We start from the raw sequence: 54,826 nt of genomic DNA, 5'->3' as shown, positions 1-54,826 counted from the left end.
CGCAAGGAGTGGAAGGAGCGCAAGGAGGCGCGGGCGAAGGCCCGGGCGAAGGGGCGGCTCGATACGGTGCCGTGGCCCCTCGGCGCCCAGATAGCCCTCGGCAACACCCTCCTCGAACTCACGCGCTACTCCCCTCCGAACGCCGCCCTGAAGTGGTCCGAGGACGGCGCCGGCCTCGACTACAACCGGCCCCCGCGGCTGCGGCCGCCCGAGCGGCAGACGACCTTCCGGCTGCCGTCCCCGCCAAGGGAGTTCGAGGCGCGCCCGCTGCCCTGGCTGATGGCGCTGTTCCCGCTGGTCGGTGCCGTCGTCGCCGCGATGATCTTCGACCGCTGGTACTACCTGATCATGGCGGGGCTCAGCCCGATCATGCTCTTCGGCAACTACTTCATGGACAAGAAGCACGGGCGCAAGTCCCATGCGAAGCAGGTCAAGGAGTACAAGGAGACCAAGGCGCGGATCGAGAAGGACGCGCGGGACGCGCTGGTCGCCGAGCGGATGGACCGGCGTCAGGCCATCCCCGACCCCGCGGCCGTCCTCGCGCTCGGCACCGGGCCCCGCACCCGCCTGTGGGAGCGGCGGCGGACCGACGCCGACCATCTGCTCCTGCGCTTCGGCACCGGCCGACTGCCCTCCGAGGTCGTCCTCGACGACCCGGAGAAGGACGACCACCGGCGCCAGGTGACGTGGCACATCGAGGACGCGCCCGTCGCGCTGCCGCTGAAGGGCCTCGGCGTCATCGGCATCGCCGGACCCGACGACTCCGCGACCGCGCTCGGCCGCTGGGCGGTGGCCCAGGCCGCGACGCTGCACAGCCCGATGGACGTGCAGTTCTACGTCCTGACCGAGAACTCCGCCAGGGAGAGCTGGGACTGGGTGCGCTGGCTGCCGCACGCGCGGCCGTCGGGCGGGCAGGACGTCAACGTACTCATCGGCACGGACGCCGAGACCGTGGGCGCCCGCATCGGTGAGCTGACGCAGATCCTCGACGCGCGGCTGAAGGCCCTGGAGGAGAACAGGGGCCAGGGTGCGAACTTCGCCGACCCCGACATCGTGGTGGTGTGGGACGGGGCGCGGCGGCTGCGTTCCCTGCCCGGTGTGGTGCGGCTGCTGCGCGAGGGCCCTTCCGTGGGCATGTACGCGCTCTGCCTCGACACCGAGGAACGGTTTCTGCCGGGTGAGTGCCTGGCCTTCGTCGTCGCCGAGCCGAAGCCGCGAGAACTCGCCGGTGTCCCGGCCGCGGCGGGACGTGCCCTCGCCGCCCCGCCGCAGGCGCAGCAGGGCGGCGTGCCCCGGCCGCCCGTCGGTGGCGGCTTCCCGTCCTTCCAGGCGTGGCACAGCACCGCACCCGCCCCCGGCCGGGCCGACGCACCGCGCGAGCTGCGGCTGCGCGTCGAGATGGCGGGCGCCGAGCGCCTGAAGGACGTACGCCCGGACTTCGTGTCGCCGTCCTGGTGCCTGCGTCTGGCGCGGGCCGTCTCGCCGCTGCGCGACATCAGCGGGGAGACGGAGGACTCCGCCCTGCCCGCGTCCAGCCGGCTCCTCGACGTACTCCAGCTGGAGCCGCCGACGCCCGGCGCGATCACGGCACGCTGGCAGGCGGGCGGCCAGTCGACGATGGCGGTCATCGGTGAGTCGTACGACGGTCCGTTCGGCATCGACATGCGCAAGGACGGCCCGCACGGCCTGATCGCCGGTACGACCGGTTCCGGTAAGTCGGAGCTGCTCCAGACGATCGTGGCGGCCCTCGCCGTGGCCAATACGCCCGAGAACATGACGTTCGTCCTCGTCGACTACAAGGGTGGGTCCGCGTTCAAGGACTGTGTGAAGCTGCCGCACACCGTCGGCATGGTCACCGACCTCGACGCGCACCTCGTCGAGCGCGCCCTCGAATCGCTGGGCGCCGAGCTGAAGCGGCGCGAGCACATCCTCGCCGACGCCGACGCGAAGGACATCGAGGACTACCAGGACCTGGTGCGGCGCGATCCGTCGCACCCGCCCGTGCCCCGGCTCCTCATCGTCATCGACGAGTTCGCCTCCATGGTCCGTGACCTGCCCGACTTCGTGACGGGCCTCGTCAACATCGCCCAGCGGGGCCGTTCGCTCGGCATCCACCTGCTCCTCGCCACGCAGCGGCCCTCCGGCGTCGTCTCCCCCGAGATCCGCGCCAACACCAACCTCCGCATCGCGCTGCGCGTGACCGACGGCGGCGAGTCCAGTGACGTCATCGACTCCCCCGAGGCCGGGCACATCAGCAAGAGCACCCCGGGCCGCGCCTACGTGCGGCTCGGGCACGCCTCGCTCGTGCCCTTCCAGTCGGGACGCGTCGGTGGCCGCCGGCCCGGTGCCGCCGACCCGACGGCGCTCGCGCCCTGGGCCGACGCCCTGGACTGGTCGGCGCTCGGCCGCGCCTCGCTGGTGAAGCCGAAGGCCGAGGCCCGCGAGGATGAGGAGATCACCGACCTGAAGGTCCTGGTCGACACCATCATCGAGGCCAACCGGACCCTCGGCATCCCCGCCCAGCACAGCCCGTGGCTGCCCGCGCTCGGCGAGACCCTGCTGCTCGACGAGATCCCGCTTCCCGCGGCCCGCACGGCGCCCGGCTCCCTCGCGCCCGCCGCGTACGGCATCGAGGATCTGCCCGCCGACCAGGCGCGCCGCCCGGTCGTCGTGGACTTCGCGACCTTCGGCCACCTGATGATCGGCGGCGCCCCGCGCTCCGGCCGCTCCCAGGTGCTCCGTACCATCGCGGGCTCCCTGGCGCGCACGCACTCCAGCGCCGACGTCCACCTGTACGGCATCGACTGCGGCAACGGCGCGCTCAACGCGCTGACCCGACTGCCGCACTGCGGCGCCGTCGTCGGCCGCAACCAGACCGAGCGGGTCGTCCGGCTCATCAACCGGCTCAAGGGCGAACTGACCCGGCGCCAGGACCTGTTGGCCGACAAGGGCTACGCGGACATCGGCGAGCAGCGGGCCGACGCCGCCGAGGACGAGCGGCTGCCGCACCTCGTCGTGCTGCTCGACCGGTGGGAGGGCTGGCTGCCCACGCTCGGCGAGATCGACCACGGTTCGCTCACCGACGAGATCACGACGATCATGCGGGAGGGCGCGAGCGTCGGCATCCACATGGTGATGACGGGCGACCGGCAGATCCTGGTGGGCCGCATCTCCTCCCTCACCGAGGACAAGTACGGCCTGCGCCTGGCGGACCGCTCCGACTTCTCGATGCTCGGCATCCCCGCCCGCAGGGTCCCCGAGGAGATCCCGCCGGGCCGCGCCTTCAGGAACGAGACGGGTACGGAGACGCAGTTCGCGCTGCTCTCCGGCGACGTCACCGGTCAGGGGCAGGCCGCCGCCATCGCCGCGATCGGTGAGCAGGCCGCGGCCCGCGACGCCGATGTGCCGCGCCACCGCAGGCCGTTCCGCGTCGACACGCTGCCGAGCCGCATCTCCTTCGAGGAGGCGTGGGAGCTGCGCGACCCGGAGGCCTCGCGCTCCAAGCTGTGGGCGCTGGTCGGCATCGGCGGCGACGAGGTCATGGGGTACGGGCCGGACCTCGCGGAGGGCGTGCCCGCCTTCGTCATCGCCGGCCCGGCCAAGTCGGGCCGCTCCACGGTGCTGATGAACATGGCGCGGTCGTTCCGCGCCCAGGGCGTACGCCTCATCGTCGCCGCCCCGCGCCAGTCGCCGCTGCGTGAACTGGAGGGCACGGAGGGCGTGCTGAAGGTCTTCACCGGTGACGACATCGACGAGGACGAGTTCGAGGAACTGATCGAGGAGGCGGACGCGTCCCGGGAGGACCCGGTGGTCGTCCTCATCGACGACGCCGAGATGCTGGAGGACGCCGACGCGGCGAGCCAGTTCAAGCGGATCATCCAGCGCGGCGCCGACCAGGGCCTCGCGATGGTCCTCGCCGGTGACGAGGAGGACGTGTGCAGCGGCTTCTCGGGCTGGCAGGTCGAGGCGAAGAAGGGCCGCCGCGGGATCCTGCTCTCCCCGCAGGACAGCTCCAGCGGTGACCTCATCGGCCTGCGGATCTCGCGCAGTGTGGTCGGCGGTCCGGTGGCACCGGGCAAGGGCATGCTGCACCTGGGCAATGGCGAACTGGCCACGCTGACGACACCGTTGTAGGGGGCGGGGCTCATGGGGGCCCTGCGCTCCGTGGGCTTCGCCTGCATGGTGGTCGGCGGCCCGGCGGAGGGTACGGCTTCGCGGCGATCGGCAGGTTTCCTCCTGCCGATCGCCGGGGGACTCGCGATCGTTCCGCTCTTCCGCACGGGCTGGCGCCGCCGCAAGCCGCGTTCGGCGCTCTGGACCGTTGCCGCGCTGCCGGGCGCGGGCGCGGCGCTGCTGCTCGTGTCGCTCGCGATGGAGACGGTCCGGCCGAGGCGCGGGCACCGCTCGTCGGCCTGGCGGCGACCTTCCTGTGCCTGCATCTTCTTCAAGGCTGTGGCCGGGTGGCTGTACGACGTGCGTGCCCAGTGGCGCGAGCGCCTCCTCACTCCACCCGAGCCAGCCGCGCCCTCGGATCCCCCGCGTCCGGATCGTCCGACGTGTACGTGAGGTTCTTGCCTTCGGGGCGGAGGCGGACCGTGTGGGGCGTCTGCGCGCACTGGCCGCCGTTCGACGGGTCGCCCTTGCCCGTCGCCACCAGTTCCTGCTCCGTGGCCGACTTCAGGGTGAGTACGTCCTCGCAGGTGTTGCCGATCAGGTCGTGCTGTACGACCGTGCCGACCCGCCCGCCCGGCTTCGCCTGGCGCAGGGTGACCTCGAAGGTGCCGAGGGGGATCGTGCCGCCGCTCGCCGCGGCCTTGCCGCGCCACGTGCCGAGGTAGGACCGCGGGACCTTGCCGGTGGCCGGCCCGGTGGGGCTGGGCGCGCCCGTCGCCGCCGGGGGCCGGGTCGTTCCGTCCGCGTTGTCCGAGGCGTGGTCGTCGCGGGGCAGCGTCCCGAAGACGAACGCCGAGCCCACCGTGACGGCGGCCATCGCCCCGGCCACGGCGAGGGCCACCGTGCAACTTACCTTGCGTCCGCGCCCGTTCGGCCCGTCGGGCGCCGACGTCGCGGCCACCGAGACGGAGAGCGAGGGCCTGGGGGCCGCGGAAGGCGCGGTGGGCGCGTGGGCGTCGCCGTACGAAGGGTCGGGCGGCCCGAATTCCGCGCCGTCCGGGGGCGGTGCGGGCGCCCCTTCCGGCGGCGCGTCGAAACCTCCCCGCACCGCCACGGAGTCGAACGCCACCGGCCCGGACACCGCGTCCGGCGAGGCCGCCCCCGTGTCCAGGTCCAGCAGCCGTACCGCGCCACGGCTCACCCGCTCCACCACGGGCCCCGGCAGCCACCCGGCCGCCACGAGCCGGGCGGCGCCCTCGGGGTCGAGGCGGCGGGCCAGGTCCCCGGGGGCGGGCCGCGCGGCCGGGTCCTTGGCGAGGCAGGCGGCGGCGAGGTCCCGTACGCCGCCGTCGAGGGCGCCCAGCTCCGGCTCCTCGTGGACCACCTTGTAGAGCAGCGCGGCCGACGAGTCGCCGGGGAAGGGTGACTGCCCCGTCGCCCCGTAGACCAGGACGGCCCCCAGGGAGAAGACGTCCGCCGCGCCCGTGACGCCCTTGCCGAGGATCTGCTCGGGTGCCATGTAGCCGGGCGAGCCGACGGAGACGCCGGTGGCGGTGAGCGAGGCCGTGCCGTCCGTGGCGCGGGCGATGCCGAAGTCGATGAGGCGTGGCCCGTCGAGGGTGAGCAGGACGTTCGAGGGCTTCACGTCCCGGTGGACGAGCCCGAGGCCGTGCACGTGCGCCAGCGCCTCGGCGAGGCCCGCGCCGAGGACGCGTACGGAGTGGGCGGGCAGCGGGCCGCCCTCGCGGACCGCCTCGGCGAGCGAGGGGCCGGCCGCGTACCCCGTGGCGACCCACGGCACGGCGGCGTCCGGGTCGGCGTCCAGGACGGGCGCCGTCCAGTCGCCGCCCACCAGGCGGGCCGCCTCGACCTCGTTCCGGAAGCGGGCGCGGAACTCCTCGTCGAGCGCGAAGTGCGGGTGCACGATCTTGACCGCGACGGTGCGGCCGCCCTCGCTGCGGCCCAGATAGACGCGGCCCATGCCGCCCGAACCGAGTCGGCCGAGCAGCCGGTAGGGACCGATTACGGTGGGTTCGCCGGCTTCGAGCGGACGCATGTCGTTGGCCTCCCCCCGGCGCGCCACCGGACATCCCCCGGGCATCCACCGGACACCCCGCGCGCCTTACCACTGCGGATCAGCGTAGTGCGCGACCGGCGCGGGCAGCGGCCCCGCACGCATTCCCGCCGATAACCGCGGAGCGGGCGGCAACAGCCGCCCCACCAATTACCACCCGCTGTTCATCACAGCGATACCGGTGCGCAATCCGGACGCCGAGAACTATCCGGACGCCAAGCGCTATCAAGAACTATTACGACGCCTGCGCCGCCCATGACGGCGGCGATATCCCGCGGTGAACGAAACCGGCCGATGGCCGAAGGGCGGTCGCCCCCGATTTCGTCACCGCCCCCCACCGGACCACCGGGTCAGGCCTCCAACAGCCGTACGTCGACGTCCGCCGGGAAGCCCGTCGTCGGGCCGACCCGGCGGGCGAACTCGGTGACGCCCTCCAGCTGCGCGGCACCGAAGCGGAAGTCCAGTGTCGTGAAGTACCGCTCCAGGACCTCGGCGTCGAAGGACTCCCAGCGGGCGGCCTGCTCGGCGACCTTCGTGACCTCCTTGAGGGAGAGGTCGCGGGAGGAGAGGAAGGCCTGGTGCACCTGGCGCACCACCTCCGGCTCACGCGCCGCGTAGTCGCGCCGGGCGGCCCAGACGGCGAAGACGAACGGCAGGCCCGTCCACTCCTTCCACATCTGGCCCAGGTCGTACACGTCGAGCCCGAGCCGGGGCGCGTCGATCAGGTTCGCGCGCAGCGCGGCGTCGCCGATGAGGACGGCGGCGTCCGCCTCCCGCATCATCAGGCCCAGGTCGGGCGGGCAGGAGTAGTAGTCGGGCCGTACGCCGTAGCGCTCGGCGAGCAGCAGCTGCGCGAGCCGTACGGACGTGCGCGAGGTCGAGCCGAGCGCGACGCGCGCCCCGTCAAGCTGGTCCAGCGGCACCTGCGAGACGATCACGCAGGACATGACGGGGCCGTCGCAGCCGACCGCGAGGTCGGGGAAGGCGACGAGGTCGTCCGCGTTCCTGAGGAACTCGACGAGGGTGACGGGGGCGATGTCGAGCTCGCCCCGCACGAGCTGCTCGCTGAGCTTCTCGGGGGTGTCCTTCGTCAGCTCGAAGTCGAGGAGAGTCCCGGTCCGTGCGAGCCCCCAGTACAAGGGCATGCAGTTCAGGAACTGGATGTGGCCGACGCGCGGCCGAGGAGTGCGACGGGAGTCGGGCAGCTGTTCGGCGCCTGCCCCCGCAAAGGCGTCCAGGGGAGAATTGTCCACATCGGGGAGGCTAGCCCCCGTGCGGTACGGTGCAGGCGCCGGGTCCCTCCCGCGTCCTGTCAACCCCCTCGGGAGCCCCTTCAAACCTCCGGGTGACGTGATCTTTGCCCCCTATTGCATTCCCCTGCCTGCGTGCTAAGCTCGCCGCAAGTTGCAGTTTGGTTTCCCTTGCAGTACAGAGCCTGCGGAGCATGTGACCCCGTAGGCTCTCGTCTTTTTCAGACTTATGCAGTTGTTTTAACAATCGCTGGTTCTGGAGCAGGGCAACCCTTTGGCCCAAGGAGGGCTTATGGCTACCGGAACCGTGAAGTGGTTCAACGCTGAAAAGGGCTTTGGCTTCATCGCCCAGGAAGGCGGCGGCCCGGACGTCTTCGTCCACTACTCCGCGATCAACGCGAACGGCTTCCGCTCCCTCGAGGAGAACCAGGCCGTCAGCTTCGACGTGACGCAGGGCCCGAAGGGTCCGCAGGCGGAGAACGTCACCCCGATGTGATCGGGCGCCCCACGTGAGTGGGGCGTGTGATTCGCTCCGGTGACTTGATCCGGACATGGATGCAGTACCCAAGGAGCCCTGCTCCTCCGCGCGAGCGGAGGAAGCGGGGCTCCTGCCTTTTCCCGCCCCGCACGCCCCGCCGGGCCTCACTACGGAGGCGCCCCCGGTCAGACGTGCTGCATGATCAGCACGAACGTCGTGCCGGGCTCCAGGGCCCGGTAGAGATGCGGCACGTCCCCCCGGTACGACATGTAGTCCCCGGCGGCCAGCTCCACCGTCTCCTCGCGCGGGCCCGCGAGGAGGCGGCCCGTGCTGATGACGATGTGTTCGACCGAGCCGGGGATGTGCGGTTCGGACTCGCGCGCCGCCCCCGGCTCCATCGCCCCGTGGTAGATGTCGCGCCGCGCGCCGGTCGGGCCCGCCGAGAGCAGTGTGCCCACGTACGGCGCGCCCTCGGCCCGCATGGACGGGCCCTCGCCCGCGCGGATCACGGTCACCGCCGGGGCCGGCGACTCCACGAGCACGCTGAACGGCACGCCGAGCGCCACGGCCAGCGCCCAGAGCGTCTCGATGCCGGGGTTGCCGGTGGCCGCCTCCAGCTGGGAGAGCGTGGACTTCGCGATACCGGCGCGTTTGGCCAGTTCGGAGAGGGAGATCCCGGCCTTGGCGCGCTCGCGGCGCAGGGCCGCGGCGACCCACTCGCGCGGCAGGCGGGACCCTTCGGTCGTCACGTCGTCGGCTCCTGTCTCTCTCCTGATTCCGGCATGCCCGAGCCCCGGTCGTTTCCGGGACCCGCCGTTCGGTGCAGCGGACCGACCGTTCGCCTTGACGAACGGGGAGCCCGCACTCCATCCTACGACGCATGCGTTCGCCACACCGAACAGATCAACCGCCAAAGCGAACGGACGATGACTCCGAGGCCGCCGCCTCCGGTCTCGTCCGCCTCTCCGACCTCCCGCCCGGCGTCCTGCGCGACATCGCCCTGGTCTGGCTCGCCGACGCCGTCGTCGGCGTCTCCTTCGGCGCGATCGCCGTCGGGGGCGGCCTCCCGCTGTGGGTGCCGGTTCTGATGTCGCTGCTCGTGTACGCGGGCTCCGCCCAGTTCAGCGCGGTCGGTCTGCTCACCGCGGGCGGCGGCCCCGTCGCCGCGGCGGCGACCGGACTGCTGCTCAACTCCCGTACGGCGGCGTTCAGCCTGGCCCTCGCCGAGGACCTCGGCCGCTCCTGGACGGCGCGGCTGATCGGCGCGCACCTCATCACCGACGAGACGGCCGCCTTCGTCCTCGCCCAGAGCGGCCGCCGGCAGCGCAAGGCCGCTTTCTGGATATCCGGCATCGGCCTGTTCGCGGCGTGGAACCTCAGCGTCCTCGCGGGCGCACTCGCCGGTTCCGCGCTCGGCGACACGGACCGCCTTGGACTCGACGCCGCGTTCCCCGCGGTGCTGCTCGCCCTGGTACTGCCCGCGCTGCGCGGCGACAGCGCGGCCCGGCGCGCCTCGGCCGCGGCGCGGTGATCGCCGTGGCGGCGGCCCCGCTGCTGCCCGCCGGGGTGCCGGTGCTGCTGGCCCTGCTCGGCCTCCTCGCGGCGCGCCGCGGGCCGCGCCGTCCCCGCACCTCCACTTCCGGGAGCGCCTCGTGAACGCCACGCTCGCCTGTGTCCTCGTCCTCGCCGCCGGGACGTACGCCTTCCGGCTGGCCGGGCCCGTACTGCACGGCCGCGTCGAACTGCCCGCCCGGGTCCAGGAGTTGCTGACCGTGGGGGCCACGGTGCTGCTCGTCGCGCTGCTCGCCACGGGGGCGCTCACGCAGGGCCAGGAGTTCGCGGGCTGGGCGCGGCCGGCCGGTGTCGTGGTCGGCGGTGTCCTCGCCTGGCGCCGGGCGCCCTTCGCGGTGGTCGTGGTGGGCGCGGCGGCGGCGACGGGGCTGCTGCGGCTGGCGGGGGTGGCCTAGGGCTGACTCGACGAGGCGGCGCCTGCGTACAGGCCCTCGACCACGTCCGCGTACCGCTCGGTGACCGCCCGTCTGCGCACCTTCAGGCTCGGCGTGAGCAGGCCGCCCTCCACCGTGAAGTCCTCGTCGAGTACGGCGAACGCGCGCAGCCGGGCCGGGCGCGAGACCGTGGCGTTGGCGGCGTCCACGGCCTCCTGGACGAGGGCGCGGACCCGGGGGTCGCGGGAGAGCGGCTCGGTCAGGGTCACGCCCTCGCGCGCGGCCCAGCCGGTGACCTCCTCCGTGTCCAGGGTGATCAGCGCCACGGGGTGCGGGCGGTGGTCGCCGACCATCACGGCGCGGGAGACGAACCGCGAGTTCTGGACGGCGAGTTCACTGAGCGACGGCGTGAGGTTCTTGCCCGCGGAGGTGATGATGAGGTCCTTCTTGCGGCCGGTTATCGTGAGGTAGCCGTCCTCGTCCAGCTTCCCCAGGTCTCCGGTGTGCAGCCAGCCCTCGTCGTCCAGGGCGGCGCGCGTGGCATCGGGGTCGCCGTGGTAGCCGGGGAAGACCATGGGGCCCCGGGCGAGGACCTCGCCGTCCTCGGCGATCCGGATCTCGGCGCCGTCCACGGGCCGGCCGACGGTGCCGTACCGCACGGCTCCCGGCACGTTGAGGGTGAGGACCCCGGCCGACTCGGTCATGCCGTACCCCTCGAAGACGGGAACGCCGCAGGCCCGCAGGAAGTCGATGGTGTCCGGCGCGATGGGCGCGCCGCCGGTCAGCGCCCGCCTGACCCGGCCGCCGAGCGCCTGCCGGACCAGGCTGTAAAGAGCCTTGTCGGCTTCCTCGTACGCGTCCCGCAGCTCGGGCGGCAGCGTGCCCTCGGCGGCCAGGACCCCGATGCGAATGGCCTCCTCGAAGCGTCCGCGTCCGCCCTGGTGCGCCTCGGCCAGGGACAGCACGACCGAGCGCACCTTCTCGAAGAGGCGGGGCACGGACGGCAGATGGGTGGGCCGCGCCTCGGCGAGTTCGGCCACGACGTCCTCGACGCGCCCGCCGAAGAAGGTCAGCTCGCCGCCCTGGAGGAGCGTCGTGAACTCGATGAGCTGGGCCAGGAGATGGGCGAGCGGCAGGTAGAGGTACGTGGAGTCGCCGGGGCCGCCGTCGACGACCGGCACGGTGGCGCGCTGCACGGCGAGCAGGTTCCCGTGCGTGAGCAGGCAGCCCTTGGGCAGGCCCGTGGTGCCGGAGGTGTAGATGATGGTGGCCGGATCCGCCGCCGCCCGCCCTCGCGCGCTCTCCAGGAGGGCTTCGTCCGAGGCGGCAGGTCCCCCGCCCGGCTGCGTCAGCGGCACCACCTGCCGCACCCCGGGCAGCCGCCCCTGTCCCCGCAGCCGTTCGACCTTCGCCGTCTGCGCCTCGCCCTCGCAGAGCACCACCGCCGCGCCCGAGTCGTCCAGGACCCACGCGACCTCGTCGTCGCCCGCCGTCGGGTAGACCGGCACGACGACCGCGCCTGCCGCGAACGCGCCGAAGTGGGCGCACGTCCACTCCGGGCGGGTCTCCGCGAGGATCGCCACGCGGTCGCCGGGGCGCACGCCGAGCGCGATCAGGCCACGGCCCACGCGGCGCGCGGCGTCCCGCAGACCGGTGTAGGAGAGCGTGGTCCACGCCCCGTCGCGCCGGTACCGCAGGGCGGGCAGCGTGCCGTACCGTTCGGCCGCCCACTCCGCCAACAGGCCCAGGGTCTCCGGCAGTTCGGTCGGCGTCACGGGATGGTGCAGGTGGTTCCGAGTCCGCTCCATGCGTACGACGCTAGACACCGCGCCCCGCGTACGGGATGACCCGAAACGTCAGGGGCACCGGCCTGGGCGCTCAGCGCGGCGGGCGCTACCGTCGTGTACATGGCCAGGCGGACGATCACCGTGCACCATGTGCGGGCCGTGCTGCGCGGCGCGCAGCGGCATGGCCTGGACACCGTGCCGCTGCTGCGGGAGGCCCAGATCCCGCCGCTGCTCCTCGGCGACGACCGGGCGCGGGTCACGGCCCCGCAGTTCGCGCGGCTCTTCCGGGAGCTGTACCGCGCCACGCAGGACGAGTTCCTCGGCCTCGGCTCCGCCGTCAGCAGGCCCGGCACCTTCGCCATGATGTGCCACGCCTCGCTGGGTTGCGCGGACCTCGGGGCGGCGGTGCGGCGCGGCGCCACGTTCTACGGGCTCTTCCCCGGCGGCCCCGACCTGAGCCTGGAACGCCGCGACGCAGAAGCCGAAGCCGTGTTCGGCGTCCGCAGCGACCTCGAACAGGACTACTTCCTCGCCGAGTGCCTGCTCATCATCTGGCACCGCCTGTGCAGCTGGCTCATCGGCCGCCGCATCCCGCTGCGCTGGGCCGAGTTCCGGCATCCGCCGCCCCCGCACCGGGACGAGTACGAGATGCTCTTCGGCTGCCCCGTGCGGTTCGGGGCGGAGCGCACCGGTGCCGGGTTCCCCGCGCACTGGCTGGACGCGCCGCTGGTCAGGGACGAGGCGGCGCTGGACGAGATGCTGCGCCGCGCGCCCTTCGAGCTGCTCAGCCGCCGCGAGTACGGCACGACGGTCGCCGAACAGGTGGGCCGCGCCCTCGCGCGGTCCCTGCGCTCCTCGCCCCGCCTCCCCTCGCTCGGCGAGACCGCGGCGCGGCTCGCGGTGAGCCCGGCGACGCTGCGCCGCCGCCTCGCCGAGGAGGCCACGTCGTACCAGCGGCTGAAGGACGCGGTGCGGCGGGACGCGGCGATCGCGGGCCTCGCGGAGGGCGGCGAGCCGATCGCCGAACTGGCGGCGCGGCTCGGCTTCTCCGAGGACACCGCCTTCCACCGGGCGTTCCGCCGCTGGACGGGGACGACGCCGGGCGCGTACCGCACGGAGAGGGAACGACAGCCTCGCGGGACCCCGCCGCGCTACGGCTCGTCGCGGGACGGCGGGGTGTCGAGGGGCGGGGCGTCGAGGGGTTCGGTGTCGGCGGGGGAGGCGTCGCTCGGCGGGGCGGCGCCGGGGACACCCGCGTCCGCCTGAGACGCACCCGGTTCCCGCACCGACCCGTTCACCGCCGCCCCGCCCTCGGCCTCCCCCTCCAGCCTGCCGAGCCGCCTGCTGGTGCGGCCGAGGGCGATCAGGACGGTGATCAGCGAGGCGGGTGTCTCCCCGATGCGCCGCGTGTACCGCACGGCTTCCGTGTACGAGGCGTGGGCCTGCGGCAGCATCTCCTGCGACGCGTAGGCGTCGCCGATGTCCTTGAGGACGGTCGCGTACCAGCCGGGGTCGCTCTCGCCGTCGATCAGGGTCAGCACGGCCTGATAGGCGGCCACCGCGTCGGCGTACGCCCCTTCGAGCCCGAGGCGGCCCAACTCCTCGTGGCTGAGGCCCATGTTGTGCAGCACGGCGGCCCGCCGCCCGGTGTCCGCGATCTTCGGGACCTGCCCGGCCAGCCGCTCCAGGACCTCGCGCGCCTCGGCGGCCTCGCCCATCGAGGCCAGGGTGTTGGCGAGGGCGGTCATCGTGGTGGCGAGGTCGCCGGGGTTGTCGGCGCGCTCCTTGTACGAGACGGCCTGCCGGAAGTGCTCGGCGGCCTCCTTGAAATCCTGGGCGTCGCGGTAGGTGTCGGCGATGTCGTGCAGGATGACGCCGTAGACCCCCGGTGAGGTCTCGGGGTCGGTCAGGTCGCGCGCCTCGCGGAAGCACTCAAGTGCCTGCTCGAACCGGGCGGGCCGCCGTGGACTGTTCGCTTCCGGCATGGTGGGTCTCCGTTCGGCGTCGGATGGTCGGTCCGTTCCCGGCGCGCGGCACGGCGGCGCCCCCTTCGTCAAAGTAGCGCCGCGCCCGTGCGCCGGATACCTGCGAGCCGAGGTCAACGAAGCTGAGCGTCCCGGTCAGCCCTCCGCTCCCCCGTGTGTCACTACGGTCGAGGCCGCACATCCCACCCCTCGCGGACAGTTGGGAGAGCCGCATGCGCATACGCACCAGCCTCCAAGGACCGTGGGTCGCGGCGGCCGCGGTGGTCGCCCTCGGCCTGTCGGCCGTCGTCCCGCACGGCACCGCCCACGCGAAGGAGAGCGGCCCGGCCACCCCCGGCGACATCGTGCGCTCGGAGCCGAGCGCCTTCCACCCCCTGCCGGGCCAGCCGACGAACACCCGGGCCTGGAAGATCCACTACCGCTCGACCACGGCCACGGGCGAGCCCACCACCGTGTCGGGCACGGTCGTCGTGCCCCAGGACGGCAGGACGGGCCCGCGCCCCCTGATCACGTACGCCGTGGGGACGGTCGGCGTCGGCGACCACTGCGCGCCCAGCGCGAACTTCCCGAAGGGGACCGCCCTCGAAGCCAACCTCATCCAGCAGCTCACCCTGCGCGGCTGGGCGGTGACCGTCACCGACTACGAGGGCCTCGGCACCCCCGGCGACCACACCTACACGGTCGGCCGCTCGGCCGGTCACGCCATGCTCGACGCGGCCCGCGCCGCGATCCGCCTCCCCGAGGCGGGACTCGGCGAGGACACACCCGTCGGGATCATGGGCTACTCGCAGGGCGGCCAGGCCTCCTCGTGGGCGGCCGAGCTGCACGGTTCGTACGCACCCGAGCTCGACGTCAAGGGCACGGCGACCGGCGGCGTACCCGGCGACCTGATGAAGGTGGCGGACTTCAACGACGGTTCGTACGGCTCGGGCCTGATCTTCATGGCAGCGATCGGCCAGAACGCGGCGTTCCCCGAACTGCGCCCCGATTCCTACCTGAACCCGCTCGGCAGGACACTCGTCGGCGCCCTGAAGAACACCTGCGTGGCGGACGGCGCGGTGCTCGGCTCCTTCAAGACGATCGACTCGATGACCACGAAGAATCCGCTCGACGAGCCGGACTGGCGGCAGCGGCTGAAGGAGTCGCGGGTCGGCACGGCGAAACCGGCCGCGCCGGTGTACCTCTACCACGCGCTCGCCGACGAGCTGATCCCCTACGGCGTGAGCCGGCAGGTCCGTGAGGACTGGTGCGCGCGGGGCGCGGACGTGGAGTGGCACACCATCCCGCTCGGCGAGCACGTCAGCGGCGTCATCACGCAGTCGCCACTGGCGACGCGGTGGCTGGCGGACCGCTTCGAGGGCAAGCCGTCACGGTCCAACTGCTAGACCGCACCGGTGATCCCCCCGGGAAAAGGAGTGGGCAGCTCCGCACCGCCCCTCATAGGATCTTGAGGTTCGCCCGCAGAGACTTCGAGAACCCGGGGGGAATTCTCATCGTGCTCCTGGCACCCACCGCAGCGTCCCTGATCATGCTGGCCCTGTTCGTCCTGGCGATGAAGTCGTCCGACGTGGCGCCGCTGGGTCAGCCGGCGGAACCGGCGGCCACACCCGACCGTCCGACGGAGGGCGCCGCCCGGTGACCGCGTCGCCGACGCCTGGGCGCTGACCGTCGAGGGCATGGTCGGCGGTGACCGGCTCCTGCCGACGCGCGCGGTGGCGAACGTCGAGTGGACGGGCTTCCCCCTCGTCGTTCACGGTCACGGGCTAGCCGGACGGTCCCCATACGGGCGGTCCACACGTACCGCCCGTATGGGGACGGGCCCGGCGCGGTAGGCCTTCAGCGTGCAGACCTTTCTCCCCTACCCCGACTTCACGCGATCCGCCGCGGCCCTGGACCGGGCGCGCCTGGGCAAGCAGCGGGTCGAGGCCCTCCAGGTGCTGCGCGGCCTGACCGTGCCGGGCTATGGCTGGCGCCACCACCCCGCGGTGCGCATGTGGACCGGGTACGAGGAGGCCCTGGTCCGCTACGGCCTCGACGTGTGCGCGGTGTGGGTGCAGGAGGGCCGCGCCGATACGTGTGCCGCCACGCTCGTCACGGACTTCACCCGGCACCGTCCGGGCTCCGCCGTACGCACCCAGGACGAGCTCGCCGACGCCGGTGACCTCCCTCCCTGGCTCGGGGACCCCGCCTTCCACCGGAGCCACCAGTCCGCGCTGAAACGCAAGGCACCGGAGTTCTACGCCGCCCTCTTCCCGGGCGTCCCCGACGACCTGCCCTACCTCTGGCCGGCCTCCGACCGGGGGCCTTCGTAGGTCAGACCTTCAGCTCGGCCCATACGGTCTTGCCGACCTCGCGCTCGATGACACCCCACGCGGCGGCCAGCGCCGCGACGAGGCACAGCCCCCGCCCCGACTCGGCGTCTCCCTCCGGGAGCTCGCAGCGGGGCAGCCGGTCGCTCCGCGCGTCGGCGACCTCGATACGGAGCGTGTTCGGCTCCCGCCGGGTGAGCCGCAGCTCGAAGTCCCGGCCGGCGACGTGGCCGTGCGAGATGGCGTTGGCCGCCAGCTCGGCCACGATGTGCGCGGCCGCGTCGGACACGTCGCTGCCGTGCGGGAACCCCCAGGTGTCCAGCTGGTGCACGGCCAGCCGCCGGGCGAGACGGGCGCCTCGGGGGGTGGCGCTGAGCAGCTGCCGGAACGCGGTCAACTCTCCCGTGGGGGTGGAGATTTGCGGTTTCATGTCACTGAGCGTGGCGGGTCGGTTCTAACCTGACCAGGAGCGACAGCGCGACTCCACGTAACCGTACGGATGCGTCGGGTGCCTTGTCGGGTTGTCGGCCGTGACCTTGGGCGAAGGCGGTACGTGACATGGCGAACTCGGAACCGGACGAGCGGCGCCCGGAGCGGCCCGCCGAGGAGGACGGCACGGCCCATCTCTTCAGGGCCGTGGGCAAGCAGATCAAGGTGCTGCGCGTCCGCGCGGGGATGAGCCAGAAGGAGCTGGGGTCTGCGGCGCACTGCGGGGAGGATCTGATCTCGGCGATGGAGCGCGGCGTCCGTACGCCGCAGCCGGAGTTCTTGGAGCTGGCGGATCCGTTGCTGGGGGCGGGCGGGGTGCTGATCGCGGCGGTGGAGGACGTACGGGAGGCACAGAAGAAGTCGCGGACGAGACACCCGGATTGGTATCGGGGTTACGCGAAACTGGAGGCCGAGGCAGTCGAACTGCATCACTACTGCAATCAGACCGTGCACGGCCTTTTGCAGACCGAAGATTACGCCCGAGCCGTGTTCACCTACCGGCGGCCGCTCCTCAGCGAGGAGGTCATCGAAAAGAGGGTGATGGACCGCCTAGCTCGTCAGCAGATCTTCGAGCGCTGGCCCTCCCCGTCTTTCACCTACGTACTGGAAGAGGTCGTACTACAGCGCCCGATCGGCGGCCAGGACGTTCACCGAAGCCAGTTGGAGCACTTGGTGCGTGTCGGCGGCAAGCGCAACGTGGACCTCTACGTCCTGCCAACCAACAGCGAGGAACATCCAAACCTGGACAGCGCGTTCAACCTGCTGACACCCAGGGGGCGCCAGCAGGTGGCGTATACGGAGGCGCAGGGGCACCCTCGACTGATCACCGACCCGGAAGAGGTCCGGCTCATCGCCGACCGCTATGGGAGCATGCGCGGGATGGCTCTCAACCCGCGAGAGTCCGTAGCCCTGATCGAGAAGATGCTGGGAGAGCGATGAGCACCTCGGAACCGACCTGGTTCAAGTCGAGCTACAGCAGCGGCGAGGGCGGCGACTGCCTCGAAGTCGCCTACACGTGGCGGAAGTCCAGCTACAGCGGCGGCGCCGGCGGTGAATGCGTGGAGGTAGCCCCCTCCCCCCACGCCATCCACGTCCGCGACTCCAAGCACAAGCCCGAGGACGGCGGCCCCCTCCTCACCGTCGCACCCACCCCCTGGCTCCACTTCCTCACCTACGCCACCACGTGAACACGAGCCACGGCCCCGACGCGGAGCTGATCCGCGCCCTCCTCAAGGACCAGCACCCCGACCTCGCGGACCTGGACATCCACCCGCCCATCAGAGGCTGGGACAACGAACTCTGGCGGCTCGGAGGTGAATTGGCGCTGCGGCTGCCCCGTACGGAACGTGCCCCCACCCTCATCCGCAAAGAGCACCGGTGGCTGCCGGAGCTGGCCGTCCAGCTGCCCCTGCCCGTGCCGACGCCCCTGCGCCTCGGGGAGCCGTCCGTCCTCTTCCCGCAGCCGTGGACCATCGTGAAGTGGCTCCGGGGCGAACCGGCGGACCGCACACCGCTCAGCCCCGCCCGCGGTGACCACGCGGCCGACACCCTTGCCGTCTTTCTGCGGGCGCTGCACCAGCCCGCCCCCGCCGACGCCCCGTCGAACCCGTACCGCACCGCCCCGCTGGACACGCTCACCGAGGCGTTCGAGCGGCAGGTGCGGGAGTTCGCCGACGACGTACCGCCCGGCGTACGGGCCGTGTGGGAGGACTCCGTCGCGGCGCCGGGCCCGCAGGGGCCGCCCGTGTGGCTGCACTGCGACCTCCACCCCGCCAACGCCGTGGTCACGGACGACGCCCTCTCCGGGGTACTGGACTTCGGCGAACTCTGCGCGGGCGACCCGGCGGTCGACCTGGCGGCGGCGTGGATGCTGCTCCCGAACGGCCGGGCGCCCCGCTTCTTCACGGCGTACGCGAACGCCGACGACGCCATGGTCCGCCGTGCCCGGGGGCGGGCCATCCTGCACAGCCTCGCCCTGATCGGCATCGGCCGCGCCGGCGACCGCGGCCTGCCCGGCGGCAAGGTCACGTGGGGCCACGCGGGCCGGGCGGCGCTGAGCCGGGTCGTGGCGGACGGCTGACGGGCCCGGCGGCCGGTCAGTCCCTCGGCAGCAGCCACGCCGCGAGGGCGGTGGTGGCGCACAGGGTGAGCCCCGCCACCAGGAGCCCGACGCGCATGCCCGGCAGGGAGAACGCGTCGCCCGTGCCCGCGAGGAGGGCGCCGAAGAGGGCGACGGACAGCGCGCCGCCGGTCTGGCGCAGGGAGTTGAGGAGCCCGGAGGCCGTGCCGGCGCGCTCGCCGGGGACGCTGTCGATGAGCTGCGCGGTGAGCGCGGGGACCGCGAGCGCGCCGCCGATGCCGGACGGGACCAGCAACATGAGGACCAGCCACAGCGGGGTGTGCGCCGTCAGCGGGAGCAGGGCGAACATGGCGAGCGCCAGGACCGCCTGCCCGATGACGACGACCCGGCGGCGGCCGACGCGCTCGGCAAGGCGGGGCGAGACGAGGTTCGTACCGGTGACGAAGGCGGCCATCGGCACGAACATCAGGCCCGCCTCGACACCCGACATGCCGCGCAGCTGCTGGTAGTAGAGGCCGAGGAGGAACGTCACGCCGTAGAACCCGGCGTTGATGGCGAAGCCGACCGCGAGGGCGATCGAGACCTGCCGCTGCCGCAGCAGGCCCAGCGGGACCATGGGCGCGCGGTGCCGCTTCTCGGCGGCGTGGAAGGCGAGCGCGGAGCCGACGGCCACGGCGGCCGCCGCGAGCACGGACGGATGCGCCCACCCCAGGTGACCGCCCTCGATGACGGCGAACGCGAGCCCGGCGAGGGCCAGTACGGCACTCACCTGCCCCGCGAGGTCGAGCGGCGCGGGGCGGCGGGGCGAGCTGGCAGTACGGGCCAGGAGCGCCAGGATCACCGCACCCACCGGGAGGTTCAGCAGGAAGACCGCGCGCCACCCGGCGCTCTCCGTGAGGATGCCGCCGAGCACCGGTCCGACCGCGACCGCCGCCGAGCCGCCCACCGTCCACAGCGCGATGGCACGGGCGCGCCGGCGCGGATCGTCGTACGCCTGGCGGATCAGGGCGAGCGAGGCGGGCATCACGATGGCGGCGGCCCCGCCCTGCGCGACGCGGGCGGCGATCAGCGAGCCGATGCCGGGCGCGAGGGCGCAGGCCAGCGAGGCCGCGGTGAAGAGCCCCACCCCCCAGGCGTACGCCCGCCGCGCCCCCGCCCGGTCGGCGAGCGCCCCCGCGGAGAGCATCAGCGCGGCGAACATGAGCGTGTACGCGTCGACGACCCACTGGAGGCCCGCCATGCCGCCGTGCAGGTCGGCGCGGATGTCGGGCAGCGCGATGTTCACGGCCGTGACGTCGATGGTGATGACGCTGAAGCCGAGCACGGACGCGAGCAGCGCCGCGGGCGCCCCGGAACGCGGAGGGGCGGCGGAGGGTTCGGTCTCCGTACGTATCGGGCCCGCGCCGGGCTTGAGGGTGACGGACATCGTGCTCCTACGGTGGGGCGCCCTCTGCGGGGCGTACGGGGACGTGACGTGAGCGCGGGCGGCCGACGGCCACTGGGGCCGCGGCCCGGCGACGACGCGCCCCCTGGGCCCCGGTGGCCGTGCCGCCCGCGACGCCACCCACTCTCCGCCCGGCGCGGCCCGCGCGGCAGACCGCCGTGTTCCTGGCCCTGACACGGCCCCCCACGGCCGCGGCCCGCCAAGGACAATGGACGGATGACGGACAGCACACCGCACGCCACGGCCGTGGCCACCGGCACAGGCACCGGTACCGGCACCGAACTGGGCAGATACCTCCGCGCCCGCCGCGCCCGCGTCACCCCCGCCGAAGCGGGCCTCCCGACGGGCACCGGGCTGCGCCGCACGCCCGGCCTGCGCCGCGAGGAGCTGGCGACCCTCGCCGGGGTGAGCGTCGACTACTACACGCGCCTGGAGCGCGGCCGGGAGACCAACCCCTCCCCCGCCGTCATCGACGCCCTGGCCCGCGCCCTGCGGCTGACGGGCGACGCCCACGAGCGCCTGCACGAACTGGCCGAGCTGGCCTCGGGCCGCCTGACGGAACCGCATCCCACGGCCGACGACACGGTCCGCGAGTCCGCCGTGCGCATGCTGGACGCGCTGGCCCCGCTGCCCGCGTACATCACCGACAGGCACAGCTACATGCTGGCCGCCAACGCCCCCGCCAAGGCGCTGCTGTCCGGCCTGTGGGACTGGCCCGCCGAGCAGCGCAACCTCACCCGCTACCTCTTCCTGCACCCCGTGGGCCGCACGCTCTACCAGCCGTGGGAGGAGACGGTCGCCACGTCGGTGGCACACCTGCGGGCGGTCGGCGGCACGGACCCGGACTCGCCCCGCCTGACGAACCTCGTCGGCGAACTGCTCCTCAAGTCACCGGAGTTCGCCCGCATCTGGGAGCGCTACGACGTACGCGAGCGCGGCGGCGGCACCAAGTCCTTCGCCCATTCGCGGGTCGGCGCGATGACCCTCACGTACGAGGTGATGAAGCTGGCGAGGACGGGCGGCCAGCGCATGGTGGTCTACCAGGCCAAGCCGGGCTCCCCGGACGAGAGAGCCATGCACGCGCTCGTCCCGGCGGACGGCGGCGCCACCGAGTGAGCCCCTCCCGCGCTCACTCCTGGGCCTTCGGGTCCACCGGGCACGAACTGCCGCTCTTCGGCGTCTCCCCGTACAGCAGGAAGCCGTTCACCTTGTCGTGCACGCAGACGGACCCCAGGTAACCGGTGTGCCCGTCACCCTTGTTGTCCAGGACGACGGCCTGGGAGCCGAGCCGCCGCGCGGTCTCCTCCGTCCAGCGGTAGGGCGTCGCGGGGTCGCCGCGCGTGCCGACGAGCAGCAGCTTCGGCGTCTTCACATCCCGTACGCGCTCACGGATGTAGTCGGTTCCCGCGGGACGCCCGAAGCACAGCAGCACCGGCATCAGCATCGACTTGCCGAAGACGGGCGACGCCTCCTCGAACTCCGTCCGGAGCTTGCCCACTTCCTTCTCTATGCGGGCGGCGTCGGGCCGGTCAGGGTCGTCGGCGCAGTTCACGGCCATGAGGGCGGCGGACATGTTGTCCATGGGCACGTCCACCCGCGGCCCGTCCGTGTCCACGCCCCCCATGAGCCCGCCGCTCATCCGTATCAGCGCCCGGGGGTCCCCGTCCGCGAGGAGCGCGCCGAGCGCCTGTGACAGCGCGGGCCAGGCCTGCCTGCTGTAGAGGGCCTGGCTGAGGACGCCGACGACGTCCTGCCCGGTGAACTCCTCGCCCTCCATGGACCGCAGCGGCATCGCGTCCATGTCCTGGATGAGCTTCACCATGCCGTCCCGCGCGGCCCGCGCGTCGGCGCCGAAGACGCAGCCGGCGTTGCCCGTACACCAGTCGAGGAAGTTGTCGAGGGCCGTCTGGCGCCCTTCGACGGTCGCGAGGGACTGCTCGGCGACCGGATCGGTGAGCGTGTCCACACCGTCGAGGACCATCCGCCCGACCTTCTTCGGGAACTGGGCGGCGTAGACGGCCCCGAGGCGCGTCCCGTACGAGAAGCCCAGGTAGTTCAGCTTCTTGTCACCGAGGGCCTGCCGCATGACGTCCAGGTCACGCGAGACGTTCACGGTCCCCATGTGCGGCAGGACGGGGCCGGACTTGTCCTCGCACTCCTTGGCGGCCTTGCGCAGCTCGGCGAGGACGGCGCCCGGGTCGTCGGACTGCTCGCCCAGACCACTGTCCAGGGGGCCGGTGCCCAGGTCACCGCAGCTGACGGGGTCGGACTGGCCCACGCCGCGCGGGTCGAAGGAGACGATGTCGTAGTCCTTGCTGAGGAAGCCGAACTCCTTCTGCGACCCGGCGAGCGCGGAGACACCGGGACCGCCGGGCCCGCCGAAGTTCAGCAGCAGAGAACCCCGCGGCTCACCACTCCCGCTGGACTTCATCCGGATCATGGCGACCTCGACGTCGCCGCCACCGGGCTCGGCATAGTCGATCGGTACGCGCACCTTCCCGCACCGCACGTCCTTGGCATGCCCCGTGGCTTCCGCCATGGCCTCGGTCTCGCCCTCGCAGGCGGCCCATTTGATCTTCTGCGTGTAGTAGCGCGACAGGTCGGGCGATCCGCTCCGGTCGGCGGCGGCTCCCGACATCACGCCCGGCACTCCCGCTCCCACGACGGCCAGCACGGCTATACCGGCGACTGCGCACGTTCCCCGCACGACAACCAACCTCCCAGGGGTCACCCCCTCGGCCCACCCTAAGGTCACACACGCCCCACCGCCTCTCGCGGAGAAACACCTCCACCCACCCAAGGCGGCCCGCCCCGCACCCACGAGCGCACCCGAGTGGGACGCGAACCGACGACATCCCGCAGCCGCGAGCGCACCGGAGGGGACACGGGGGTATGTGCGCGCGGAGCACAGTGGTGGTCACAGGGGCCCCGAAGCAACAAGGCTCCGAGGCCAAGATGGCGAGCACGGACATACCCCCGGGGCCCCGCCCCCAAGACGCACCCAGGGCGCCGTACGAGACGGCCCCAGCGAGGCCGACGGCGGCCTAGGCCGGATCCCACCCCCGCCCCTCCAGCAACCCCCCGAGCCCCGCCCACGCAAACCGCATCAACGTGGCAGCCGCCTCCTTGCCGGAGACGGACGCATCCGCGCCGGCCCAGTCCGCCAGCGACTCCGCGGCCCCCACCAACGCCCGCGCGAGCCCGGCGACCTCCCGCTCCGGCAGCGAGGGATCCCCATGGGCCTCCCGCGCCGCCGCCACGATCAGCGACGTCACGAAGGCCACCACCTCCGCCCGCATCGCGGCGACCTCCGCCGCGAACGGCTCCCCCTGCGTACGCGCCTGCCCGTGCAGCACCGCCCACCCGTCGGGCCGCTCCGCGGTATGCGCGAAGAACGCCCGCAGCCCACCCCAGAGCTGCCGGTCGGCACGCTCTCCCGAGGCGGCGCCCACCCCCTCCCGCACCGCGTCGACGAGCGCGGCGGCCTCCCGCCGGACGCACGCGCCGAACAGCTCCTCCTTGGAGTTCAGATACAGATACACCAGCGGCTTCGAAACCCCCGCGAGCTCCGCGATCTCGTCCATGGACGCGGCCCGGTACCCCCGCCGCCCGAAGATCCGCACCGCCGCGTCCAACATCTGCTGCTCGCGCACGGCCCGCGGCATCCGCTTCTGCCGCCGCTTCTCGCCCACCCCGGCCCCCGCCTTCTCACGCCGCTTGCACAGCTGTCCGTTCACAGGTCAGCGTACGGTCAACGGAGACGGGTCCACGATTACCGGACCGGGTCGCCACCGGACGGCGAAGAGCCCTGCCCCGGATCAACTCCGGGGCAGGGCTCACTCGTTGGGGACGGATCCCGGGGGGCCGCTCAGGCCGTGGCGGGCACCGACCGCGCCGGCGGCGCGTCCTCGACCGCGTCGAAGTCCTCGAGCGGCGACGACGACGCGCTCTCGTACGCCTCACGGTCGAGGATCTTCTCGCGGGCGGCGACGATCACCGGCACCAGCGCCTGCCCGGCCACGTTCGTGGCGGTGCGCATCATGTCGAGGACGGGGTCGATGGCGAGCAGCAGACCCACACCCTCCATCGGCAGGCCGAGCGTGGAGAGGGTCAGCGTCAGCATGACGGTGGCCCCGGTCAGACCGGCGGTGGCCGCCGAACCCACCACGGACACGAACGCGATGAGCAGGTACTCCTTGATGCCGAGGTTCACGTCGAAGATCTGCGCGACGAAGATCGCGGCGATCGACGGGTAGATCGCGGCGCAGCCGTCCATCTTCGTCGTGGCGCCGAAGGGCACCGCGAAGGAGGTGTACTCCTTCGGGACGCCGAGCCGCTCGGTGACCTTCTGGGTGACCGGCATGGTGCCGACGGAGGAGCGGGAGACGAAGGCCAGCTGGATCGCGGGCCAGGCGCCCTTGAAGAACTGGACGGGGCTGACCTTGGCGACGAAGGCGAGCAGCAGCGGGTAGACGCCGAACATCACCAGGGCGCAGCCGATGTAGATGTCCGCGGTGAACGTCGCGTACTTGCTGATGAGGTTCCAGCCGTAGTCCGCGATGGCGAAGCCGATGAGGCCGACGGTGCCGATCGGGGAGAGCTTGATGACCCACCACAGGGCCTTCTGGAGGAGGGCGAGAACCGACTCGCTCAGTTCCAGGATCGGCTGGGCCTTGTCACCGATCTTCAGTACGGCGACACCGGCGACGGCGGCCATGAAGACGATCTGGAGGACGTTGAGCTCGGTGAACGGCGTGATGACGTCCGTCGGGATGATCCCGGTCAGGAAGTCGATCCAGGAGCCCGCGTGGTCGGGCGCCTTGCCGTCCTTCGGGGTGAGGCCGGTGCCGGAGCCGGGGTTGGTCAGCAGGCCGATGGTGAGGCCGATGGCCACCGCGATCAGCGAGGTGATCATGAACCACAGCAGGGTGCGGGTGGCCAGGCGCGCGGCGTTGTTGACCTTGCGCAGGTTGGTGATGGACACCAGGATCGCGAAGAAGACGAGCGGGGCGACGGCCAGCTTCAGCAGCCCGATGAAGGTGCTGCCCACCTTGTCCAGGGTGGTGACGAGCCAGGAGACGTCCTGGCTGCGGGCGATCCAGCCGAGCAGGACGCCGAGGAACAGACCGGCGAGGATCTGGGCCCAGAAGGGGATCTTGAGGAACTCGGATATCCGGAAGCTCGGCTCGGGCGGCCGGCTCTGGCCCGCCTGGTCGGCGGACGGCGCGGAATTCGCGGACACGGACACACTCCGGTGGGGAAATCAGGGGATCGAGGAGATCGGGGAGAGGGACATACGGGAGCGGCGACCGCGAAGGGTCAGCGTCGCCACTGCATCGGGGGTCACGGTCAGACGTGACAGGCCGCGGACATGCAGCGGCAGAGATCGACATGCAGGCGCGCCACGAGCGGGACGCTCATGGCGTGGTGGTGCGCTGCTGCTGTCTTCATGTCGAACACGTTAACACTCGCACTTTGAGAACATCAAAGGCCTTGTTTGAGGTAAAGGCCCGCCCGAGTCCTCCCCGAGCCCCGCCCGCGCCCTTCAAACAACGCAGAGAACGCACAGAACCCCGGCCCGAAGCCGAATGGCTCCGGACCGGGGTCCCGGCGAGAGTGACGAAGCTTACGACCGCTGCGCGCGCGCCATGTCGTCCGCGGTGTCCTCCTGGGTGCGGTTCGCCTCCAGGCTGGCCTTGGCGCGGTCCACGCGGGCGACGACGTCCTCCGAGGCGCGGTCGCGCTCCTTGCGCAGCACCACGAAGCTGATGGGCGCCGAGACGACCAGCGCGAGCAGCAGGATCCACAGCATGTTGGAGTCACCGAGGCCGCGCGGCAGCATCCCGGAGTAGACGAGGCCCCAGACGACCAGGAAGCAACCCACGAAGATCCCGAGGCGCATCAGCGTGTAGCGGAGCATGTCAATCCACTCTTCCGTTCCGAAATGGGCCCGAGCTGGACGAGCCTCTCCAGTGAAGCATGGAAGGACCCGCGCCCGGCAAGGGGGTGCCGCTCCGAAACCGCGGCCTGGTGAAGCGGTCTGGTGCAGGTGAAGCGGTCTGGTGCAGCGGTCTAGTGCAGCGGCAGAAGCATCATGATGTCCTCGCGGTCGTCGCCGGGCGCGACCCGTATCGCGTCGGGAACCCGTCCGACTTCCTTGTATCCGCAGGAGGCGTAGAAGCGGTCGACGCCCGTGCCGCCCCGGCAGGTCAGCCGGATCGCCTCGATGCCCTCGAAGGTGCGGGCGGCGCCCTCGGCGGCGGCCATCAGTTCGCGGCCGTACCCCTTGCCCTGGTGGCGCGGGTGGACCATCACCACGTACAGCCAGATCCAGTGCTGCATCAGGCGGTGCCCGTTGCGGGTGAGGAAGGCGGTCGCGGCGACGGCGCCCTGTTCGTCGTACCCGACGAGGAGCCGGGTGCGGCCCTCGCTCAGCTCGGTCAGGCGTCCCAGCCATTCGGGCCGGATGTCGTCGACGGTCACGGGCGGTACGAAGCCGACCGCTCCGCCGGCGTTGACCACGTCGGTCCACAGGGTGAGCACCCCGTCGCGCAGGGCGGGATCGATCACCGGGTCCAACTTGAAGGTAAGAGTCATAAGGCAAGATTAACCATTACACACGCCCGGTCGCCAGGGAAAAACAAAACGAGCCCCGGCCCAGATGGGCCGGGGCTCGCAGCGAACGACAAGCGGGTCAGACCCGCATCGCCTGCGGCGTCTCGCGCAGCATCGGGTCGGGGCCCTCGTACTCGCGGATCGCCTCATAGCGCGTGTTCCGCTCGACCGGGCGGAAGCCGGCCTCGCGGATCAGGTCGAGCAGGTCCTCACGGGTCAGCTTGTTCGGCGTGCCGAAGTTGTCCGCGTCGTGCGTGATCTTGTACTCGACGACCGAACCGTCCATGTCGTCGGCGCCGTGCTGGAGCGCGAGCTGCGTGGTCTGGAGTCCGTGCATGACCCAGAAGACCTTGACGTGCGGGACGTTGTCGAAGAGAAGGCGCGAGACCGCGAAGGTCTTCAGGGCCTCGGCGCCGGACGCCATGGTCGTACGCGCCTGGAGGCGGTTCCTGACCTTGCCGTCCTTCATGTCCACGAAGTCGTGCTGGTAGCGCAGCGGGATGAAGACCTGGAAGCCGTTCGTCTCGTCCTGGAGCTCACGCAGCCGCAGCACGTGGTCGACGCGGTGGCGCGGCTCCTCGATGTGGCCGTACAGCATCGTGCACGGGGTCTTCAGACCCTTCTCGTGCGCGAGGCGGTGGATGCGCGACCAGTCCTCCCAGTGGGTGCGGTGGTCGACGATGTGCTGACGCACCTCCCAGTCGAAGATCTCCGCGCCGCCGCCGGTCAGCGACTCCAGACCGGCCTCGATCAGCTCGTCGAGGATCTCGGAGGCGGACAGCCCGGAGATCGTCTCGAAGTGGTGGATCTCGGTGGCGGTGAAGGCCTTGAGCGAGACGTTCGGCAGGGCCTTCTTCAGCTCGCTCAGCGAACGCGGGTAGTAGCGCCACGGCAGGTTCGGGTGCAGGCCGTTGACGATGTGCAGCTCGGTGAGGTTCTCGCCCTCCATCGCCTTGGCGAGGCGGACGGCCTCCTCGATGCGCATCGTGTACGCGTCCTTCTCGCCCGGCTTGCGCTGGAAGGAGCAGTACGCGCAGGACGCGGTGCACACGTTCGTCATGTTGAGGTGACGGTTGACGTTGAAGTGCACCACGTCGCCGTTCTTGCGGGTGCGCACCTCGTGGGCCAGGCCGCCGAGCCAGGCCAGGTCGTCCGACTCGTAGAGCGCGATGCCGTCCTCGCGGGACAGCCGCTCGCCGTCCCGGACCTTCTGCTCCAGCTCGCGCTTGAGACCTGCGTCCATGCCCTCGCCCTTACCTCTCCAGCGACCTACGACCTGCCACAAACTCCCGCCAACGGTACGCCCCCGCCCTTATTCCTCCTCGGGCAGCTCCCCGACCCGGTTCTCCCACTTGGTGGAGAGCACGATCGTCGTACGCGTCCGGGAGACCCCGCGCGTGCCGCTGAGCCTGCGGATCGTCTTCTCCAGACCGTCCACGTCGCTGGCCCTGACCTTGAGCATGTACGAGTCGTCGCCCGCGATGAACCAGCAGTCCTCGATCTCGTGCAGGTCCTTCAGGCGCCGCGCCACGTCCTCGTGGTCGGCCGCGTCGGAGAGCGAGATGCCGATGAGGGCGATGACCCCGAGCCCGAGCGAGGCGGAGTCGACGGTCGCGCGGTAGCCCGTGATGACACCGGCCGCTTCGAGGCGGTTGATCCGGTCCGTGACGCTGGGCCCGGAGAGTCCCACGAGCCGCCCGAGTTCGGCGTACGAGGCGCGGCCGTTCTCCCGCAGGGCCTGGATGAGCTGCCTGTCCACGGCGTCCATAGGTGCGATGCCTTTCATTATTCAGCGATACCGCGAGTCTATGTGTAGAATCTAAGGCGCAACAGGGCTTACACCCTGCGAATCTTTCTCAATCTCAGCAGATCAACGACGATCCTTCAGGAGTGAGTCACCGTGTACTCGATCGAGATGGCCTACGCCCGTATGCGCGAGCTTCAGGACATGGCCAACCGCTCGCGTGCCCACAAGACCACCGCGCCCAAGGCCCGCGAGAAGCGCGCCGCCAAGAAGCGCTAAGCCCCCGGGGAGCCAGGGCCACCTCCGGAGCCGGAGCCCAGCTCCCCCTTCCACCGGCGGTACAGCTCGTGCGGCACGTCCGCCGCGTCCAGCACCCGCCCGGCGACGAAGTCCACCAGATCCTGGATGTGCGTCGCCCCCGCGTAGAACGCCGGAGAGGCGGGCAGCACGATCGCGCCCGCCTCGTCCAGGCTCACCAAGTGCTTCAGCGTCTGACCGTTCAGCGGCGTCTCGCGTACGCAGACCACGAGCCGGCGGCCTTCCTTGAGCGTCACGCTCGCCGACCGCTGCAGCAGGTCCTTCGAGAGACCGAGCGCCACCCCGGCCACGCACGCCGTCGACGCCGGCGCGATCAGCATCCCCTTCGTCGCGTACGACCCCGAGGACGGGCCCGCCGCCAGATCACCGGCCGCCCAGTACCGCACATCGGCCAGGTCGTCCGCGGTCACGTCGAAGGTGTCCGGCTTCCCGTCCGCGCCGCGCGCGAGCCATTGCCGCAGGTCGTCCCGCCAGTGCGCGTCCCGGAAGGAGATGCCCGTCTCGTCGAGCAGCGTCAGCCGCGAGGCCCGCGACACGACGAGGTCCACGCTCTGTCCCGCCGCGAGCAGCGCGCGCAGCACCGCGGCGGCGTACGGGGTCCCGGAGGCGCCCGACACCCCCACGATCCAAGGCCTACGCTCCGTATCTCCTGGGTTCACGCTGTGAAGCCTACCCATGGGTGTTTCAGACGGTGAGGCCGCGTACGAGCAGATCGAGCAGCGCGCACGCGAACAGGGCGATTCCGATGAAACCGTTCACCTGGAAGAAGGCGCGGTTCAGGCGCGACAGGTCGTGCGGCTTCACGATCGAGTGCTCGTACAGGAAGGCGCCCGCGACGACCACGAGGCCCAGCCAGAAGAACGGCCCCGCGCCCGTGTCGAGCGCGTACCAGACGAACAGCGCCGTGGTCACCAGGTGGCAGCCGCGCGCGCCCCGGATCGCGGCCGGGATACCGAACCGCGCGGGCACCGACTTCACGCCGACCTCGCGGTCCGTCTCCACGTCCTGGCAGGCGTAGATCAGATCGAAGCCGCCGATCCACACGCCGACCGCGAGCCCGAGGATGACGGCCTGCCACGACCACTCACCGGTGACGGCGATCCAGGCCCCGACCGGTCCCATCGCCTGGGCGAGGCCGAGGATCGCCTGCGGGAAGTTCGTGAACCGCTTGCCGTACGGATAGACGACCATCGGGATCACCGCGATGGGCGCGAGCGCCAGGCAGAGCGGGTTCAGCAGGGCGGCCGCGCCGAGGAAGACGGCGAGCGCGATCAGCGCGCCGGTCCACGCGGACCTCACCGACACGGCGCCGGTGACGAGTTCGCGGTGGGCGGTGCGCGGGTTGCGGGCGTCGATCTCGCGGTCGATGATCCGGTTCGCCGCCATGGCGAAGGTCCGCAGGCCCACCATGCAGACGGTGACCAGGAGCAGCCGCACCCAGTGGATGTTCTCGTCGACCTGGAACATCGCGGTCAGGGCGGCGATGTAGGCGAAGGGCAGCGCGAAGACGGAGTGCTCGATCATGACGAGCCGCAGGAACGCCTTGGTCCTGCCCGGCTGTCGCGGGATCGCGGCGGATGCTGAGGTCACGAGAGTCCGTACTCCTTCCAGCGGCGGGAGACCTTCGAGGCGGTCTCCGGATCGGACTCGACCATGTCCGGCCAGCCCCCGTCCCGCGTGTAGCCCTCCTCGGGCAGCTTCTTCGTCGCGTCGATGCCCGCCTTGCCGCCCCAGAACTGCTGGTAGGACGCGTGGTCGAGGTGGTCGACCGGGCCCTCGACGACGGTGAGGTCGCGGGCGTAGTCCGTGTTGCCGAGCGCCCGCCAGGACACCTCGTGCAGGTCGTGGACGTCGCAGTCCTTGTCGACGACCACGATCAGCTTGGTCAGGGACATCATGTGCGCGCCCCAGATGGCGTGCATGACCTTCTGCGCGTGCTTCGGGTACTTCTTGTCGATCGAGACGATCGCGCAGTTGTGGAAGCCGCCCGACTCCGGCAGGTGGTAGTCGACGATATCCGGCACGATCACCTTGAGCAGCGGCAGGAAGAACCGCTCCGTGGCACGGCCGAGCGGGCCGTCCTCCGTCGGCGGGCGGCCGACCACGATCGACTGGAGCAGCGGCCGCTTGCGCATCGTCACGCAGTCGATCGTCAGCGCGGGGAACGGCTCCTGCGGCGTGTAGAAGCCGGTGTGGTCGCCGAAGGGCCCCTCCGGCAGCATCTCGCCGGGCTCCAGCCAGCCCTCGATGACGACCTCGGCGTGCGCCGGCACCTGGAGCGGGACCGTCTTGCAGTCGACCATCTCCACGCGCTTGCCCTGGATGAACCCGGCCAGCATGTACTCGTCCATGTCACCGGGCAGCGGCGCCGTGGAGGCGTACGTGACCGCCGGCGGGCAGCCGAAGGCGATCGCGACGGGCAGCTTCTCGCCCCTGCGGGCGGCCACCTGGTAGTGGTTGCGGCTGTCCTTGTGGATCTGCCAGTGCATGCCGATGGTGCGCTTGTCGTGGCGCTGGAGGCGGTACAGGCCGAGGTTGCGCACCCCGGAGTCGGGGTCCTTGGTGTGGGTCAGGCCGAGGTTGAAGAAGGAGCCGCCGTCCTCGGGCCAGGTGAAGAGCGCGGGCAGCCGCTCCAGGTCCACGTCGTCGCCGGTGAGGACGGTTTCCTGGACGGGCGCGTTCTCCGCCTTCACCTTCTTCGGCGGTACGTGCGTCATCGCGCCGAGCTTGCCGAACGCCTCGCGCACCCCGACGAAGCCGTGCGGCAGCTCCGGCTTGAGCAGGCCGCCGATCTTCTCGCTGATCTCGGCGTACGACTTCAGGCCGAGCGCCTTGAGCAGACGGCGGTCCGTCCCGTACACGTTCATCGCCAGGGGCATCGCCGAGCCCTTGACGTTCTCGAAGAGGAGCGCGGGACCGCCGGACTTCTGTACCCGGTCGACGATCTCACCGACCTCCAGGTACGGGTCGACCTCGGCCTTGATGCGCTTGAGATCGCCCTCGCGCTCCAGTGCACGGAGCAGGGAGCGAAGATCGTCGTAAGCCATGCGTTCCAGTATCCGGCACCGGTTACCCTGGCCCCGTCACCGGGGGGCTCGCACGCCTCTCGCCGTCGCTCCTTGGGGGATCGCGCCACCATGCTCAGGTATCTGCCGTTCCTGCTGGTCCTGGCGGTGTGGATCTACGCCTTCATCGATGTCCTGAACACTCCGGAGAAGGAGGTCAGGCATCTGCCCAAGGTGGTGTGGGTCATCATCGTGCTCCTCTTCGGCGAGGTGCTGCTCGGCCCGATCGCCTGGTTCGCCACGGGCAAGGTGCGCAAGGCGCCCGCCGGGGGCGGCGGCCGGGGCAGGACCCAGTGGGTGGCGCCCGACGACAACCCCGAGTTCCTGAAGTCGCTGCGGGACGACGCCCCCGACGAGGACGCCGACGACAACGACAGGAAGCGGGACAAGGGCAGCGACAGCTGATGGAACTGCGGCTCCTGGTGACCTTCGAGAAGGTCGCCACCGTCCTCAGCTTCACCCGCGCCGCCACCGAGCTGAAGTACGCCCAGTCCAGCGTCACCAGCCAGATCCTTCCCCAAGCTCTCGGCTCCGCTCGAGCAGGGGAGACCCCTATCTGGAGACCTCCCTCGGCACGGAGCTCTTCGACCGGCTCGGCAGCCGCATCCGCCTGACCGAGGCGGGGGCGCGGCTGCTGCCCTACGCCCGGCAGATCATCGAACTCACCGACGAGGCACGCGCCGCGGTCGTCGGCGCCGAGGAACCGGCCGGGACGATCGCGGTCGGCACGATGGAGTCGCTGACCTCCTACCGGCTGCCGCCGCTGCTCGAACTCTTCCACCACCGCTATCCGAAGGTGCGGCTCTCGCTGCGTCCGACGCTGGGTGACGAGACCCGGCGGGCGCTGCGGCAGGGTACGTACGACGTGGGGTTCCTGATGGAGCCGGGGACCGGGCATCCGGGGCTGGAGTGCGAGGTCCTCGCCGAGGAGCCGCTGGTCCTGGTCTGCGCCCCGGGCCATCCGCTGGCCTCGGGCGGCGCGGCCCCGCTCGCCACGGACGAGCTGGCAGCGGTGCAGCTGGTCGGCACCGAGCCCGGCTGCCCCTACCGGGACCTCTTCGAGGCCGAGCTGCGGACGCGGACCGGGGCGCCGCCGCCGTTCATGAGTTCGGCACCATCGAGGCGACGAAGCAGGGCGTGGCGGGCGGCCTCGGCGTGGCGCTGCTGCCCGCCGTGACGGTGGCCAGGGAGCTGGCGGAGGGCACCCTCGTACGGCTGCCGTGGGAGCCGCCGTTCACGCTGTGGACGCAGCTCGCGTGGCGGTCGGGGAAGCGGCTTCCGGCGCATGTGCGGCTGTTCGTGGAGCAGGCCGTGCGGCTCGTGCGGGAGCAGAGCGCGGCGCCCGGCCCAGCATGACCTTGAGGCTCGCCAGCACGATCAGCGGGACGCCGAGGGCCTGCACGAGACCGATGTGGTGGCCGTAGACGGCCCAGTCGGCGACCATCGCGACCGCCGGGTAGGTGAAGGCGAGTACGGCGATCTTCGGCGTGGGCAGCTTGGCGTACGCCGCGTACATCAGGACGTACATCAGACCGGTGTGGATCACGCCGAGGCCGACGAGCCAGGCCCAGCCGGTGCCGGTGCCGCGCACCGCGCCGAAGTCGGCGAAGGGCAGCAGCAGCGGGATGCCGACGAGGACCTGGACCAGGGCGATCAGGTGCGGGCGTACGCCGGTGACCTGCTTGGTGACGAGCGTGGACAGGGCGTAGAGGACGGCGGCGAGCAGCGCGAGGCCGATGCCGGCGAGGGAGCCCGCGTCGCCGGGACGCACCCCGGAGACGAGCACGAGGCCCGCGAACGCGGCGGCCAGCCAGCCCAGTTGGGCGCGGCCGAGCCGCTCGCGCAGGATCAGGGCGCTGAGCAGCACCAGGAAGAAGGGCTGTATGTGGTAGACGACGGTGGCCAGGAAGATCGAGGTGGCCTCGTACGCCTTGAAGAGGAACACCCAGTTGAAGACGGTGAACACCCCGCCGAGCGCGGCGAGTCCGAGCTTCTTGAGGGTGAGGCCGTGGTCGCGGAAGTAGCCGCGGGCGAAGGCGTACGCGCCGAGGGCGAGGGCGCCGAACAGGACGCGGAAGAAGACGACGTCGAAGGCGGCGGCGCCGGACTCCACGACGAAGACGCCGAGGGTGCCGGAGAGCACCATGGCGGCGGTGAGCTGGGCCGTGCCCTTGTTCTGCGAAGGTTCTCTGGGGTCATGGCAGGAACGTACGCGGGCGAAGCCACAGGTCCACGCGCTGCCGCGGTGTCCTCCCGATGGCTCCATCGGCGCCGTCGATGAGGCCTGACCACAGCCTCAGTCGCCGCGCAACACCAGCGCGAGCAGCCCCGGGAAGCGGGCCTCGAACTCCGCGCGGCGCAGGCGGTTGACGCGCCGGGCGCCCTCGTCGCGCTGCTCGACGATGCCCGCCGCCCGCAGGGTCGCGAAGTGGTGGCTCAGGGCGGCCTTGCCGACGGAGGCGTCGAAGCTGCCGCAGGCCCGGGTCCAGTCGCCGGATCCGGCCAACTCCCGTACGAGGTAGAGCCGTACGGGATCGGCGAGCGCCGCCAGCGCGGTCTGCACGGGGACGTCGTCGGGGTGCGTGTGCGCCGGTGCCGCGCGGTGACCCGCCATGCCTGCCCACGCCCTTCCCGTCCTGCTCGCCTTGCCGCCTTGCCGAGTGTTCGATGAACACCATACACTCCCGGGTGTTCGCTTTTGATTGAACACCTGGTTCCCATCGAGCGCCCGGCGGAAAGGTGGCACAGCCATGCGCGCAGTCCAGTTCAAGGAGTACGGCGGGCCCGAGGTTTTGGAGGTGGTGGCCGCCGCCGTCCCCGAGCCGGGCCCCGGCCAGGTGACCGTCGACGTCGCCTACACCGGCGTGAACTTCGCCGACGTCAAGGCCCGCTCCGACGGCTACCGCGTGCCCGCGCTGCCCCACGTCCCCGGCATCGAGGTCTCCGGCCGGGTCCGCGCGGTCGGCGCCGACGTCACCGGGCTCCGGCCCGGCCAGGAGGTGGCCGCGCTCACCGCGGGCGGCGCCTACGCCGAGGTCGCCCTCGCGGACGCCGCCACCGTCTTCGCGCTCCCCGAGGGCGTGGACCTGCGCACCGCGGCGACCCTGCCGACCGTGCTGCCGACCGCGCACGCCCTGGTCCACGAGGTGGGCCGCCTCACGGCCGGGGAGAGCGTGCTCGTGCAGGGGGCCGCGGGCGGCGTGGGCACCGTCGTCGGCCAGGTGGCGAAGGCGGCGGGGGCCACGGTGTACGGCGTGGTGTCCGGCCCGGCCAAGGCGGAGTACGCCCTGAAGCACGGCTACGACGAGGTGTTCGTCGGCGACACCTTCGCGGCCGACGCGCGCCGGGCGACCGGCGGCCGCGGCGTCGACCTCGCGCTCGACCCGGTCGGCGGCGACACGTTCCGCCAGTCACTGGCCGCCCTCGCGACCTTCGGGCGGCTGGTCTCCTTCGGCAACGCGAGCGGGGCCGAGCCGTGGCGGGTGGGCCAGCCCGAGCTGTTCCCCGGGGCGCACACGGTCTCGGCGTTCTCCATCCTCACGCTGGCCCAGAGCGCTCCCGAGGCGCTGCGCGCGCTGGCCGGGCGCGCGTTCCGGCTGGTGGCCGACGGCACGGTGGCGCTGCCGGTGACCGCCGAGTTCCCGCTGAGCGAGGCGGCCGAGGCGCACCGCCTGATGGGCGGGCGGACCACGACGGGGAAGCTGCTGCTGCGGGTCAGCCCGTAGGGGCCGCGTAGGTCTCGCGCAGCTGCCGCCAGCGGTCGAGGTTCCACGTCGACCAGTCCTTGGGGCGGCCGGCGAGCGCGTCCACCAGGAACTCGAAGTGGTGGTGCCACCCGGCGAGGCAGTCGAGGCGCAGCGCGTCGTCGCCGTCGAACTCGTTGGTGAAGCGCAGCGTGGTGCCGGAGTGTCCGGCTCCCGGTTCGAGGTGGAAGCGGCAGCGGCCGTGCAGGTCGATCGTGTACTCGGCGACGACGTCCGGGTCCCAGGCGGTGATGTGCCCGGAGTGCACGGCGTCGGCCTCGCCGTTGAGCCAGCGCAGGGTGACGGCGCCGCCGAGCCGTGGCTCGAACACGTCGGCGGCGGCCAGCCACCCCGGGAGGCCCTCGGGGGTGGCCACCGCCGCCCAGACGTTCTCCACGGGGTGGGGAAGGCGCAGCTCGTAGTGCAGGTGCTGGGTGGTGCCCTCGGTCCGGCTGGCGCCCTGCCCGATCGTCTCGGTCATGACACCAGCCTGACCCGGAGCGGCCCGTTCCGCACCCCTGGCGGGTACGCCGGGGTCAGACCCCGGCGTACGAGTGCTTGCCGGTGACGAAGATGTTCACGCCGTAGTAGTTGAACAGCCAGCAGGCGAAGGCGATCAGCGCGAGGTAGGCGGCCTTGCGGCCCTTCCAGCCGGCCGTCGCACGGGCGTGCAGGTAGCAGGCGTAGGCGACCCAGGTGATGAAGGACCAGACCTCCTTGGGGTCCCAGCCCCAGTAGCGGCCCCAGGCGTCGCCCGCCCAGATGGCGCCCGCGATGATCGTGAACGTCCACAGCGGGAAGATCGCGGCGTTCAGGCGGTACGAGAACTTGTCGAGCGAGGCCGCCGAGGGCAGCCGCTCCAGCACGGAGGTGGCGAACTTGCCGGGCTGTCCGCCGTTCTGGAGCTTCGTCTCGTAGCTGTCGCGGAAGAGGTAGAGCATCGTCGCGACGAAGCCGACGTAGAAGACCGCGCCGCAGAAGATCGCCGTGGAGACGTGGATCCACAGCCAGTACGAGTGCAGGGCCGGGACCAGCTGGTCGCTGGAGGTGTACAGCACGGTGACGGCGAGCCCGAGGTCCAGCAGGACCGTCGTGACCAGCGGAAGACCGAGCCAGGCGATGTTCTTCCTCAGCGCCATCAGCACCAGGTACACGCCGACGGCGACGGTGGAGAAGGTGATGGAGAACTCGTACATGTTGCCCCACGGCGCCCGCTGCACCGACAGGGCGCGGGTCAGGACACCGCCGAACTCCAGCAGGAACGCCAGCACGGTGAGGGAGACCGCGATGCGCCCGTACAGGTCGCCCTTCTCGTCGCCCGCCGCGGCCCCGGGCCCGTCCGGCACGTCGCGCGCCCCGGTGACGGACCGCGTGACGACCTTCGGGCGCTCCAGGGTGGCGGTGCCGCCCTTGGCCTGGACGGTCACCGCGGGGGCCGCCGCGGCGGTCTTGCTCGGGGTGAGCGCGGCGGCGGTGCGGGCGACCTTGCTGCGGCTGCCGAAGAGCCACTCCGCCATGTGCGCGAAGAAGGCCAGGAGGTAGACGGCCATCGCGGAGTAAATCAGCACATTGCTGATGTGCGCGAGGTCCTCGTTGGGTTCGGCGGCCAGGGTGGCGGCGAGATTCACTTCTCAGCCCCTTCGGCAGGTGCTACGTCGGGCTCGGAGTCGGAGGCGGAGGCGGCGTGGGCGCCCGGGTCGGTGTCGGGCGCGCTCGGCGCCTTCTCGGGCGCACTGGGCGCCTTCTCGTACAGGTGGGCGGCGAGGTCGGACAGTTCCTCGGGGAGCTTCGCGGACTCGCTGCGGCCGAGGCCCGCCATCTCCACGACCGTGACGCCGTCGGCGCCCTGACCCGACGCGGCCCGAACAGCGCGGCGAGGCGCGATGCGATGCGAGATCAGTCGCCCAGGATCGAGGCGTTCTCGGGTGGTCCAGCTGGTAGTTCTGTACAGGACACCGGAGTCGACGCCCAGGCTGCCGTGATAGGCGGACAGGGCGAGCACCGGGAAGTCGGGGGCGGGGAACTGCGAGAACATCTGGCCCTTGCCCTCGCCCGCGAAGGTCGGCACGAAGAAGGCGTTGAAGCCCAGCTGCTCCTTCACGCCCTTCTTGTTCTTGTAGCCGTCCAGGACCTTGATGGCGCCGGTCGCGGTGCCGTTCTGGTCGATGGGCAGCAGCGGCACGGCGGCCTCGTAGACCACCTTGCCCTTGGGGTCGCGGACGGTGACCTTGGGGGCGTAGCCGTGGCCGATGAGGTAGACCTTCGAGCCGTCGATCTCCAGCGGTTCGTTGACCTCGATGGACTTCTTCTTCTCGGGACCGTCGGCGCCCTCGCTGTAGGTGACGTCGGCCCGGTAGGTGCGGGGCGTGCCGCGGTTGGGGCCCGACTTCTCGTACGTGCCCGTGAAGTCGTCGAGCGTGAAGTGGAACGGCGCCAGGTCGTTGGTGTCGAAGAGGCTGCCGGACTTGAAGTCGTCGTACTGCGACAGCGTGTTGGAGAAGCCGTCGCCCTCCATCACCAGCTTGCCGCCCTCGGACTTGAGGAGCTGCCCGGCGGCGAAGGCGATCAGCATCACGATCAGCGCGATGTGGAAGATCAGGTTCCCGGCCTCGCGCAGATAGCCCTTCTCGGCGGCGACCGAACCGGCGGCGGTGTGCGCCCGGAATCGGCGCTGCTTGAGCAGCGTGAGGGCGGCCTCGTGCACCTGCTCGGGCTCGGCCTCCGTGCGCCACGTCGTGTACGCGGGCAGCCGCGTCAGCTTCCGGGGCGCGCCCGGCGGACGGCCGCGCAGCTGGCCGACGAACTGCCAGGTGCGGGGCACGATGCAGCCGATGAGGGAGACGAAAAGCAGGATGTAGATCGCGGAGAACCACACCGAGCTGTAGACGTCGAAGAGCTGGAGCTTGTCGTAGAGCGGCCCGAGCGTGGTGTGCCGGTCCATGAAGTCCTGGACCTTGAGCTCGTCGACGTTGCTCTGCGGGATCAGCGAGCCGGGGATCGCGCCGAGCGAGAGCAGCAGGAGCAGGATCAGCGCGACCCGCATCGAGGTGAGCTGGCGCCAGAACCAGCGCAGCCAGCCGATGACGCCGAGCGAGGGGAGGTTCGGCGCGTCCTCCCGGGGAGCCGTCGAAAGCTGCTCGCCCGCGGCGCCGAGGTCGTCCCGCTGCTCGGGGGCTTCGGTCTTGCTCATGGATCAGATCCCCACGCTGTAACTGCTTGTCCAGACCTGCATCTGCTGCACCATGCTGTCCCACACGCCGGTGACGAGCAGCAGGCCGGTCGCGATCATCATGATGCCGCCGACGCGCATCACCCACGCGTAGTGCCGCTTGATCCACCCGAAGGCGCCGAGCGCCTTGCGGAAGGCGACGGCCGCGAGGATGAACGGAATGCCGAGCCCGAGCGAGTACGCGACGCCGAGCACCGCGCCGCGCTGCGCGTTGCCGCCCTCCGCGGAGAGCGTGAGGACCGAGGCGAGCGTCGGGCCGATGCACGGCGTCCAGCCGACGGCGAAGAGCGCGCCCACGACCGGCGCGCCGATCAGCCCGACGGCGGGCCGCTTATGGAAGCGGAACTCGCGCTGGGTCAGCCAGGGCATGAGCCCCATAAAGAAGAACCCGAGCACGATCATCACCACGCCGAGCACCGTCGAGATGGTGTCCTGGTGCTCTCTGAGCGTGCGCCCCAGCGCCCCGAAGAAGACGGTCGCGGAGACGAAGACCACGGTGAAGCCGAGGACGAAGAGTGCGGCACCGGCCGCCATCCGGCCCCGCCGCGCCTCACCGAGATCCTGGCCGCTGACCCCGGTGACGTACGACAGATAGCCCGGCACGAGCGGCAGGACGCACGGCGAGAAGAAGGAGACGAGCCCGCCGAGCACCGCGACCGGGATCGCGAGGAGCAGGGCCCCGCTCATGACGGTCTGGTTCGTGCCGGTGACGGCCGCGAGCGTGAGCATCACTTCTCCGCGACCACGGGGTCGATCATCTTGCGCAGCTTCGCTTCGTTGAGTGGCTGCTGCGTGCGCGCCGCGATCTTCCCGTCCCGGTCGACGACGAGCGTGGAGGGGATGGCGTTGGGGTTGAGCGAGCCCTGGGGGAAGCGCAGCATCAGCTTGCCCGTCGGGTCGTACACGCTCGGGTAGGGCACCTTGTGCGCCTTCTCGAACTCGATCGCCGGGCCGCGCTCGGGGTCACGGGTGTTGATGCCGACGAACTGGACGCCCTTGGCCTTCGTCTCCTTCGCGACCTTCACGAAGTTCGGCGCCTCGGCCCGGCACGGCGCGCACCAGGAACCCCACACGTTGATGACGAGGATCTTGCCCTTGTACGCCTTGGTGAGGTTCAGGTGCTTGCCGTCGAGGGTCTCGCCGTCGAGTTCGGGGAGCGGCTTGCGGTCCGCCTTCGCGGCGGTGGCGATGCCGTCCTTCCCGGCCACGAAGTTGGTGTTGCCGCCCCCGCCCGACGTCCCGCCGGAGCCGCAGGCCGCGAGCGTCAGCGCTCCGGCAGCGGCCCCCGCGGCCAGCAGGGCGGCGCGGCCGCGACCGCCTCGGCGGCGGCTACGGCTGCGGTTCGTGCTGTGGGGGGCGCGGCAGGCGGCACTCATGTGAAAAGTTTCGCATGTCTGTTTCGGGGATCTTCCGCACCCCCCGCGGTTGCGGAAAGTCCCATTTCAGGCGGCCTTGCCGAGCCCCTTCCAGCCACCCGCGGGCGCCTGGCCGACGTCGAGGCCCTGGAGCTGCTTGAGGACCTTCGGGTCCTGCACGTCGAGCCAGTCGACGAACTGCCGGAAAGAGACGAGGCGTACGTCCTTCTTGCCCGCGATGTGCTTCAGGGCCTCCTCGACGGCGTCCATGTAGATGCCGCCGTTCCACTCCTCGAAGTGGTTGCCTATGAAGAACGGCGCGCGGTTGGACTCGTAGGCCCGCTTGAACCCGGCTATGTAGGCCTCGGTGGCCTGCTTGCGCCAGCCCGGGTAGTTGTGGGGCGGCGCCTTCGTGGAGTTCTGCGACTGGTTGGCGAGGATGTTGTAGTCCATCGACAGGACCTCGAAGGAGTGGCCGGGGAAGGGCACCGCCTGGAGCGGCAGGTCCCAGACGCCCATCTTCTTCTCGGGCCAGCGCTGGCGGCCGCCGGGCGAGGACGCGTCGTAGCGCCAGCCGAGCTTCTTCGCGGTCGGCAGGAGGTTGTCCTGCCCGAGCAGACAGGGCGTGCGGCCGCCGACGAGCTCCTTGTCGTAGTCGAAGGGCAGCGGCGGCAGATCGCTCCAGCCGGTGTTCGTACGCCACTTCTTCACAAAGGACTTGGCCTGGTCGATCTCGTCCTGCCATTGCGCGGACGTCCAGTTGGCGACCGTCCCCGTGCCCGTGCAGAAGTGCCCGTTGAAGTGCGTGCCGATTTCATGGCCCTCCAGCCATGCCTGGCGCACGTACTTCAGCGTGTCCTTGATGTGACCGTCGGTGAGATAACCGATGTCGGAGGCGCCGACCGCGTTGTTCGGCGGACGGTACAGACGCTTCTTCGATTCGGGCAGCAGATAAAGCCCGGAGAGAAAGAACGTCATGTGCGCGCCGTGGTCCTCGGCGAGCTTCAAAAAGCGCGGGAACAGACCGTTCCCGACCTCGCCCGCGCCGTCCCAGGAGAAGATCACGAACTGCGGGGGCGTCTCGCCCGGCTCCAGCGGTACGGGCTTGCCGGGCTGGTGGGGCTGGGCGCCGGTGTAGGCGGTCGACCCGTCACCGATCGGCTTGGCCGGCTGCTTCGCGCCGCCCTGCCCTTCCTTCGCCTTTTCCGCGGGCCCCGAGGAATCCCCGCCGGCCCCGGAGCCGCAAGCCGCGAGTCCGAAAGCGGCCGCGGCACCCGCTCCGAGTCCGAGCATTCCCCTGCGGCTGATGTCGCGCATTACTTCCCCATTCGTCGCGCCCTTGGGTCCGCCTCCTGCCCGTATCCGGCTTGCAAGAGGGACGACCTGTTAGAGGGCGCGACGAACAGCGGGGTTCCTGCACATCGCGGTTATTTGCCGCGCTTTACCCGAAAGGGACGTACAGTCGCGACGTGATCACATGACGTAAATGAGACGGGGACCGCGGGCGTTAATCGGCGTCAGGCGCCGAAAGCCTCGCCCTTGCCCTTCACCGGCTTGGCACCGGCGAGGAGATGCGCGGGCACGAGATCCCGGGCGGGCTCCGAATAACCCACCGAGACGATGCGGTCACCGCGGTAGGTGAACGTCGTCAGCGACGCGAGGGTGCACTGCCGCTTGCGCGGGTCGTGCCACAGCCGCCGCTTCTCCACGAAGCTGCGCACGATCCAGATCGGCAGCTGGTGGCTGACGCAGACCGCCTCGTGCCCGCGGGCCGCGTCCTTCGCCGCGTCCAGGGCGCCCATCATCCGCACGACCTGCTCGATGTACGGCTCGCCCCAGGACGGCTTGAAGGGGTTGACCAGATGCCGCCAGTTCTCGGGGTTCTTCAGCGCGCCGTCGCCGACTCCGAAGGTCTTGCCCTCGAAGACGTTCTCCGCCTCGATGAGCCGGGCGTCCGTCGCGAGGTCCAGGCCGTGCACCTTGGCGATCGGCGCGGCGGTCTCCTGGGCGCGCTCCAGCGGCGAGGCGACGACGTGCGTGACGTCGCGCTGGGCGAGGTGCTCGGCGACGCGGTCGGCCATCCGCCGGCCCAGCTCCGAGAGGTGGTAGTCGGGCAGCCGCCCGTACAGGATCCCGTCGGGGTTGCGCACCTCGCCGTGGCGCATCACATGGACGACGGTCAGCTCGTCACCCGCTGCCGTGCCGCTCATGCGCCGGCCTCCGTGGCTTCCGCGGCCGCGCGCGCGGCACCCGGCAGGGCGGCGGCGATCCGCTCGACGGCCCGCTCGTCGTGGGCGGTGGACACGAACCAGGACTCGAACGCCGAGGGCGGCAGATAGACGCCCTGCGACAGCATCGAGTGGAAGAAGGCGGTGAAGCGGAAGGACTCCTGTGCCTTGGCGTCGTCGTAGTTGCGCACGGCGCGGTCGGTGAAGAAGACGGAGAACATGTTGGAGGCGTTCTGCACGGTGTGCGCGACGCCCTCCTTGCTCAGCGCCTCGCTCACAAGACCCCGCAGCCGCTCCGAGACCGCGTCGATCTTCTCGTACGCCGCGTCGTCCAGGAGCCGCAGCTGCGCGAGGCCCGCGGCCGTGGCGACCGGGTTCCCCGACAGCGTGCCCGCCTGGTAGACCGGACCGGCCGGGGCGAGGTGCGCCATCACGTCGGCGCGCCCGCCGAAGGCCGCCGCGGGGAAGCCGCCGCCCATGACCTTGCCGAAGGTCATCAGGTCGGGGCGCACGCCGTCGACGCCGTACCAGCCCGCCTTCGACGTACGGAAGCCGGTCATCACCTCGTCGGAGATGTACAGCGCGCCGTTCTCCCGGCACAGGTCGGCGAGGCCCTGGTTGAAGCCCTCTCCGGGCGGTACGACGCCCATGTTGCCGGGCGAGGCCTCGGTGATGACGCAGGCGATCTGGCCCTCGTGCGCGGCGAAGGCGGCGCGCACGGCGTCCAGGTCGTTGTAGGGGACGACGATGGTGTCGCCCGCCTGGGCGCCGGTGACGCCCGGGGTGTCGGGCAGGCCGAGGGTCGCCACGCCCGAACCGGCGGAGGCCAGGAGGGCGTCGACATGCCCGTGGTAGCAGCCGGCGAACTTGAGGACCTTGGCGCGCCCGGTGAAGCCGCGGGCGAGCCGGATGGCGGACATGGTGGCCTCGGTGCCGCTGGAGACGAGCCGCACCTGCTCGACGGGCGCGATACGGGCCACGATCTCCTCGGCGAGGGCGACCTCGCCCTCGCCGGGCGTACCGAAGGAGGTGCCGCGGGCGACGGCCTCCTGCACGGCGGCGGTCACCTCGGGGTGGGAGTGCCCGAGGATCATCGGACCCCACGAACACACGAGGTCGACGTACTCGCGGCCGTCGGCGTCAGTCAGGTACGGACCGGTACCGGACACCATGAAACGGGGCGTACCACCCACAGCGCGGAACGCGCGCACGGGAGAGTTCACACCGCCGGGCGTCACGGCCGCCGCACGGTCGAAAAGAGTCTGCGAAACTGGGGCGCTATACGGGAAGCTCACACGAGCCATGGTGTCAGAGGGTCCGGACTTCCTGCGGACAGGTGTTTCACTCCACGTTTTAGCGGGTGACCGTGGGGGAGGTCACTGACACGATGATCGGGTTGCGTGGCGGGGGCCGCGAGGCCTAGAAAAGACAGGGCCGTGCCGCCCTGGAAAAGCAGTCGGGTGGAGATATGCATCGCGGTGGCGGACTGGGCGAGGGGACCGACGGCCTGGGCCCCCGGCGTGCCCGGCGGGGCAAGCACCGACGTGAGGCACAAGCGCAGCCGGCGCAGGCGCCCGACCAGGCGCGGAGCGAGTCGATCGAATCCCGGCCGGACCGGATGAGCAGCAGGAGTGGCGGGGTGGGGGTGACGTACAAGTACTTCGGCGCCCCGGACGGTGCGACCGCCGCCCGCGTGCCGATCTCGATGCGGCCCGAGGAGCTGGGCGGCGACGAGCTCGGCATGGGCGGCATGTTCACGAAGATCAAGCCGGAGACGATGGCCGCGATGGTCCTGACCGGTATCGAGGGCATACCCCTGCACAAGGTGCCCCCGCTCGAACTGGTCGTCCTGCACCCCGACTACGCCGTGGTGAAGCTCCCCATGACCGTCGTCGACCCGCTGCGCGGCGTCGGCGAGGAGTCGGTGGGCGCCGCGGCCTTCATCTGGTCCACCGTGCCCGACCGCGGCGGCCCGCGCGACGCCTTCAACGTCTACCAACTCCTGCACGAGTGGCAGGATTTCAGCCACCGCCTGCACGACGCGGGGCATCAGGCGTACTGCCTGGTGTGGCCCTGACGTCCCGTCACTCGACGCGCAGGGCGGCGAGCTGCTGGGCGAAGGGGACGACGTCGAAGCCGCTGTCCGGATCCACGGACGTGATCGCGCCGGTCAGTGAGCGCGGCGCGATCGCGGCGGCGGTGTCGGGCGCCTCGGCGGGCCCGGCGTTCTGCCTGCCAGGCACCATGAAGCGCGCCAACTCCCGCCCCGCGCGGGCGATACGGGACGCGAGGCCGTCCTGCCCCCAGTCCTCCGAGGCCGCGTAGACAGCCGTCGGCACGACCAGCGCCCGCAAATGGGCGAACAGCGGACGCATCGCATGCTCGGTGACCAGCGAGTGCCGAGCCGTCCCCCCGGTGGCACCGATCAGCACGGGCTTCCCGGTCAGCGCGTCCTTGTCGATGAGATCGAAGAAGGACTTGAACAGTCCGCTGTACGAGCCCGCGAACACCGGCGTCACCGCGATCAGCCCATCGGCGGCGGCCACCGCGTCCAACGCGGCGGCCAGCCGGGCCGGCGGGAAGCCGGTGACGAGGTGCTGGGCGATCTCCACGGCCAGCTCCCGCACTTCGACGACCTCGGCCTCGGCGCCGGCGTGCTCCAGGGTGGCGGCCGCGAGCCGGTCGGCGAGCAGCCGGGTGGACGAAGGACTGCTCAGCCCCGCGGAGACGACGACCAACTTCACGCCGACACCTCCTTCTGGCCACCCTCGCGGGCGGCGGCCACGCGGGCGGCGTGGGTGGGGGCGTCCGGCACCCCGGCGGGACGCCGCTCGGCGAACTCCTCCCGCAGCACCGGCACCACTTCCTCACCCAGCAGATCCAGCTGCTCCAGCACCGTCTTCAGCGGCAGCCCGGCGTGATCCATCAGGAACAGCTGCCGCTGATAGTCACCGACCGTGTCCCGGAAGGACAGCGTCCGCTCGATCACCTGCTGCGGCGAGCCCACCGTCAACGGCGTCTGCTCGGTGAACTCCTCCAGCGAAGGCCCGTGCCCGTACACCGGCGCGTTGTCGAAGTAGGGCCGGAACTCCCGTACCGCGTCCTGGGACTTCGCCCGCATGAACACCTGTCCGCCCAGCCCCACGATCGCCTGCTCCGCGGTGCCGTGCCCGTAGTGCGCGTAACGCCGCCGGTAGAGCTCGACCATCTTCCGGGTGTGCTCCGCCGGCCAGAAGATGTTGTTGTGGAAGAACCCGTCACCGTAGTACGCCGCCTGCTCCGCGATCTCCGGAGAACGGATCGAGCCGTGCCACACGAACGGCGCGACCCCCTCCAGCGGACGCGGCGTGGCGGTGAAGGACTGCAACGGCGTACGGAACTTCCCCTTCCACGTCACCACGTCCTCATCCCACAGCCGCCGCAGCAGCGCGTAGTTCTCCACGGCCAGATCGATGCCGTCCCGGATGTCCTTGCCGAACCAGGGATACACCGGCCCCGTATTGCCGCGCCCCAGCATCACGTCCACCCGGCCGTCCGCCAGGTGCTGGAGCATCGCGAAGTCCTCCGCGATCTTGACCGGGTCATTGGTCGTGATCAGCGTCGTCGAGGTCGACAGCACCAGACGCTCGGTACGGGCGGCGATATAACCGAGCATCGTGGTCGGCGACGACGGCACGAACGGCGGGTTGTGATGCTCACCGGTGGCGAACACATCCAGCCCCACCTCCTCCGCCTTCAACGCGATCGCCACCATCGCCTTGATCCGCTCGTACTCGCTCGGCGCGCGCCCCGTCGTCGGATCGACCGTCACGTCACCGACGCTGAAAACCCCGAACTGCATGACCGACTCCCATATTGTTCATGATTCAACTACATCCATGAACGACCCCCCGGCTCCACCTATTCCCCCTACCGTGACGGCATGGAGCGATCAGAACAGCCGCAGATCCACTTGCACCCCTGGCCGGAAGACGAGGGCCCAGCGCTCCTCGCCCGACTCAACACCCCGGAGATGACGGAGCACCTGGGCGGCCCCGAGACCCCCGAGAAGCTCGCGGACCGGCACCGCCGCTACCTCGGCCTGGACGACAAGGGCCAGATGTTCCGGATCACGCTGGACGGCGTGACGGCGGGCTCGATCGGGTACTGGGAGGCGACCTGGCAGGGCGAGACGGTCTGGGAGACGGGATGGGGCGTCCTGCCCGAGTTCCAGGGCCGCGGCGTCGCGGTGGGCGCGGCGCGGCTGATCATCACCGAGGCGAGGGCGGCGGCCCGCCACGCCCACCTCCACGCGTTCCCCGCGACGGAGCACGGGGCGTCCAACGCGGTGTGCCGCAAAGCGGGCTTCACCCTCCGAGGCGAGGCCACGATCGAGTACCCCAAGGGCAACTGGCACCCGTGCCATGACTGGCGATACACCTTGACCGGGGAGTAGCAGACCCGCAGCAGGGACGGCCCGCAGCCGCGAGCGCGCCGGAGGGGACATGGGGGTATGTGCGCGCGGAGCACAGTGGTGGTCACAAGGGCCCCGAAGCAACGAAACCCCCGCGCCAAGATGGCGAGCACGGACATACCCCCGCGGCCCCGCCCCCAAGACGCACCCCAGGCGTCGCCGGCACCCCCACGCACCCGCACACGTACCCCCAGACGAACCCCAGGCGACCACCGGCACCCCACCCCTCCGCCACCCCATGCCACCCTGTCGCCCATGCTCATCGCCCGCTCCGCCGCCCTGTTCGTCCTGGCCGCCCTCTTCGAGATCGGCGGCGCCTGGCTCGTCTGGCAGGGCGTGCGCGAGCACCGCGGCTGGGCCTGGATCGGCGCGGGCGTCATCGCACTCGGCGTCTACGGATTCGTGGCCACGCTCCAGCCCGACGCCGAGTTCGGCCGCATCCTCGCGGCGTACGGCGGGGTCTTCGTCGCGGGCTCGATCGCCTGGGGCATGGCCGCGGACGGGTACCGCCCGGACCGCTGGGACGTCATCGGCGCCCTGATCTGCCTCGCGGGAATGGCCGTGATCATGTACGCGCCCCGGAGCCGCTGAACGGCCCACATATCCTGACCCGCAGACGACCGACCACCCTCACCGCCCAGCCCCGAGGAGCGCCCCATGACCGTTGCCGCCGCCACCAAGCGCATCGCCATCGTCACCGGCGCCAGCAGCGGCATCGGTGCCGCCACCGCACGCGGCCTGGCCGCCGCCGGCTACCGCGTCGTCCTCACCGCGCGCCGCAAGGACCGCATCGAGGCGCTCGCCGCCGAGCTCACCGACGCGGGGCACGACGCGATGGCGTACGCACTCGACGTCACCGACCGCGCGGCGGTCGACACCTTCGCGACGGCGTTCAAGAAGATCGCGGTCCTGGTGAACAACGCGGGCGGCGCGCTCGGCGCGGACCCCGTCGCCACCAGCGACCCGGCCGACTGGCGCCGGATGTACGAGACGAACGTCCTCGGCACGCTGAACGTCACGCAGGCCCTGCTCCCCGCGCTCACCGCGAGCGGCGACGGCACGGTGGTCGTCCTCTCCTCGACCGCCGGGCACGGCACGTACGAGGGCGGTGGCGGCTACGTGGCCGCCAAGCACGCCGAGCACGTCCTCGCCGAGACGCTGCGCCTGGAGATCGTCGGCACCCCCGTCCGCGTCATCGAGATCGCGCCCGGCATGGTCAAGACGGACGAGTTCGCGCTGACCCGCTTCGGCGGCGACTCCGAGAAGGCCGCGAAGGTCTACGCGGGCGTGGCCGATCCGCTGACGGCCGAGGACGTGGCGGACACCATCACCTGGGCGGTCACCCGCCCGCCCCACGTCAACATCGACCTGCTGGTGGTCCGCCCGCGCGCCCAGGCCTCCAACACCAAGGTCCACCGGGAGTCATGACCATGACCCTCCCCGGCGACGACCCCGGCACCCCCGCCTACTCCGCCGACTCCCAGGACCCCCTCGAACGCCTCACACACGAGCGGGAGACCCAGCGCCTCGCCGAGGAGAAGAAGAACGAGCGGATGGTGTGGTGGTACCTCGCGTACTTCCTCTTCGGCATCCACCTGGTCGCCTTCGTCATGATCTTCGCCATCACACACGCGAAGTAGCACGACGTCCGCGTCTCAGCCCTTCACGCCTCAGCCCTTCACGCAGATGACCTGCTTGAGCTTCGCCACGACCTGGACGAGGTCCCGCTGCTGGTCGATGACCTGCTCGATCGGCTTGTAAGCGGCCGGGATCTCGTCCACGACGCCCGAGTCCTTGCGGCACTCGACGCCCCGCGTCTGCTCCGCCAGGTCCTGCGTCGAGAAGCGCCGCTTCGCCGCGCCCCGGCTCATGCGCCGGCCGGCGCCGTGCGAGGCGGAGTTGAAGGACGCCTCGTTGCCGAGGCCCTTCACGATGTACGAGCCGGTGCCCATGGAGCCGGGGATGATCCCGAAGTCACCGCTGCCCGCACGGATCGCGCCCTTCCGGGTGACCAGCAGGTCCATCCCGTCGTACCGCTCCTCGCTGACGTAGTTGTGGTGGCAGGAGATCTCCTGCTCGAACACCGGCTTGGCCTTCTTGAACTCCTTGCGGATCACGTCCTTGAAGAGCGCCATCATGATCGCGCGGTTGTGCTTCGCGTACTCCTGCGCCCAGAACAGGTCGTTCCGGTACGCCGCCATCTGCGGGGTGTCCGCGATGAACACCGCCAGGTCACGGTCGACGAGCCCTTGGTTGTGCGGGAGCCCCTGGGCCACGCCGATGTGGTGGTCGGCGAGTTCCTTGCCGATGTTCCGCGAACCGGAGTGCAGCATCAGCCACACCGAACCCGCCTCGTCGAGACAGAATTCAACGAAGTGGTTGCCGCTTCCGAGCGTGCCCATCTGCTTCGTCGCCCGATCCTGACGGAATTTGACCGCCTCCGCGACCCCCTCGAACCGCCCCCAGAAGTCGTCCCACCCCGCCGTCGCCATCCCGTGGAAGCGCCCCGGATCGACGGGGTCGTCATGCATGCCCCGTCCCACCGGAATCACCGCCTCGATCCGCGACCGCAGGCGCGACAGATCCCCCGGGAGGTCGTTCGCCGTCAGTGACGTCCTGACCGCCGACATGCCGCAGCCGATGTCGACGCCGACCGCCGCCGGGCAGACCGCGCTCTGCATGGCGATCACCGAGCCGACCGTCGCGCCCTTGCCGAAGTGGACGTCCGGCATGACCGCCAGGCCCTTGATCCACGGCAGCGTCGCCACGTTCTGCAGCTGCCGCATCGCGACGTCCTCGACCGACGCCGGGTCGGCCCACATCCGTATCGGCACCTTCGCGCCGGGGACCTCTACATACGACATATCGTCCTCTTTCCCCCGTAACCCACTACAAGTCTAGAAGCGCAAATACCGGAGCCAAGGTCTACGAAAGGGGTATCGGACCGGCGTCGACGGCGGCGCGTGCGATAGACATTGTGTCCACCGGTCGCCTGTCAGCGGCAACCGAATATCCCCACGAGAGGAGCCATCACGGTGCAGCGGAAGGTCTACGCACCCGGTGTCGCCGCCGCGCTCCTCGCGGCACTGCTCGCCGGCTGCACCGGAGGCTCCGGCGGCGGCGACGGAGCCGACGACTCCAAGCCGGGGGACACCGGCAGCGCGGCCGCCCCCGCCGAGCCCGGCAAGTACCGCACGCTCCCGGAGCCCTGCGGCGAGGTCGAGCCGGGCACCCTCGACGCGATGCTCCCCGGCCTCACGGAGATGGGGGAGAGCGAGCAGCGCGAGAAGGCGTACGAGGGGACGCCCACGGTCACGTACGACACCGACCGGCGCGTGGGCTGCCGCTGGAAGGTCGAGTCGTCCGGCGCCTCCCACCACCTCCTCGTCGACTTCGAGCGGGTCGTCTCCTACGACGGCACGGTCAGCGACGACGACCGCGCCGCGGAGGTCTACTCGACGAAGCTGCGCGAGGCGGGCCTCCCGGTGCCCGCCTCCTCCGACGCGGACGACGAAGACGAGAACGACAAGGACGGCAAGGACGCATCGAAGGAGGAGAAGGAGGGCAAGGAGGAGAAGGGGGACAAGGCCCAGGGCGGGACGAAGGACCGCACCGAGCCCGGCGACGACGACGCCACCTCCACGACCGGGCCCGCCACCCCGCCCGCCGGCCTGGAACCCCGCTCTCTGGAGGACCTCGGCGACGAGGCGTTCCTGGACGACGCCCTCACCACCGCCGCCTCGGCCACCCGACACCGCACCGTGACTGTGGTGTTCCGCACGTCGAACGTCATCGTCACCATTGAGTACGACGAGCAGCCCGGCCGCCGCACGGACGTCCCCGACAGCAAGGAAATGCAGGACAAGGCGCTGGAACTGGCCGATGGCCTCGCCGGGAAGTTCGACGAGTAGCCGGCGGACGGAGCGGGCGCGGGCAGGGGCCCCGCGCACGTGAAGCGGGGCCACCCGCCGCCCCATGCGCGTACCGTGGCCCCTCGGACCCGACGACGTCACGAGACGAACCGGACGTCACGAGACGAACTGAGTGAAGGAACCATGCACCGACCTGCACAGCGACAGCGCCAGCGTCTGAGCCGCATCCTCGTCAGCGCGGCCGCCGTACCGGTGATCCTCGTCGCCTCCGGCTGCTCATCCGACTCCGGCTCCGGCTCCGACGGGGCCAAGAAGGAGGCGGGCGCCAAGGCGTCGGCCTCGAAGAAGGCCGGGGGCGACAAGGCCCCGGCCGTGGAGGAGGCCGCGTACGGCAAGCTCCCCGAGCCCTGCAAGGTCCTGTCGAAGAAGACGCTCCAGGACCTGGTGCCGGAGGCCAAGGACAAGGGCAAGGCCGGCACGTCCACGGACACGGCGCTGCGCGGCAGCTGCTCCTGGGACAGCCTCGACAACAACGGCGTGGACGGCTCCCAGTTCCGCTGGCTGCGCGTCTCGCTGATGCGCTTCGAGTCGGACGCCTCGCTCGGCAGTGGCGCGAAGCGCGCGCAGGAGAGCTTCGCCAAGCAGGTCGCGGACGCCCAGGCGACGAAGGACGCGAAGAGCGTCAAGACGGAGCCGGTGCAGGGCGTCGGCGAGCAGGCGACGCTCGTGCGGTACGACCTGAAGAAGGACAAGGACACCTTCAAGCAGCAGACGTTCGTGACGCGCGTGGAGAACGCGGTCATCACGGTCGACTACAACGGCGCGGGCCTCGCGGGCGACAAGTCCCCCGACGCCGGTGCCCTGTCGAAGGCCGCGCAGAAGGCGGCGAAGGAGGCCGCGGCCGCGGTCGTCTCCGCCAACGAGGACGGCGCCAAGGCGCCGTCCGGGTCCGAGGACAAGCCGAAGTCGGACGACGACGCGAAGAAGAGCGACGCGAAGAAGACCGACGCGAAGTCGGACGACGCCAAGTCCGACGACTCCGAGTCGGACACCAGCAACTCCAAGTCCAAGTCGACGTCCAAGTCCTGACCCCCGGCGCCTTCGACGCCGCCAACGCACCCCGCCGCCACCGCGGTTGACGGAGCCCGGCCCCCGAGGGCCGGGCTCTTGGCGTACCGGCCGACAGACCCCCCGCACACGTGTGCCAGGCTATCGCTCGCAACAAGCCGATCCAGGCTGAACAGGGAGGGGTTCGCGGGTGGCCGCGATGCAGCTGACACGCACGCACCGGATACTCATCGGGGTGGTCGTCGCCGGTGCGGTCGTCATCGCCGGGATCGGCTTCGCGGGGTCGTACGCGGCCGTGCGCGAGCTCGCCGAGCAGAAGGGCTTCGGCGGCTTCTCGGTGGTCTTCCCGATCGGCATCGACGCGGGCATCTGCGTCCTGCTGGCCCTGGACCTCCTGCTGACCTGGATCCGCATCCCCTTCCCGCTGCTGCGGCAGACGGCGTGGCTGCTCACGGCCGCGACGATCGCCTTCAACGGCGCGGCGGCCTGGCCGGACCCGCTCGGCACGGGCATGCACGCCGTGATCCCCGTGCTCTTCGTCGTCGCGGTCGAGGCGGCGCGGCACGCGATCGGGCGGATCGCGGACATCACCGCCGACAAGCACATGGAGGGCGTACGGCTCACCCGGTGGCTGCTCTCCCCGCTGCCCACCTTCCTGCTGTGGCGCCGGATGAAGCTGTGGGAGCTGCGCTCCTACGACCAGGTGATCAAGCTGGAGCAGGAACGCCTCGTCTACCAGGCCCGGCTGCGCTCCCGCTTCGGCCGTGCCTGGCGCCGCAAGGCCCCCGTCGAGTCACTGATGCCGCTGCGCCTCGCCCGTTACGGCGTGCCGCTGGCGGAGACCGCCCCCGCGGGCCTGGCCGCCGCGGGCATCGAACCGGCCCTGCTGCCCCCGGCCCCGGCCCCGGCCGCCGCGCAGACCACGGTCTCCCAGCAGCCCCAGCTGCCGGCCCCGCGCAGGCCCCAGCCGGAGCCCCAGCCGGAGCCCGAGCCGAAGCCGGAGCCCGAGCCGGAGCCCCAGCCGGAGGTCCTGCCGCACGAGAGCCCGTGGTTCGCGAAGCACCCCGCTTCGTACGCCCCCGAGGAGCCGTACGACCAGTGGTACGAGGAGCAGGCCCCGTACGACAACGGACAGCACGGCGACGAGCAGTACGACAACGGCCCCTACGACGATGAGGCGCGCCACCCCGCCGCCACCCCGCAGCCCGAGCCCAAGCCCGAGCCCGAGCCGGAGGCGCAGACGGACCCCGAGCCCGAGCCCGACATCCCCGGGCTCCCCGACGACGTATCCCGCGTGGAGGCGTACTTCACGGCGTTCCGCAAGTACGTCAGCGAGATCGGCGACTACCCCAACGCCCGGCAGTTCAGCCTGTACCTGATGGACCTGTACGGCGTGACGGGCCAGGCGGGCGGACCGCTCACGGAGAGCACGCTCCGCCCGTACCTGCGCGACTTCCGCTCCCGCTACCAACAGGATCTGGACGCGGGCGCGGACGTCGGCGCGGAATACATCGCGTGACCCGACGGAGCGTCAGGAGACCTTCGGCGGCACGAGGGTGACCTCGCGGCCGAGCTTCGCCGTCGTGTCGGCGTAGAGGCTGACCTCGCCGTCGCTCCAGCGCACGATCAGGTCGTCGGGCCGGCCGCCCGCGGTGTAGGCGCCGGCGGTCATCACCTTGGCGTGCTGCCACAGGGCGCCGGGGGCTCCCATGCGGGTCTTCGTGCCGGGTCCTGCCGGGCTCACGTCCTTGTGGACGGTGCGTTCGCCGTCGCTCCAGCGGACGAAGAGGTCCCCCAGGGCGGTGCCGGTGAAGTCGCCGCCGGTGAGCAGGGCGGTGCGCTTCCACGTGGCGCCGGGCTTGTGGAGCCGGGTCTTCTTCTTGAAGCCGCGGCCGTCCACGTCGCTGTACAGGCTGACCTCGCCGTCGGTCCAGCGCACGACGACGTCGTCGGTCTTGTTTCCGCCGCCGAAGCGGCCCGCGGTGAGCTGGGCGGCCTTCTTCCAGCGGGATCCGGCGGCGGCGAGCTCGGTCTCCGTGCCGAACCCCGAGGCGGACACGTCCGGGTACAGGGTCACCTCGCCGTCGGACCAGCGCACCATGAGGTCGGAGAGGGCGGTGCCGGTGAAGTCGCCGCCGGTGAGGGCCGTGGTGTGCTTCCACGTGGCGTTGGGCTTCCTCAGGCGGCGTTCGCCGGTGAAGCCGCCCTTGCCGTTGCCCGGGTGGAGGGTGACCTCGCCGTCGGCCCAGACCACGAGGAGGTCGGCCTTGCCGTCCCCGGTGTAGTCGCCGGTGGCCATGTGCTTGGTGTGCTGCCAGGTCTCGCCGGTGCCGAGGGTGGCGGGCAGCGGGGGCCGCTCGACGACGGCTGCGTCGTGCACGGCGTCGGCGTAGAGCTTGAACACCTCGTCGTCGTAGAAGGGCGCGTAGGAGACGGAGTCGGTGGCTCCGCCGCCGCCCGCGCCACCGAGGTTGCCGATGACCTTGCCCGTCTTGGTCCGCTCGTCGAAGTCCATCAGCCACGGGCTGCCCGAGGTGCCGCCGAAGAACCCGCCGCACTCCATGCGCAGTTGCTTGTAACCGGTGAGCCGGGTGGTCTTCGTGCGGCACTTGATCGCCTGGTCCTTCGGGGCGTTCCTGGCCGACGGGTAACCGATGACGGTGACCGAGAGGTCGTAACGGGGCGTGTGCGTGAGGGTGTTGGCGCCGGTGAGGTCCTCGACCTGGCGGCCGTTCTTGTCGGGCTTGACGGTCGCGAAGGCGAAGTCGAGGTCCGAGCCGGGGCCGTGGTCGGTGCGCCGCGGGTCCTTGAAGACGCGGTCGACCGCCCAGATGCCGTGGGGCTGCTGCGCCGGGGTCTTGCCCGTGCGGTACTGGGGTACGAAGGCGTACTTGTCGCCGTTGCCGCAGTGCCCCGCGGTGAGGATGAGGTTGCCCTTGGGGCTGTGGACCACGCTGGCCGTGCAGTTGTGCTTGGCCATGCCCTTGTCGACGAAGTAGAGCACGCCGATGGTCTTGGAGCCCTCGTAGTCCGTCTGGGCCCTCGCCGCGGACGCCACCGACGCCCGCACCCCCCTGGCTGTCTCCACCGAGGACCGCAACGGCGTCGCCGCTTCCATCCGGTCGGCGGTCCAGAACCGCGCCGCCGCCGCGGCCCCCCATGCCACGTCGCTCTCCTTCGG

General features: G+C 71.3%; 55 protein-coding genes and 2 pseudogenes (2 of these 57 cut by a window edge). 26 read left to right on the top strand and 31 right to left on the bottom strand.

The window, feature by feature from the left end; all coding sequences use genetic code 11:
• Nucleotides 1-4,134: the 3' portion of an FtsK/SpoIIIE domain-containing protein gene (locus KKZ08_RS22040; RefSeq protein WP_223776099.1), read on the top strand. It extends 633 nt beyond the left edge of the window; 4,134 of the gene's 4,767 nt are visible here — the last part of the coding sequence; its start codon lies off the left edge, out of view; it ends in the stop codon at nt 4,132-4,134.
• Nucleotides 4,135-4,501: 367 nt separating this feature from the next.
• Here KKZ08_RS22040 and KKZ08_RS22035 read toward each other — a convergent pair whose 3' ends face one another.
• Both KKZ08_RS22035 and KKZ08_RS22030 read right to left on the bottom strand, forming a co-directional pair.
• Complete coding sequence (locus tag KKZ08_RS22035) at nt 4,502-6,169, bottom strand: serine/threonine-protein kinase (RefSeq protein WP_223776098.1); 1,668 nt, start codon at nt 6,167-6,169, stop codon at nt 4,502-4,504.
• A gap of 368 nt (nt 6,170-6,537) precedes the next feature.
• On the bottom strand, nt 6,538-7,392 hold the full coding sequence (locus KKZ08_RS22030; protein WP_263303404.1) for a menaquinone biosynthesis protein: 855 nt from the start codon (nt 7,390-7,392) through the stop codon (nt 6,538-6,540).
• A gap of 337 nt (nt 7,393-7,729) precedes the next feature.
• Between KKZ08_RS22030 and KKZ08_RS22025 the strand changes: the two genes are divergently transcribed.
• Nucleotides 7,730-7,933: a cold-shock protein gene (locus tag KKZ08_RS22025; protein ID WP_006138897.1), complete on the top strand. Its 204-nt coding sequence runs from the start codon at nt 7,730-7,732 to the stop codon at nt 7,931-7,933.
• Between the two features lie 167 nt (nt 7,934-8,100).
• On the opposite strand, the gene KKZ08_RS22020 is transcribed toward KKZ08_RS22025, so the two are convergent.
• Nucleotides 8,101-8,664 (bottom strand): XRE family transcriptional regulator, encoded by a 564-nt coding sequence (locus KKZ08_RS22020; RefSeq protein WP_223776096.1) that lies wholly within the window; start codon nt 8,662-8,664, stop codon nt 8,101-8,103.
• A 131-nt stretch (nt 8,665-8,795) separates the two neighbouring features.
• Here KKZ08_RS22020 and KKZ08_RS22015 point away from each other — a divergent pair.
• Together KKZ08_RS22015 and KKZ08_RS22010 are read left to right on the top strand one after the other, a co-directional pair.
• Nucleotides 8,796-9,571 (top strand): annotated as a pseudogene (locus tag KKZ08_RS22015) (AzlC family ABC transporter permease).
• Entirely contained in the window at nt 9,568-9,882 is a 315-nt protein-coding gene (locus tag KKZ08_RS22010; RefSeq protein ID WP_223776095.1) for an AzlD domain-containing protein, read from the top strand. The pseudogene KKZ08_RS22015 and the gene KKZ08_RS22010 overlap by 4 nt, the downstream one beginning before the upstream one ends.
• Here KKZ08_RS22010 and KKZ08_RS22005 read toward each other — a convergent pair.
• Entirely contained in the window at nt 9,879-11,669 is a 1,791-nt protein-coding gene (locus KKZ08_RS22005; RefSeq protein WP_223776094.1) for a long-chain fatty acid--CoA ligase, read from the bottom strand. The genes KKZ08_RS22010 and KKZ08_RS22005 overlap by 4 nt on opposite strands.
• Before the next feature lie 99 nt (nt 11,670-11,768).
• On the opposite strand from KKZ08_RS22005, the gene KKZ08_RS22000 reads away from it, so the two are divergent.
• A complete protein-coding gene (locus KKZ08_RS22000) occupies nt 11,769-12,914 on the top strand; it encodes an AraC family transcriptional regulator (protein ID WP_223776093.1) in 1,146 nt (381 codons plus the stop codon).
• On the opposite strand, the gene KKZ08_RS21995 is transcribed toward KKZ08_RS22000, so the two are convergent.
• Entirely contained in the window at nt 12,800-13,633 is an 834-nt protein-coding gene (locus KKZ08_RS21995; protein WP_223776092.1) for a tetratricopeptide repeat protein, read from the bottom strand. The genes KKZ08_RS22000 and KKZ08_RS21995 overlap by 115 nt on opposite strands.
• A gap of 212 nt (nt 13,634-13,845) precedes the next feature.
• Here KKZ08_RS21995 and KKZ08_RS21990 point away from each other — a divergent pair, with 212 nt between their 5' ends.
• The 3 genes from KKZ08_RS21990 to KKZ08_RS21980 all read left to right on the top strand — a co-directional run bounded on the left by KKZ08_RS21990 (nt 13,846) and on the right by KKZ08_RS21980 (nt 15,945).
• Complete coding sequence (locus KKZ08_RS21990) at nt 13,846-15,018, top strand: lipase family protein (protein ID WP_223776091.1); 1,173 nt, start codon at nt 13,846-13,848, stop codon at nt 15,016-15,018.
• A 110-nt stretch (nt 15,019-15,128) separates the two neighbouring features.
• Entirely contained in the window at nt 15,129-15,272 is a 144-nt protein-coding gene (locus tag KKZ08_RS21985; protein ID WP_223776090.1) for a hypothetical protein, read from the top strand.
• A 202-nt stretch (nt 15,273-15,474) separates the two neighbouring features.
• On the top strand, nt 15,475-15,945 hold the full coding sequence (locus tag KKZ08_RS21980; RefSeq protein WP_223776089.1) for an MSMEG_6728 family protein: 471 nt from the start codon (nt 15,475-15,477) through the stop codon (nt 15,943-15,945).
• A 1-nt stretch (nt 15,946) separates the two neighbouring features.
• On the opposite strand, the gene KKZ08_RS21975 is transcribed toward KKZ08_RS21980, so the two are convergent.
• On the bottom strand, nt 15,947-16,372 hold the full coding sequence (locus KKZ08_RS21975; protein WP_223776088.1) for an ATP-binding protein: 426 nt from the start codon (nt 16,370-16,372) through the stop codon (nt 15,947-15,949).
• Between the two features lie 128 nt (nt 16,373-16,500).
• Here KKZ08_RS21975 and KKZ08_RS21970 point away from each other — a divergent pair, with 128 nt between their 5' ends.
• From KKZ08_RS21970 to KKZ08_RS21960, 3 genes are read left to right on the top strand one after another with little or no spacing between them, the layout of a single operon-like run.
• A complete protein-coding gene (locus tag KKZ08_RS21970; RefSeq protein ID WP_223776087.1) occupies nt 16,501-17,370 on the top strand; it encodes a helix-turn-helix transcriptional regulator in 870 nt (289 codons plus the stop codon).
• Nucleotides 17,367-17,618 (top strand): DUF397 domain-containing protein, encoded by a 252-nt coding sequence (locus tag KKZ08_RS21965; protein WP_223776086.1) that lies wholly within the window; start codon nt 17,367-17,369, stop codon nt 17,616-17,618. The genes KKZ08_RS21970 and KKZ08_RS21965 overlap by 4 nt, the downstream gene beginning before the upstream one ends.
• Nucleotides 17,615-18,511 (top strand): aminoglycoside phosphotransferase family protein, encoded by an 897-nt coding sequence (locus KKZ08_RS21960; RefSeq protein WP_223776085.1) that lies wholly within the window; start codon nt 17,615-17,617, stop codon nt 18,509-18,511. Before KKZ08_RS21965 ends, KKZ08_RS21960 begins: the two co-directional genes overlap by 4 nt.
• A 16-nt stretch (nt 18,512-18,527) precedes the next feature.
• On the opposite strand, the gene KKZ08_RS21955 is transcribed toward KKZ08_RS21960, so the two are convergent.
• Nucleotides 18,528-19,937 carry an MFS transporter gene (locus KKZ08_RS21955; protein WP_223776084.1) on the bottom strand — a complete coding sequence of 470 codons (1,410 nt, stop codon included), beginning with the start codon at nt 19,935-19,937 and terminating at the stop codon, nt 18,528-18,530.
• Nucleotides 19,938-20,171: 234 nt separating this feature from the next.
• On the opposite strand from KKZ08_RS21955, the gene KKZ08_RS21950 reads away from it, so the two are divergent.
• Nucleotides 20,172-21,071 carry a helix-turn-helix transcriptional regulator gene (locus tag KKZ08_RS21950; protein ID WP_223776083.1) on the top strand — a complete coding sequence of 300 codons (900 nt, stop codon included), beginning with the start codon at nt 20,172-20,174 and terminating at the stop codon, nt 21,069-21,071.
• A 13-nt stretch (nt 21,072-21,084) separates the two neighbouring features.
• Here the strand turns inward: KKZ08_RS21950 and KKZ08_RS21945 are convergent, their stop codons facing one another.
• The 7 genes from KKZ08_RS21945 to KKZ08_RS21915 form a co-directional block, all read right to left on the bottom strand.
• A complete protein-coding gene (locus tag KKZ08_RS21945; protein WP_223776082.1) occupies nt 21,085-22,662 on the bottom strand; it encodes an alpha/beta hydrolase in 1,578 nt (525 codons plus the stop codon).
• Nucleotides 22,663-22,999: 337 nt separating this feature from the next.
• Nucleotides 23,000-23,620: a TetR/AcrR family transcriptional regulator gene (locus KKZ08_RS21940; RefSeq protein WP_223779142.1), complete on the bottom strand. Its 621-nt coding sequence runs from the start codon at nt 23,618-23,620 to the stop codon at nt 23,000-23,002.
• Nucleotides 23,621-23,823: 203 nt separating this feature from the next.
• Complete coding sequence (locus KKZ08_RS21935; RefSeq protein ID WP_223776081.1) at nt 23,824-25,197, bottom strand: dicarboxylate/amino acid:cation symporter; 1,374 nt, start codon at nt 25,195-25,197, stop codon at nt 23,824-23,826.
• Nucleotides 25,198-25,581: 384 nt separating this feature from the next.
• On the bottom strand, nt 25,582-25,875 hold the full coding sequence (locus KKZ08_RS21930) for a DUF4229 domain-containing protein (RefSeq protein WP_223776080.1): 294 nt from the start codon (nt 25,873-25,875) through the stop codon (nt 25,582-25,584).
• 152 nt (nt 25,876-26,027) lie between these two features.
• Nucleotides 26,028-26,552: a GNAT family N-acetyltransferase gene (locus KKZ08_RS21925; RefSeq protein ID WP_223776079.1), complete on the bottom strand. Its 525-nt coding sequence runs from the start codon at nt 26,550-26,552 to the stop codon at nt 26,028-26,030.
• Nucleotides 26,553-26,649: 97 nt separating this feature from the next.
• Nucleotides 26,650-27,813, bottom strand: a complete 1,164-nt coding sequence (gene mqnE, locus KKZ08_RS21920) for an aminofutalosine synthase MqnE (protein WP_223776078.1) — start codon at nt 27,811-27,813, stop codon at nt 26,650-26,652.
• Nucleotides 27,814-27,882: 69 nt separating this feature from the next.
• On the bottom strand, nt 27,883-28,338 hold the full coding sequence (locus KKZ08_RS21915; RefSeq protein WP_030791839.1) for an Lrp/AsnC family transcriptional regulator: 456 nt from the start codon (nt 28,336-28,338) through the stop codon (nt 27,883-27,885).
• A gap of 132 nt (nt 28,339-28,470) precedes the next feature.
• Here KKZ08_RS21915 and KKZ08_RS38690 point away from each other — a divergent pair, with 132 nt between their 5' ends.
• Complete coding sequence (locus KKZ08_RS38690; RefSeq protein WP_263303421.1) at nt 28,471-28,593, top strand: hypothetical protein; 123 nt, start codon at nt 28,471-28,473, stop codon at nt 28,591-28,593.
• Here the strand turns inward: KKZ08_RS38690 and KKZ08_RS21910 are convergent.
• The 3 genes from KKZ08_RS21910 to KKZ08_RS21900 are packed head-to-tail and all read right to left on the bottom strand — an operon-like array spanning nt 28,590 to nt 31,679.
• Complete coding sequence (locus tag KKZ08_RS21910) at nt 28,590-29,309, bottom strand: UbiX family flavin prenyltransferase (RefSeq protein WP_223776077.1); 720 nt, start codon at nt 29,307-29,309, stop codon at nt 28,590-28,592. The genes KKZ08_RS38690 and KKZ08_RS21910 overlap by 4 nt on opposite strands.
• Nucleotides 29,310-29,316: 7 nt before the next feature.
• Nucleotides 29,317-30,222: a menaquinone biosynthesis prenyltransferase MqnP gene (gene mqnP / locus KKZ08_RS21905; protein WP_223776076.1), complete on the bottom strand. Its 906-nt coding sequence runs from the start codon at nt 30,220-30,222 to the stop codon at nt 29,317-29,319.
• Entirely contained in the window at nt 30,219-31,679 is a 1,461-nt protein-coding gene (locus KKZ08_RS21900) for a menaquinone biosynthesis decarboxylase (protein WP_223776075.1), read from the bottom strand. The genes mqnP and KKZ08_RS21900 overlap by 4 nt, the downstream gene beginning before the upstream one ends.
• Nucleotides 31,680-31,769: 90 nt before the next feature.
• Here KKZ08_RS21900 and KKZ08_RS21895 point away from each other — a divergent pair, with 90 nt between their 5' ends.
• The 4 genes and pseudogenes from KKZ08_RS21895 to KKZ08_RS38685 form a co-directional block, all read left to right on the top strand.
• On the top strand, nt 31,770-32,102 hold the full coding sequence (locus KKZ08_RS21895; protein WP_223776074.1) for a PLDc N-terminal domain-containing protein: 333 nt from the start codon (nt 31,770-31,772) through the stop codon (nt 32,100-32,102).
• On the top strand, nt 32,102-32,311 hold the full coding sequence (locus KKZ08_RS21890) for a LysR family transcriptional regulator (protein ID WP_223776073.1): 210 nt from the start codon (nt 32,102-32,104) through the stop codon (nt 32,309-32,311). Before KKZ08_RS21895 ends, KKZ08_RS21890 begins: the two co-directional genes overlap by 1 nt.
• 116 nt (nt 32,312-32,427) lie before the next feature.
• Nucleotides 32,428-32,874 carry a LysR family transcriptional regulator substrate-binding protein gene (locus tag KKZ08_RS21885; RefSeq protein ID WP_263303352.1) on the top strand — a complete coding sequence of 149 codons (447 nt, stop codon included), beginning with the start codon at nt 32,428-32,430 and terminating at the stop codon, nt 32,872-32,874.
• A pseudogene (locus KKZ08_RS38685) lies at nt 32,835-32,951 on the top strand (LysR family transcriptional regulator); the annotation flags it as partial. The gene KKZ08_RS21885 and the pseudogene KKZ08_RS38685, both read left to right, overlap by 40 nt.
• Here the strand turns inward: KKZ08_RS38685 and KKZ08_RS21880 are convergent.
• Both KKZ08_RS21880 and KKZ08_RS21875 read right to left on the bottom strand, forming a co-directional pair.
• Nucleotides 32,932-33,843, bottom strand: a complete 912-nt coding sequence (locus KKZ08_RS21880) for a DMT family transporter (RefSeq protein ID WP_223779141.1) — start codon at nt 33,841-33,843, stop codon at nt 32,932-32,934. The pseudogene KKZ08_RS38685 and the gene KKZ08_RS21880 overlap by 20 nt on opposite strands.
• A 150-nt stretch (nt 33,844-33,993) precedes the next feature.
• Nucleotides 33,994-34,311: a helix-turn-helix domain-containing protein gene (locus tag KKZ08_RS21875; RefSeq protein ID WP_223776072.1), complete on the bottom strand. Its 318-nt coding sequence runs from the start codon at nt 34,309-34,311 to the stop codon at nt 33,994-33,996.
• Between the two features lie 136 nt (nt 34,312-34,447).
• On the opposite strand from KKZ08_RS21875, the gene KKZ08_RS21870 reads away from it, so the two are divergent.
• A complete protein-coding gene (locus KKZ08_RS21870) occupies nt 34,448-35,422 on the top strand; it encodes a zinc-binding dehydrogenase (RefSeq protein ID WP_223776071.1) in 975 nt (324 codons plus the stop codon).
• Here the strand turns inward: KKZ08_RS21870 and KKZ08_RS21865 are convergent.
• From KKZ08_RS21865 to hemL, 8 genes are all read right to left on the bottom strand, one after another.
• A complete protein-coding gene (locus KKZ08_RS21865; RefSeq protein ID WP_223776070.1) occupies nt 35,412-35,921 on the bottom strand; it encodes an SRPBCC domain-containing protein in 510 nt (169 codons plus the stop codon). The genes KKZ08_RS21870 and KKZ08_RS21865 overlap by 11 nt on opposite strands.
• Nucleotides 35,922-35,976: 55 nt before the next feature.
• The gene (gene ccsB / locus KKZ08_RS21860; protein ID WP_223776069.1) at nt 35,977-37,068 is read right to left on the bottom strand and encodes a c-type cytochrome biogenesis protein CcsB; all 1,092 of its coding nucleotides are present in this window, start codon (nt 37,066-37,068) and stop codon (nt 35,977-35,979) included.
• Nucleotides 37,065-38,630, bottom strand: coding sequence for a cytochrome c biogenesis protein ResB (locus tag KKZ08_RS21855; protein ID WP_223776068.1), 1,566 nt, complete (start codon nt 38,628-38,630; stop codon nt 37,065-37,067). Before KKZ08_RS21855 ends, ccsB begins: the two co-directional genes overlap by 4 nt.
• 3 nt (nt 38,631-38,633) lie before the next feature.
• Nucleotides 38,634-39,398 (bottom strand): cytochrome c biogenesis protein CcdA, encoded by a 765-nt coding sequence (locus KKZ08_RS21850; protein WP_223776067.1) that lies wholly within the window; start codon nt 39,396-39,398, stop codon nt 38,634-38,636.
• Nucleotides 39,398-40,045, bottom strand: coding sequence for a TlpA disulfide reductase family protein (locus KKZ08_RS21845; RefSeq protein ID WP_223776066.1), 648 nt, complete (start codon nt 40,043-40,045; stop codon nt 39,398-39,400). Before KKZ08_RS21845 ends, KKZ08_RS21850 begins: the two co-directional genes overlap by 1 nt.
• A 66-nt stretch (nt 40,046-40,111) precedes the next feature.
• On the bottom strand, nt 40,112-41,341 hold the full coding sequence (locus KKZ08_RS21840) for a hypothetical protein (RefSeq protein WP_223776065.1): 1,230 nt from the start codon (nt 41,339-41,341) through the stop codon (nt 40,112-40,114).
• A gap of 200 nt (nt 41,342-41,541) precedes the next feature.
• Nucleotides 41,542-42,234, bottom strand: a complete 693-nt coding sequence (locus KKZ08_RS21835) for a histidine phosphatase family protein (RefSeq protein ID WP_223776064.1) — start codon at nt 42,232-42,234, stop codon at nt 41,542-41,544.
• Nucleotides 42,231-43,556, bottom strand: coding sequence for a glutamate-1-semialdehyde 2,1-aminomutase (gene hemL / locus KKZ08_RS21830; RefSeq protein WP_223776063.1), 1,326 nt, complete (start codon nt 43,554-43,556; stop codon nt 42,231-42,233). Before hemL ends, KKZ08_RS21835 begins: the two co-directional genes overlap by 4 nt.
• Before the next feature lie 335 nt (nt 43,557-43,891).
• Between hemL and KKZ08_RS21825 the strand changes: the two genes are divergently transcribed.
• Nucleotides 43,892-44,329: a hypothetical protein gene (locus KKZ08_RS21825; RefSeq protein WP_030565229.1), complete on the top strand. Its 438-nt coding sequence runs from the start codon at nt 43,892-43,894 to the stop codon at nt 44,327-44,329.
• Nucleotides 44,330-44,336: 7 nt separating this feature from the next.
• Here the strand turns inward: KKZ08_RS21825 and KKZ08_RS21820 are convergent, their stop codons facing one another.
• Both KKZ08_RS21820 and KKZ08_RS21815 read right to left on the bottom strand, forming a co-directional pair.
• Nucleotides 44,337-44,996, bottom strand: coding sequence for a CE1759 family FMN reductase (locus tag KKZ08_RS21820; protein WP_223776062.1), 660 nt, complete (start codon nt 44,994-44,996; stop codon nt 44,337-44,339).
• Nucleotides 44,993-46,093: an LLM class flavin-dependent oxidoreductase gene (locus KKZ08_RS21815; protein WP_223776061.1), complete on the bottom strand. Its 1,101-nt coding sequence runs from the start codon at nt 46,091-46,093 to the stop codon at nt 44,993-44,995. The genes KKZ08_RS21820 and KKZ08_RS21815 overlap by 4 nt, the downstream gene beginning before the upstream one ends.
• A gap of 81 nt (nt 46,094-46,174) precedes the next feature.
• On the opposite strand from KKZ08_RS21815, the gene KKZ08_RS21810 reads away from it, so the two are divergent.
• From KKZ08_RS21810 to KKZ08_RS21795, 4 genes are all read left to right on the top strand, one after another.
• Nucleotides 46,175-46,687, top strand: coding sequence for a GNAT family N-acetyltransferase (locus KKZ08_RS21810; protein WP_223776060.1), 513 nt, complete (start codon nt 46,175-46,177; stop codon nt 46,685-46,687).
• 273 nt (nt 46,688-46,960) lie between these two features.
• Entirely contained in the window at nt 46,961-47,296 is a 336-nt protein-coding gene (locus KKZ08_RS21805) for a YnfA family protein (protein ID WP_223776059.1), read from the top strand.
• Between the two features lie 66 nt (nt 47,297-47,362).
• On the top strand, nt 47,363-48,133 hold the full coding sequence (locus KKZ08_RS21800) for an SDR family NAD(P)-dependent oxidoreductase (protein WP_223776058.1): 771 nt from the start codon (nt 47,363-47,365) through the stop codon (nt 48,131-48,133).
• Nucleotides 48,130-48,345, top strand: coding sequence for a hypothetical protein (locus KKZ08_RS21795; RefSeq protein WP_223776057.1), 216 nt, complete (start codon nt 48,130-48,132; stop codon nt 48,343-48,345). Before KKZ08_RS21800 ends, KKZ08_RS21795 begins: the two co-directional genes overlap by 4 nt.
• A 30-nt stretch (nt 48,346-48,375) precedes the next feature.
• Here the strand turns inward: KKZ08_RS21795 and KKZ08_RS21790 are convergent, their stop codons facing one another.
• Entirely contained in the window at nt 48,376-49,569 is a 1,194-nt protein-coding gene (locus KKZ08_RS21790; RefSeq protein WP_223776056.1) for an RtcB family protein, read from the bottom strand.
• Nucleotides 49,570-49,740: 171 nt separating this feature from the next.
• Here KKZ08_RS21790 and KKZ08_RS21785 point away from each other — a divergent pair, with 171 nt between their 5' ends.
• From KKZ08_RS21785 to KKZ08_RS21775, 3 genes are all read left to right on the top strand, one after another.
• On the top strand, nt 49,741-50,616 hold the full coding sequence (locus tag KKZ08_RS21785; RefSeq protein ID WP_223776055.1) for a DUF3558 domain-containing protein: 876 nt from the start codon (nt 49,741-49,743) through the stop codon (nt 50,614-50,616).
• A 144-nt stretch (nt 50,617-50,760) separates the two neighbouring features.
• Nucleotides 50,761-51,666 (top strand): DUF3558 domain-containing protein, encoded by a 906-nt coding sequence (locus KKZ08_RS21780; RefSeq protein WP_223776054.1) that lies wholly within the window; start codon nt 50,761-50,763, stop codon nt 51,664-51,666.
• Nucleotides 51,667-51,844: 178 nt separating this feature from the next.
• The gene (locus tag KKZ08_RS21775) at nt 51,845-53,164 is read left to right on the top strand and encodes a DUF2637 domain-containing protein (protein WP_223776053.1); all 1,320 of its coding nucleotides are present in this window, start codon (nt 51,845-51,847) and stop codon (nt 53,162-53,164) included.
• Between the two features lie 12 nt (nt 53,165-53,176).
• Here KKZ08_RS21775 and KKZ08_RS21770 read toward each other — a convergent pair whose 3' ends face one another.
• Nucleotides 53,177-54,826: the 3' portion of a trypsin-like serine protease gene (locus tag KKZ08_RS21770; protein ID WP_223776052.1), read on the bottom strand. It continues 114 nt past the right edge of the window; the window shows 1,650 of its 1,764 coding nt (coding positions 115-1,764); its start codon lies beyond the right edge, outside the window; the stop codon is at nt 53,177-53,179.

Origin of the sequence: Streptomyces sp. 135 (genome assembly GCF_020026305.1) — a bacterium.
Taxonomy (GTDB): Bacteria; Actinomycetota; Actinomycetes; order Streptomycetales; family Streptomycetaceae; genus Streptomyces.
Note: the sequence above shows the minus strand (reverse complement) of the source record. Positions and strands in the feature narration are given on the sequence as shown.

Bases quoted from the DNA above. Each gene is read 5' to 3' on its own strand.
- KKZ08_RS21795 (WP_223776057.1), top strand. From the start codon at position 48,130: ATGACCATGACCCTCCCCGGCGACGACCCCGGCACCCCCGCCTACTCC.
- KKZ08_RS21865 (WP_223776070.1), bottom strand. From the start codon at position 35,921: ATGACCGAGACGATCGGGCAGGGCGCCAGCCGGACCGAGGGCACCACC.
- KKZ08_RS21900 (WP_223776075.1), bottom strand. From the start codon at position 31,679: ATGGCTTACGACGATCTTCGCTCCCTGCTCCGTGCACTGGAGCGCGAG.
- KKZ08_RS21940 (WP_223779142.1), bottom strand. From the start codon at position 23,620: ATGCCGCGGGCCGTGCGCGAGCAGCAGATGTTGGACGCGGCGGTGCGG.
- KKZ08_RS21805 (WP_223776059.1), top strand. From the start codon at position 46,961: ATGCTCATCGCCCGCTCCGCCGCCCTGTTCGTCCTGGCCGCCCTCTTC.
- KKZ08_RS21965 (WP_223776086.1), top strand. From the start codon at position 17,367: ATGAGCACCTCGGAACCGACCTGGTTCAAGTCGAGCTACAGCAGCGGC.
- KKZ08_RS21880 (WP_223779141.1), bottom strand. From the start codon at position 33,843: ATGGTGCTCTCCGGCACCCTCGGCGTCTTCGTCGTGGAGTCCGGCGCC.
- KKZ08_RS21840 (WP_223776065.1), bottom strand. From the start codon at position 41,341: ATGCGCGACATCAGCCGCAGGGGAATGCTCGGACTCGGAGCGGGTGCC.
- KKZ08_RS22035 (WP_223776098.1), bottom strand. From the start codon at position 6,169: ATGCGTCCGCTCGAAGCCGGCGAACCCACCGTAATCGGTCCCTACCGG.
- KKZ08_RS21870 (WP_223776071.1), top strand. From the start codon at position 34,448: ATGCGCGCAGTCCAGTTCAAGGAGTACGGCGGGCCCGAGGTTTTGGAG.
- KKZ08_RS21975 (WP_223776088.1), bottom strand. From the start codon at position 16,372: ATGAAACCGCAAATCTCCACCCCCACGGGAGAGTTGACCGCGTTCCGG.
- KKZ08_RS21790 (WP_223776056.1), bottom strand. From the start codon at position 49,569: ATGTCGTATGTAGAGGTCCCCGGCGCGAAGGTGCCGATACGGATGTGG.
- KKZ08_RS21815 (WP_223776061.1), bottom strand. From the start codon at position 46,093: ATGCAGTTCGGGGTTTTCAGCGTCGGTGACGTGACGGTCGATCCGACG.
- KKZ08_RS21800 (WP_223776058.1), top strand. From the start codon at position 47,363: ATGACCGTTGCCGCCGCCACCAAGCGCATCGCCATCGTCACCGGCGCC.
- KKZ08_RS21995 (WP_223776092.1), bottom strand. From the start codon at position 13,633: ATGCCGGAAGCGAACAGTCCACGGCGGCCCGCCCGGTTCGAGCAGGCA.
- KKZ08_RS21835 (WP_223776064.1), bottom strand. From the start codon at position 42,234: ATGAGCGGCACGGCAGCGGGTGACGAGCTGACCGTCGTCCATGTGATG.
- hemL (WP_223776063.1), bottom strand. From the start codon at position 43,556: ATGGCTCGTGTGAGCTTCCCGTATAGCGCCCCAGTTTCGCAGACTCTT.
- KKZ08_RS21930 (WP_223776080.1), bottom strand. From the start codon at position 25,875: ATGCTCCGCTACACGCTGATGCGCCTCGGGATCTTCGTGGGTTGCTTC.
- KKZ08_RS21885 (WP_263303352.1), top strand. From the start codon at position 32,428: ATGGAGTCGCTGACCTCCTACCGGCTGCCGCCGCTGCTCGAACTCTTC.
- KKZ08_RS21915 (WP_030791839.1), bottom strand. From the start codon at position 28,338: ATGGACGCCGTGGACAGGCAGCTCATCCAGGCCCTGCGGGAGAACGGC.
- mqnE (WP_223776078.1), bottom strand. From the start codon at position 27,813: ATGGACGCAGGTCTCAAGCGCGAGCTGGAGCAGAAGGTCCGGGACGGC.
- KKZ08_RS22025 (WP_006138897.1), top strand. From the start codon at position 7,730: ATGGCTACCGGAACCGTGAAGTGGTTCAACGCTGAAAAGGGCTTTGGC.
- KKZ08_RS21970 (WP_223776087.1), top strand. From the start codon at position 16,501: ATGGCGAACTCGGAACCGGACGAGCGGCGCCCGGAGCGGCCCGCCGAG.
- KKZ08_RS22000 (WP_223776093.1), top strand. From the start codon at position 11,769: ATGGCCAGGCGGACGATCACCGTGCACCATGTGCGGGCCGTGCTGCGC.
- KKZ08_RS21910 (WP_223776077.1), bottom strand. From the start codon at position 29,309: ATGGGTAGGCTTCACAGCGTGAACCCAGGAGATACGGAGCGTAGGCCT.
- KKZ08_RS21990 (WP_223776091.1), top strand. From the start codon at position 13,846: ATGCGCATACGCACCAGCCTCCAAGGACCGTGGGTCGCGGCGGCCGCG.
- KKZ08_RS21950 (WP_223776083.1), top strand. From the start codon at position 20,172: ATGACGGACAGCACACCGCACGCCACGGCCGTGGCCACCGGCACAGGC.
- KKZ08_RS21890 (WP_223776073.1), top strand. From the start codon at position 32,102: ATGGAACTGCGGCTCCTGGTGACCTTCGAGAAGGTCGCCACCGTCCTC.
- KKZ08_RS21780 (WP_223776054.1), top strand. From the start codon at position 50,761: ATGCACCGACCTGCACAGCGACAGCGCCAGCGTCTGAGCCGCATCCTC.
- KKZ08_RS21895 (WP_223776074.1), top strand. From the start codon at position 31,770: ATGCTCAGGTATCTGCCGTTCCTGCTGGTCCTGGCGGTGTGGATCTAC.
- KKZ08_RS21845 (WP_223776066.1), bottom strand. From the start codon at position 40,045: ATGAGTGCCGCCTGCCGCGCCCCCCACAGCACGAACCGCAGCCGTAGC.
- KKZ08_RS22005 (WP_223776094.1), bottom strand. From the start codon at position 11,669: ATGGAGCGGACTCGGAACCACCTGCACCATCCCGTGACGCCGACCGAA.
- KKZ08_RS21855 (WP_223776068.1), bottom strand. From the start codon at position 38,630: ATGAGCAAGACCGAAGCCCCCGAGCAGCGGGACGACCTCGGCGCCGCG.
- KKZ08_RS21775 (WP_223776053.1), top strand. From the start codon at position 51,845: ATGCAGCTGACACGCACGCACCGGATACTCATCGGGGTGGTCGTCGCC.
- KKZ08_RS21925 (WP_223776079.1), bottom strand. From the start codon at position 26,552: ATGACTCTTACCTTCAAGTTGGACCCGGTGATCGATCCCGCCCTGCGC.
- KKZ08_RS21955 (WP_223776084.1), bottom strand. From the start codon at position 19,937: ATGTCCGTCACCCTCAAGCCCGGCGCGGGCCCGATACGTACGGAGACC.
- KKZ08_RS21810 (WP_223776060.1), top strand. From the start codon at position 46,175: ATGGAGCGATCAGAACAGCCGCAGATCCACTTGCACCCCTGGCCGGAA.
- KKZ08_RS21850 (WP_223776067.1), bottom strand. From the start codon at position 39,398: ATGCTCACGCTCGCGGCCGTCACCGGCACGAACCAGACCGTCATGAGC.
- KKZ08_RS21875 (WP_223776072.1), bottom strand. From the start codon at position 34,311: ATGGCGGGTCACCGCGCGGCACCGGCGCACACGCACCCCGACGACGTC.